Source organism: Mameliella sp. LZ-28, from assembly GCF_012274245.1.
Lineage (GTDB): Bacteria > Pseudomonadota > Alphaproteobacteria > Rhodobacterales > Rhodobacteraceae > Antarctobacter > Antarctobacter albus.
In genome coordinates this window covers 454,030-507,966 of record NZ_JAANYX010000022.1, presented here as the reverse complement: position 1 = coordinate 507,966, position 53,937 = coordinate 454,030, and the positions used below count along the sequence as shown (strand labels likewise).

Genomic DNA, 53,937 nt, shown 5'->3' with positions numbered 1-53,937 from the left:
TCGTGGCGTAGCGCAACCAAGGCAACGCCACAGGATCATAGACGATAATACCGCACTTGAACCCGAGTGGCAGGCCGAGAGCGACCACCACAAGCATCGCGGTCACAGTCGCCAGCGCGCTTGGTCCAAGCGACTGGCGCATCCTACCTAGCGCGACAGGCCCGCCGCCGTCGTCGGCACGTCCAGCGCCGCGAACCCGTAGTGCCGCAGCCAGCGCAGGTCAGAGTCGAAGAAGGCGCGCAGGTCGGGGATGCCGTATTTCAGCATCGCGATCCGGTCGATCCCCATACCGAAGGCAAAGCCCTGCCATTCGTCCGGGTTCACGCCCGAGTTTTTCAACACTTGCGGGTGCACCATGCCGGAGCCGAGGATTTCGAGCCAGTCGTCGCCCTCGCCAACTTTCAGCACCCCGCCCTCCCAGGAACACTGGATGTCGACCTCGGCCGAAGGCTCGGTGAAGGGGAAATGCGAGGCGCGGAAGCGCAGCTCGACGTGGTCGACCTCGAAATACGCCTTCACGAATTCCTCGAGCACCCATTTCAGGTTCGCCATCGAGATGTCGCGGTCGATGGCCAGCCCCTCGACCTGGTGGAACATCGGCGTATGGGTCTGGTCGTAGTCGGCGCGGTAGACGCGGCCCGGCGCGATCACGCGGCAGGGGGCGCCATGCGCCTCCATGTGGCGGATCTGCACGGGGCTGGTATGGGTGCGCAGCACATGCGGCGGACGGTTGTCGCCCTCGGCGCGGTGCATGTAGAAGGTGTCCATCTCGGCCCGCGCCGGGTGGTGGCTGGGGATGTTCAGCGCGTCGAAGTTGTACCAGTCGCTGTCGATCTGCGGACCTTCGGCAACGGAAAAGCCGAGATCGGCAAAGATCGCGGTGATCTCTTCCATGACCTGGCTGACCGGGTGGATGGTGCCGCGGCGCATCGGGCGGCCCGGCAGGGTCACGTCCAGCCATTCGGTCTTTAGCCGCTCCTCGAGCGCGACATCGGCCAGCGCGGCCTTCTTGGCGGCCAGGGCGGCGTTGATCTCATCCTTGAGCGCGTTCAGCGCGGGGCCGGCGACCTGGCGCTCCTCGGGGCTCATCTTGCCCAGTTCACGCATCTTGAGGCTGATCTCGCCCTTCTTGCCCACCGCGGCGACGCGCAGGTCTTCCAGCGCGGCTTCGTCACCCGCCTTGGCAATCAGGTCGATGTATTTCTCGCGCAGGTCTTCCATGTCCGATCCCTCAGGCTTGCCCGCGACGGGTTAGCCCCGACATGGCCGGTTTGCAACCTTGCTTTGGTCCCTTCCGGCACCGCCTAGCCCGAGGCGTAGGCCCGCACGTCGGTCACGAGCCGGGTGACCTCTGCATCCTCGATCTTCATCTCTTCGAAGTGCGCGGCGAGGTTTTCAAGGTATTCGCGGCTGGTACCAAGAAACCCCTCGCCGGTCGCAATCAGCCTCACCTGTTCGTCATGTCGCAGATCGCCCCTGATGTTGCCGGCCGCATGGTTGGCGAGGAAGGCCAGCGCCTCTTCGGTTCCGTGATCGGTTTCGACGGAAATGAAGCGCGGCAGATAGGCCTCTCCCAGGCGTTCGCGGTGCCAGAGGCTGCGGGTTTCGTCCGGCACATCCCTGGCCGCGATCCGGAAGATCAGCCCGTGGCACCCCTGCCCCGCGTCCAGCGCCGCCATCAGTCCGGGCTGGTCCTCCGTCCCGCGCGCGCCGTTGATATCGAACAGGATTAACCGCCGTTCGGCCCCCGGCGCAAATCCGCGACGCACCTCGGTAAAGCGCACCGCCGGATCCCACATCAGCGAGCCGTAGGCAAAGACCCAGAGATCGCGGTCCATTCGCCCGGCCAGTGCCTGTGTCCGGTCGGCCTCGATCTCGGCTTCGGTCAGGATCCAGTCGGTGGCGCGCCCGTGCTGTTTGCCGATCTCGATGGCCTTGTCGACGTGAAAATCCGCGAAAAAGCTGTCTTCGCGCGGCTTGATCAGAGGGCGCAGGCCGGGGTGGTGACGGAATGGATCGTTGGTAGTCATAAATGAAGCGCCCCGGGATACGTGGGGCCCAACTTGCATGGGCGTGCCGGAAAAGCAAAGGCGGCGGTGGCGATCGCGACGGGATTCGAACCCGCAACACCCGGATAGACAATCCGGTGCTCTCCCGTTGAGCTACGCGACCCAAACGCCGGGCCTGGCAGGGCGTACGGGATTCGAACCCGTGTTATCCGCTCGAAAGACGGGTGTCCTGACCCCTAGACGAACGCCCCATTGGCCATGACGGGAACCTAGTGAATTCGGCGTCACGCCTCAAGTATCTTATTGAATATTATCAATATCTTAACATGATATCAATGGAGCTCCATTCACCGCCTTGAAGGGGTGTTGAGAGCCGGATCGCCGGGGTCGTATGGGTCTGGGTCGGGAACGGAGACAGAGGACTGGGTCCTCTGCCTCCTCGGGATCGTGGGGGTCTTCGGCCAAGGCGGCTCCTTTCTGCGGAACAAAAGAAAAGGGGCGGCATCACATGGATGCCGCCCCTCGGGAAAAAACCGGATCTGACTGCTAGTCGCTGCGCGCGCACAAGCACCCGATCCCCCGAGGGGGGCCGGGATCGCGTTCTGCAAAGGCGATGCGCGCGAACATGACAGGTCTCTCGCGGTTGAACTCAGATCGTCTGCATAGCAGAGGGCCGCCCCTTGCCAAAGACCAAATGGACGCAATTCACGGTTGTACGCTCACAGAGCGAAGTCGTCCGTGGTCAGGCCGACGACACCGGCCACCCGGATCTCGGCATCGGCGATGCCATCCCCCGTCGTCTCGAACTGGACGATGCTGGACCCGAAGGCCGTTTCGATCACACGGATCTGGTTCGCCCCGGTAAAGGCTCATGTCGGAATTGCCCTGCATCCCGATGGCCGTACCGCTGCTGGTGATGTCGCCGTGGTTCGTCAGAAAGTGCAGACCGGCCGCGCCCGACGCATAGTCTACCGCCGTCACGACACCATTGATCGTGCCGAAATTGCCCACCGTGCTGTCCGCAGTGGGCACGGCAACCGTCGCAGCGCCCGAAAGGACGGCGCCGTGGTTGTGAAACGCTGTCGACAGGGCCGCGGTGCCCAGCGTGACGGCATCCCCAGACGCATAAATCTGCGCGTCCTGAAGGGTGAACATCTCGTCACCATTGATCACGGTGACGGGGATCGAGGACGTGCCCTGAAAAACCACTGCCAAGAGGGGGGTCCTGTCGTGTCGGGAAGAAGGTCTGGCTCGACCCTAGCGAAGCCCAAACCGCTTTGCGCACGTTTTCACACTGAAACTCCCGCCATACGCGCATAGCCGCGCATTCTGCCAATTCGTCACAGGGAACCCCGCAACAGAAAAGGCCCGGGCGCTTAGCCCGGGCCTTGTCCGATTTTCGAGATGCGCTCGGCTCAGGCCGGCAGCGCGCCTTTCGCCTGGTCGACGATGGCGGCGAATGCCTCGGGCTCGTGCACGGCCAGGTCGGCCAGGACCTTGCGGTCGACCTCGATGCCAGCCAGTGTCAGGCCATTGATGAAACGCGAGTACGTCAGCGATTCGTCATGCGCGCGCACGGCGGCGTTGATACGCTGAATCCACAGGGCGCGGAAGTTGCGCTTGCGGTTCTTGCGGTCACGCGTGGCGTACTGGTTCGCCTTGTCGACAGCCTGTGCCGCCACCTTGAAGGTGTTCTTGCGGCGGCCATAGTAACCTTTGGCCTGGCTGGTGATCTTCTTGTGACGCGCGTGGGTAACGGTTCCGCCTTTGGTACGGGACATATCTTATCCTCCTGATCAGCGGTCGTAGGGCATGTACTGCTTGACGATCTTGGCGTCAGGCTTCGACATGGTGGTGGTTCCGCGCGCATCGCGGATGAATTTCTTGGTGCGCTTGATCATGCCGTGGCGCTTGCCGGCCTGGGCCGTCAGCACCTTGCCGGTGGCGCTCACCTTGAAGCGCTTCTTGGCGCTCGACTTGGTCTTCATCTTGGGCATTTCAATCTCCGTTACTTGGCGCGACTCGGCATGCCACTGGTGGCCGGCCGCGCGGTTGGAAAGCGCCGTATAGGGGGACGCGGCAGGTTTGGCAAGGGGCGAACACGGGGGCACGACCTGCCCCGGACCGCAAGCGACAGGATCCCGCTGGCGCCTCGCCTTGCTCCCCGCGACAGGCCCCATTATCCTTGGGTCGCGCGGCCACGCAAACACAATTACAGAGTTTCAATCCCGACATATGCCCGATCATCCAGACACCGACCAGTCCGCGCGCGCGGAAGTCTCCGAAATCCGAAAGGCGCAGACCTGGTTTCTGGGCATCATCGCCTTCGCCGTGATCCTCTTTCTGCTGGTGCAGGCCAAGTTCCTGCTGATCTCGCTGGCCATCGCGATCATGCTGTTCTCGCTGACCTCCGATGCGATCAACTATTTCCAGCGAATGAGGATCGGCAGTGCCCGGGTTTCGATCTGGATTGCCTCGATGCTGGCGGTGCTCTTGATCGCCACCATCCTGATTTCCGCCTCTTTGATCATCCTCGCCCAGGCGAACACGGTTGTGGTCACGATCCTGCAATACGCGGATCCCGCCCAGCAGGCGGTGGCGGACCTGGTCGGCTGGATGGGGGCGGATGTCGAGACCGCCGTGCTGGACTGGATGAAATCGATCCAGCTGGGCCCTTACCTGTCATCCCTTGCCGGGCAGGCGGGTAACATCGCCTCGGGAGCGGTGCTGGTCACGCTGTTCGTGGGCTTCATGTTCCTGGAGCGCCTTTGGTTCCCGACCAAGCTGGCCAGCCTCATGGGGGATGAGCGGCGCGCGCGGCGGGTCGAACGGATCATTTCCTCGATCATCCACCGGGTGAACCGTTACCTCGTGGTCAAGGTGGTCATCAGCTCCGTCACAGGGGCGCTGGTCTACGCGGTGATGACCTTCTTTGCGCTGGACCTGGCGATGCCGATGGCGGTGTTGACCTTCGTCCTGAACTTCATTCCCAACATTGGCTCCATCGTGGCGACGGTGGTGGTAGCCTTGGTCAGCTACGTCCAGACCGGCGACGCCTTTACAGGCCTGACGGTCCTGTCGATCGTAACCGTGATCCAGTTCACCGTGGGCCAGGTGCTTGACCCACTGCTGCTGGGCAAGACACTGCGGCTGTCCTCTTTCGGCATCATCGCCAGCCTGGCCTTCTGGGCCGCGGTCTGGGGGATCGTGGGCATGTTCCTGGCGGTGCCGATCATGGTGTCGATCATGATCATCTGTTCGCACATCCCGCGCGTGCGGCCCGTGGCCATCCTGCTGTCTCGCGAAGGGCTGCCGGACCTCGATCTGGAGATGGAGCCGGAACAGGAACCCACAGAGGATACAGCGAAACCCCGCCCCTCTTCTTGAGCCCGCTCTCAGCTCAGAATCTGACCGATCACGCCATAGACCGCGTCAGGAATATCCTGCGGGCGATAACCGCCGTCCTTTTCGCGGAAGGCCCAGAAGACAAGTCCCGCGCCCCCGAACAACACGAGGGCGCCCACACGGGGCGCCCGATTGTCGGACCAGGCCGAAATGATCGCCGGCAGGGACAGAACGACCAGCCCCATGCCGGTGACCAGCATCATGTCAGGTTCCATTGGCCTGCCCCCTCTTGCAGGGGAAAGGTTATTCCGGATCGGTCGAAAAGATCAAACGCTCGTTGCAGGGGGCAACGCGCAGGATATTGGTCGTTCCCGGCTGGTTGAAGGGCACGCCTGCGGTGACGACGATCTGGTCCTTTTCACCGGCATAGCCCTGCGCGCGCGCGGCACGGGCCGCGTTGACGACAGCCTGCTTGAACCGCTCCAGCTCTCCGGTCATGACGCATTGCGTGCCCCAGGTCAGCGACAGCCGGCGTGCGGCACCGGTCATCGGGGTCATGGCGATGATCGGCACGCGCGGACGTTCCCGCGCAACCAGGGCCGCAGTGGTGCCCGAAGAGGTAAAGCAGCAGATCGCCTTGATCTCTGTCGTCTCGGCGATCTCGCGCGCGGCGGCCACGATGCCGTCGGCGACAGAGGTCCGCACGGCGTTGCGCGAGGCCTCGATCACGTCGCGATAGGTTGGGTCGCTCTCGACCGAGATGGCCACGTTGTTCATCGTGGTGACAGCCTCGATCGGGTACTGACCGGCGGCCGATTCCGCCGACAGCATGATGGCGTCGGTGCCCTCGTAGATGGCGCCGGACACGTCCGAGACCTCGGCCCGAGTCGGCATCGGGCTTTCGATCATGGATTCCAGCATCTGCGTCGCAACGATCACCGGCTTGGCGGCCGCACGGCACTTGCGCACCAGGCGTTTCTGGATCGGCGGCACAGCCTGAACAGGCAGTTCGACACCCAGGTCGCCACGGGCGACCATGATCCCGTCCGAGACCTCCAGGATCTCGTCAAAAGCCTCGACCGCCGAGGGTTTCTCGATCTTCGAGATGATTGCCGCCCGGCCCCAGACCAGGCGCCGCGCCTCTTCGACGTCCTCGACCCGTTGGACAAAGGACAAAGCGATCCAGTCGACGCCCAGCCCGCAGGCAAATTCCAGGTCGCGGCGGTCCTTGTCGCTGAGCGCGGCAAGCGGCAGCACCACGTCGGGAACGTTCACGCCCTTGCGGTTGGAAATCGTGCCGCCGGCCTCGACGATGCAATTTGCGTGATCCTTGCCGCAGTCAGCTACTTTGAGGCGGATCTTGCCGTCATTGACCAGAAGGTGCGACCCGCCGCTGAGGGCGGCAAAGATCTCGGGGTGCGGCAGCTGCACGCGTGTCGCGTCACCAGGCGCTTCGTCCAGGTCCAACCGGAACTTCTGGCCCCACTCCAGCTCTTCCGAGCCGTTGGCGAACTCACCCACGCGCAGTTTCGGGCCCTGGAGGTCGGCAAGGATCGCGATCGGGCTGTCCAGGTCCTTTTCGACCTGCCGGATCATCTTGTGGCGTTCCTCGATTTCCTCGTGGGTGCCGTGGCTCATGTTCAGGCGAAAGACATCCGCTCCGGCCTCGTGCAGGGCCCGGATCATCTCGTAGGTGTTGGATGCGGGGCCAAGCGTGGCCACGATCTTGACGTTACGGTCGCGTTTCATGTCTTTCTCCCTGCCCGGTCGGCTGTGGCGGCCAGTCGCGTCCGCGTGTGCGCGCTGGCAAATGCAGTTGCGGCGTTACCGCTAACGGCGCCTGCTTTATCACGTATTTCCCTTTGCCGCGCAACTGGCATATGTGTAGCGGGCCAAAGACGACGAGACCATGACATATTCCCCCTGCCAGATCATCGGCGAAACCCGCCAGAGCCGGTTCCTGATCACCTGTGATCATGCCGCCAACATCGTGCCGCCCGATCTTGGCGGCTCTCTCGGCCTGCCGGTGTCGGACATGGCGCGCCACATTGCCTATGACGTGGGCGCCGCCGGTATGGCGCGGGAACTGGGTGAATTGCTGGATGCGCCGGTTGTGCTGTCGAATTTCTCGCGCCTCGTGATCGACCCGAACCGGGGCGAAGACGACCCGACCCTGCTGATGAAGCTCTACGACGGTTCGGTGATCCCCGGCAACCGCCATGCGGACGCCGAGGAAAAGGAACGCCGCCTGAACGCCTATTACCGCCCCTATGATGCCGCTTTGGCGAAAATGGTGGCAGGGCGCGACGATGTGGCCATCGTGGCGATCCATTCCTTCACGCCGCAACTGCACGGCCGCCCGCCCCGCCCCTGGCATGTCGGCGTGCTGCACGCCGCATGGGATGCGCGCCTGTCCGATCCACTCATTGACATGCTGGAGGCGGAACCCGATCTGGTGGTGGGACGCAACCAGCCCTACCCCGGCCACCTGCCCGGCGATGCAATCGACCGCCACGCCCTTGGCGCGGGACGCCTGAACACGCTGATCGAGGTCCGCAACGACCTGATCGAGGAAGAGGTCGGCCAGCGACACTGGGCGGCGCGCCTGGCGCCGCTGCTGCAACAGGCGCTGGCCGCCTTGACGGAAAACGAGGAGTGACAGAGATGGACGACCAGACCCGCATCGAGATCGAGGCCGCCGCCTTTCGCCGGCTGCGCCAGCACCTGATGGAAGACCGGCAGGACGTACAGAACATCGACATGATGAACCTCGCTGGCTTCTGCCGCAACTGCCTGAGCCGCTGGTACCAGGAGGCGGCGAACGAAAAGGGCATCGAGATGGGCAAGGAAGAGGCCCGCGAGGTCTACTACGGGATGCCCTATTCCGAATGGAAGGATAAGTTCCAGACCGAGGCCGGGCCCGACAAGCAGGCCGCCTTCGAAAAGTCCTTCAAGGAAAACGTAACCGACAAGGGCTGACCGCGCCCGCAGTCGGACAGGGTATTTGTGCGCCTGCGCGGCATCCGTGTGGGCGGCATCACAAATCGGGGCACGGGCGCCACGCCATGCCGGGGGATGCTTGCGCACGGGCGCGCGTGCCGGTAACGGGAAGCGCATGCGGATCGTTCACGACTATCAGTACACGCGGCCCGAAGATCAGGGTGCCAGCGTCGCCATCGGCAACTTTGACGGCGTCCACCTGGGCCACCAGGCGGTGATCGACCTGGCGCGCCGGTCGGCACCGGGGGCGCCCCTTGGTGTGATGACCTTTGAACCGCATCCGCGCGAGTATTTCGCCCCGGACTCTGCCCCCTTTCGCCTGATGAGCGCCGAGACCCGCGCCGCACGGCTTGAGAAACTTGGGGTCGAACGGCTGTACCAGTTGAATTTCAATACGGTACTGGCCTCGTTGACCCCGCGGGACTTCGCGGACCGGGTGATCCGCAAGGGGTTCGGCCTGGTCAACGTGGTGGTGGGCGCGGATTTCTGTTTCGGCAAGGGGCGCGCGGGCAATGTCGAAAGTCTGCAGGCCTTCGGCGAAGAAATGGGGTTTGGCGTGACGGTTGCTGACCTGTTGGAAACCGGCGGTGTACAGGTTTCGTCGACCGCGATCCGCGACGCACTGTCCGAGGGCCGCCCCCGCGATGCCGCGGCCCTGCTGGGTCACTGGCACCGGATCGAAGGCAAGGTGGTCGGCGGCGAACAGCGCGGGCGTGAGCTTGGCTATCCCACCGCGAACATGTCCATCGACGGGCTGCATCCGCCCCGGTTCGGCGTCTACGCCGTATTGGTGGACGTGCGCGACGGCCCGCACAAGGGCAGCTATCGCGGGGCCGCCAGTATCGGCGTCCGCCCGATGTTCAACGGCGAAGTGCCCAACATCGAAACCTACCTCTTCGACTTCACGGGCGACCTCTACGGTGCGACCCTGTCGGTCGGACTGGTCGAATACCTGCGGCCCGAGCTGAAATTCGACGGGCTTGAGGCGCTGATCACCCAGATGGACGCGGATTGCCTGAAAGCCCGCGAGATTCTGGCCGCCGAATGACAGATCCGATTGCCCGCACCGGCCTGACGCCGCGCTTCTGGGAGCGCAAGCGCCTTCAGGACATGTCGGACGCCGAGTGGGAGGCGCTCTGCGACGGATGCGGCAAGTGCTGCCTGAACAAGCTTGAGGACGAGGACACCGGGGAGGTGGCGCTGACCCGTGTCGCCTGCCGCCTGTTCGACGACAGCACCTGCCGCTGCTCCCAGTACGAGATCCGGCATCAGTTCGTGCCGGAATGCATCGTGTTGCGGCCCGCAAACATCGCCAAGAACCATTACTGGATGCCCGAGACCTGCGCCTACAAGCTGCTTTACGAGGGCAAGCCGCTATACGATTGGCACCCCCTGATTTCAGGCACGCCCGAGTCCGTTCATGCGGCGGGTGTGTCGATGCAAGGGGCAACAGTGCCCGAATTCGAGATCGATGAAGACGACTGGGAAGACCATATCATCGAGGAGCCGCTATGAACTTTGCATCCGACAATGCCAGCCCAGTTCCGCAGCAGGTTCTTGACGTCCTGGCCCGGGTGAACAGCGGCGCGGCGGCAAGCTATGGCGCCGACGACGTAACGGCAGAAGTGGCGGACCGGGTTCGCGCCCTGTTCGAGGCCCCGGGCGCGGCAGTCTACCTCGTGGCCACGGGCACCGCTGCGAATTCACTGTCGCTGGCCACGCTCTGCGCGCCGTTCCAGACGATCTTCTGCTCCGAGCACGCGCATATCCACGAGGATGAGTGCAACGCGCCCGAGTTCTACACCGGCGGCGCCAAGCTGACCCTTGTGCGCGGCGGCGACGTGATGACACCTGAGGCCCTGCGCAGCGCGATCCTGGGCGAAGGCAACCGCGGCGTGCACGGGCCACAGCGTGGGCCGGTCTCGGTCACCAATGTGACCGAGGGCGGGAATGTCTATGCGCTATCCGACATCGGGGCGCTGTGTGCGGTGGCACGGGAATACGGTTTGCCTGTGCACCTGGACGGGGCGCGCTTTGCCAATGCCTGTGTCAAGCTGGGCTGCACCCCGGCCGAGATGACCTGGAAGGCGGGCGTGGACATCGCCGTTTTCGGCGGCACCAAGAACGGTCTGATGGATGCCGAGGCGGTGGTGATCTTTGACCCAGAGGCACCCGCCAGCAGCGGCTTTACCCGGGCGCAGGAGTTCGAGCTGCGGGTGAAACGCGCGGGCCATCTGTATTCCAAGCACCGTTACGTCGCGGCGCAGATGCTGGCCTACCTCGAAGACGACCTGTGGCGCGACCTGGCACAGCAGGCCAATGACCACTGCGAGACCCTGGCCCGGGGGCTGCAGGACATGGGGCTGGAAATCGTGAACAAGACCCGCGCCAACATGCTGTTCTTTCGCGCGCCGCTGCGGGCGCACAAGGCGGCCCAGGCGGCGGGCGCGGTCTACGCGCTTTGGGGCAACCCGCCCGAGAAGGCCGATGAACCGGCGCTTGCGCGCCTTGTGTGCAACTGGTCCACGACCGAAGCCGAAATCACGGAATTCCTGAAGGTCATGCGCGCCGCCCTGTGACACGGGCTTCACAGCCCGTACCGCCTGCCGCTAGGCTGCCCTCGCGGCAGGAGGATCTGACATGGCCAAACTGGATTTCTGGTATTCGATCGGCAGCACCTACAGCTATCTGACGGTCGCGCGGATGCGGGATTATGCGCGCGATCACGGGCTGCAGGTGACATGGCGCCCCTTTGACGTGCGCCGGATCATGATGGCCCAGAACAACGTCCCCTTCCGCGACAAGCCGATCAAAACCGCCTACATGTGGCGCGACATGGAACGGCGGGCCGAGCTTTTCGGGCTGCCGATCAATGTCCCCGCCCCTTACCCACTGCCCGACCTGCCACTGGCCAACAAGATAGCGGTTCTGGGCATGACCGAAGGCTGGGGCGAGGACTACACGATAGAAACCTATCGCCGCTGGTTCGTCGACGGGCAGGAAGCGGGCAGCGATCCGAACCTGTCAGACAGCCTGCGGGCCGTGGGGCAGGACCCTGTCGCGGTGCTGGCCCGCGCCGCGGGCGAGGAAGGCACGGCGCTGCTGACCGCAGAAACCGACAAGGCCGAGGCCCTGGGCATCTTCGGCAGCCCGTCTTTCGTCGTGGGGGAAGAGTTGTTCTGGGGCGACGACCGCCTGGACGAGGCCGCCGCCTGGGCGGCAAAGGCGGAATGATCCCGTTCTCATCGCCGCGGGACGCCAGCCCTCAGTTCATCTGGAAGTGCAGCGCGTAAGACCCGTCCTCGAAGGCGCCGAAGAGATCGGGAATGTCCGGGTGATCTACCGGCTCACCCGAGTAGTCGGCGACAAGGTTCTGTTCCGAGACATAAGCCACGTAAAAGCTCTGATCGTTTTCTGCCAGCAGGTGATAGAACGGCTGCTTCTTGGACGGGCGGCTGTCCTCGGGAATGGATTCGTACCATTCCTCGGTGTTCGAGAATTCGGGGTCGACATCAAACACCACGCCCCGGAAGGGGTGCTTGCGGTGGCGGACGACCTGACCCAGGTGATATTTCGCGCGATTGTGCAACATAACGAACCTCTTCCTGCCTCCTTGATACCGTTTCCGCCGGTGCCTTGTCCAACTTTCGCCTCAAATTGACGGGAAACACTCTGTGAAACACCCGCCAACAGTCCAGATCATAGGCCAAGGGCGCACTGGTCGCGATACCATGCCCCGCGACAGCGGTGACCCGCTGGACTGGAGGAAATGTGATTCCCTCGCCCGGCGCAATCAGCTAAAATGCCTTACAATAAAAAGACAAAGCGAGGCGAGTGGCAAATGAGCAGAGTCCTTCGCGCCTTGGTGATCGTGCTTCTTGCGGCCTCCTGTGGGGGTGGCGGCGGGTCTGGTACGTCTCCGCGCAACCTGGACAACGCCTGTTCGATTCTTGAACAGCGTCCCGGATATTACCGTGCCTTCCGCAGTGCCGAACGGCGCTGGGGTGTTCCCGTGCACGTTCAGATGGCAACGATCTACCAGGAGAGCAAGTTCGACAGCGATGCGCGAACCCCCTTCCGGTACAGCCTCGGCGTGATCCCGATCGGGCGTCAAAGCTCGGCCTTCGGGTACAGCCAGGCGCTGGACGGCACCTGGGACGAATACCTGGCCGACGCGGGCCGGCGCGGTGCGCGCCGAGACAACATCCGCGACGCAACCGATTTCATGGGCTGGTACATGGATCTGTCGCACAAGGAGCTGGGCATTCCGAAGTCGGACGCGCGGCGCCATTACCTTGCCTACCACGAGGGTCGCACGGGCTATCGCCGAGGCAGCTACAATGCCAAGTCCTGGCTGCTGCGGGTGTCGACACAGGTGGGCGAACGGGCGGTGCTCTACGAGCGGCAACTCAGGAATTGCCGCGCCGCACGGTAGGGAAAACGCGCGGCCCCGGGATGGGGCCGCGCCACACCCTCAGCGCTTGAGCTTGGACAGTTCGCTTTCAATCGAAAAGACGCTGTTGGACAGGTTTGCCTGTTCCAGCCCGCCCAGGATCACCGTGGTCTGGCTACCGTTTCGGTCCGTGATGATCCATTGCCGCAACTCAACCGGTGCGCCAGTGAACTTCAGCTGGATTGTGCCATAATCCGGGTTGTCAGGGTCCTGCGCGGTGACGGTGGTCGCCGTGCCATCAAACCCATGCCCGACCACCATGCCGGCGCGGCTCAGGTCCACTTGGCGCGCAAGGATGATCGACAGCGGCGTCTGCCGCAGCGGATAGGTGTCCGGTCGGGCACCCAGCTTGCGGTCAAGGATATAGACGGCCCCGGCGCTTGCCATGACCAGCGCCCGCTCTGGCGGGTTGTAGTCGAAACGCACCTTGCCCGGCCGCTTGATCGCGATTTCGCCGGTCGAGATCGTGCCGTCGGCGTTGATCTGGGTGAATGTGCCCGTGGCCGAGGTGATCGAGTTCAGGTAGCGCGAGATCTCGTTCAGCGACAGTTGCTGGGCGCTGGCGGGCAGCGCCGCAAGCGTGCCAAGGGCAACGAGGGCTGCGGTGAAAGCTCTGCGGATCATGTGTTTCCTTCCTGCTCGGAATGCCCGCTGACATGGCACATCGCGCGGCGCTATGCGATAGCAGGCCTCTTGCAGGTCAATATCGGGGCGGAAAGCCGCCCCTTCAATGCCCTCGCACCCCATGCTTCTTCTCTGCAAAAATACTCCGGGTGTGAATGCGCCGCAGGCGCAGAGGGGGCCGCGCCCCCTCCCTGCCCCGGTCTCAGGCCTGTTCCGGCACCAGGATCTCGCGCTTGCCGACATGGTTGGCGGGGCTGACGACACCCTCGTCCTCCATCTGCTCGACCAGGCGCGCGGCCTTGTTGTAACCGATGCCCAGCTTGCGCTGGATGTACGAGGTCGAGCACTTGCGGTCCTTTATTACGATGGCCACGGCCTGATCGTACAGCGCATCCTCGCCACCGGTGTTGCCGCCGGTGTTCAGACCCAGCACCGCGTCGATGTTGTCGGCCTTTTCCTCGTCGGGCCCCGAGACGACGCCACCCACGTATTCCGGCGGGCCGAAGGCCTTGAGGTGGTTGACGATTTCCTCGACCTCCTCGTCGGACACGAACGGCCCGTGGCAGCGGGTGATCTTGGCGCCCCCCGCCATGTAGAGCATGTCGCCCATGCCCAGCAGCTGTTCGGCGCCCATCTCGCCCAGGATGGTCCGGCTGTCGATCTTGGAGGTCACCTGGAAAGAGATCCGGGTGGGGAAGTTTGCCTTGATCGTGCCGGTGATGACATCGACCGAGGGCCGCTGCGTGGCCATGATCAGGTGGATGCCCGAGGCGCGCGCCATCTGCGCCAGACGCTGGATGCAGGCCTCGATCTCTTTCCCCGCGACCATCATCAGGTCGGCCATCTCGTCGACGATGACGACGATGTAGGGCATTTTCTTCGGTTCGAATTCCTCAGTCTCGAAGACAGGTTCGCCGGTGTCGTCGTCAAAGCCGGTCTGGACCGTGCGGCTGAACATCTCGCCCTTGCCCAGCGCGTCCTCGACGCGGCTGTTGTAGCCGTCGATGTTGCGGACGCCCATCTTCGACATCTTGCGGTAACGATCTTCCATCTCGCCCACGACCCATTTCAGGGCCACGACCGCCTTTTTCGGGTCGGTCACGACCGGGGACAGAAGATGCGGGATGCCGTCATAGACGCTGAGTTCCAGCATCTTGGGGTCGATCATCACCAGCCGCAGGTCCTCGGGCGTCAGCTTGTAGAGCAGCGACAGGATCATGGTGTTGATGGCGACGGACTTACCGGAACCGGTGGTCCCCGCGATCAGCAGGTGAGGCATCTTGGCCAGGTTCGCCACCAGAGGCTCGCCGCCGATGTTCTTGCCCAGCGCCAGCGGCAGCTTGTGCTTGCCGTCACCATAGTCGCGGCCCGCCAGGATCTCGCGGAAGGACACCATCTCGCGGTTGTCGTTGGGCAGTTCGATCCCGATCACGCTGCGCCCCGGCACGGTCGAGACGCGGGCCGAAAGGGCCGACATGGAACGCGCGATGTCGTCGGCAAGGCCGATGACGCGGCTGGCCTTGAGACCCGGCGCGGGTTCCAGTTCGTACATGGTGACAACCGGGCCGGGGCGGACGCTGACGATCTCGCCCTTGACGCCGTAGTCGTCCAGCACGGTTTCCAGCATCCGTGCGTTTTCCTCGAGCGCCTCGTCGGACAGGACGTGACGCTCGATCTTGTCCGGAGACATGAGCAGCGAGAGCGGCGGCAATTCGTATTCCGGCCCATCATCGTCGAAACGCAGCTGGGGCTGGGCCTCTGCCTGGGCGCGTTTCGAGGGCTGCACGGGCTTGCGCACCGGCTGTTGAACAACCTTCTTGGGTTCCGGCAGCGGCACGGCGGCGCGCGGTTGCGGTGCAGACTGCGGGGCAGGCTCGGGCTGGTAGTCGTCGCTCAGCACCTCGGCTTCGTCGGCGTAGTCGTCGTCAAAGCCATCCTGGTCGCCATAGTCATCGAAATCGCTGAGGTCAGAGTAGAGTTCGGCATCGACCTCGGGTTCCGCGGCAGGGGCACGGGGCAGGACGCGCGGCGCCGGTTCGGAAACCTCCTCGGCACTTGGTGCGGTCCGGGGGGCCGGCGCAGCGGCAGGCGCGGGGACCGGATCAGCGGCGGTCAGGCGCGGCTCGGGCGGCAGCGGGCGGTCCGCCGCGGTCAGCGGCGGTTCCGGCGGCAGCGCGGGCTGGCGCGGTGTGTCGCGGAAGACGATGGGCTGCGGGCCGTATCCGCGCCCCTTGGTCAGCGGCTTGTCGGCCATGATGCCCGGCGTCTGACGGCCCGGCAGCACCGTGCTGCGGGATTTCACCGCACGAGCGATCTTGGCCCGGATGCGGTCCTCTCCGGGGACATCGACGTCATGGTCGATCAGTTCCTCGACCAGCTCGGGTTCGGGCAGCGGATCAGGGTCCGCCCGGCGGATCATGCGCGACAGAAAGCCCTGTTTCTCGGGCTGCGGCATGGGTGCCTCTTCGAGGATGTCCTCGTCGGGGTCATAGAACCCGGCCTCGGGCGACGGCGGCACGCCCATGTCGGCGCGCAGCACGCGCGAGGCAGAGGGCACGGCGGCAGGCGCCGGATCGGCGCTGGCAACAAGATCGGCCTCTTGTGCGGCTTCGGCGGCGGCGGCGCGCCGCTCGGCCCGGGCGGCGCGACGTTCGGCACTGGCGGCCTGCATCCGCTGTGCCACGGTCATGGTACCGCTGGCCCCGCGGCCCATCAGGCGCACCAGCGTGGCGTAGGTCATGACCACACTGACCAGAAGGAAGCGGCCCAGCGATTTCAATTCCTCGCGGGTAAAGCCCAGCACGAAGGCGCCCAGCGCAAGAATGCCCGCGCCCAGCCCCAGCTGCATGATCTTCAGTCCCGTGGCCGGCGCAAAGGGCAGCACGTTGAGGGCCGAACCCATCATCATGTCACCGAACAGACCGCCAAGGCCAAAATGATGCGTCCATCCGGCGGACTCGTGCAGGCCCGAGGCATAGACCGCACAAAGCGCCACCCAGATGGGCGAGAAGATCAGGCAGGAAAAGGCGCGGCCATTGCCCTGGTGCAGGGCCAGGCGGACACCCCAGGCCAGGAAAACGGCGGCCAGCGCCCAGGCCCCCAGGCCAATGATCATGAACAGCGGGGCAGCGACATAGGCCCCAAGGCGTCCCATCCAGTTCTGCACCGGCGCATCGGTGGCCGACAGCCACGAGGGATCATCCGGCGTATACGAGGCGATCATGGCCGCCACCATCAGCCCCAGCGCGATCAGCGCCAGCCCGATCAGCTCGCGACCCCGCTTTTCCAGCGTCGCGGCGGTATTGGTGTCGAACAGGGGATCACGCCCCCTTGCCTGGAAAGATGCCATCTTCGCCTCGTCTTTTTCTTTATTATGTGAACAGGCAGTCCCGGATCCGGGTCAGCCCATCCCTTGTCTCGTCCTGGGGCGCGACAAGCGCCGCGCGGATGTACCCCTGCCCCGGGTTTCCATCCGCCGTGTCGCGCGACAGGTAGGCTCCGGGCAGTACCCGGACACCGGTTTCCGTCCACAGTTTGAACGTCGCCGCCTCGCCATCCTTGACCGGCAGCCAGACGAACATGCCCGCCTGCGGGGACATGTAGCCCGGGACATTGCCCAGGATCTCGTCCGCCAGGGCGTATTTCTGCGCCCAGAGTGCGCGGTTCTCGCGCACATGCGCCTCATCCGTCCACAGCGCCTCTGACACATGTTGCAGCGGCAGCGGCACCGGAGCGCCGGAATAGGCACGCAGCTGGCGCAGGCGCGCGATGCTTTCGGGGCCGCCGGCCACGAAGCCCGAGCGCAGCCCCGGCAGGTTGGAACGTTTCGACAACGAGTGCAGCGACAACACCCGTTCGGGATGCGCGCCCATCGCCGCCGCCACTTCGAGCGCGCCGGTAGGCGGCGTGTCGCGGTAAAGCTCGGCGTAGCATTCATCGGCCACGATCTGAAAGTCGTGTTTTTCGGCCAGGCCAATCAACTCGCGCCAATAGGCCTCGTCCGCCATGACGCCTTGCGGGTTGGCGGGCGAACAGATGTAGCACAGCGCGGTTCGGTCCAGCACCTCGGCCGGCAGACCCGCGTAGTCCGGCAAGTGACCGGTCTCGGCGGTGGCGGGGGTAAAGACTGGCTCTGCCCCCACGGAAATCGCCGAGATCATGTAGACTTGGTAGAACGGGTTGGGCATCAGCACCGCCGGGCGCTGCCCCCGCTTCTGCTCGGGGCACAGCGCCATGCCGATGTTGTACAGCCCCTCGCGCGTGCCGTTCAGGTTCATGACCTGGGTCGCCGGGTCCATCGTCACGCCATAGCGCCGGTTCAGCCAGTCCGAGATGGCCGCGCGCAGTTCTGCCGTGCCCTCGTTCGGCGGGTAACGCCCGAAATCGGCGACGTGGCGCGCGATGATCTCGGAGATCCAGGCCGGAAACGGGTGTTTTGGCTCTCCTATGGACATGTGCAGCACGGGGCCGCCCGGATCATGGTGATCCAGCAGCGCGCGCAGGCGCGGGAACGCATAGGCCGGTAGGTTCGAAAACCGCTCGGGGAACATCGTGACTGCCTCAATAAGTAGCGGGATCATTTGCGTGCCCCGCGTTTGTCCGCAGGATACGGAAAAACGGGGGGTTCTGTCCAGAATCAAGGACCTGCAGGGGGGCGATGTGGCGCCAAAGTCGCAGTGGCGCGAAATCCTCAGGCCATTGCGGCCTCGGCGGCGCTGGCTATCCGCAACAGGTGATGTTCGCCCATCGGCGTACCCATCAAGGAGACGCCGCACGACGGGATGCCCGTGGGCAGGGTGACAATGGCGCCGCCGATCAGGTTGCCGATCCGCGTGTTGCGCAGGGTACGCAGGTTGGCCTGCACATAGGTCTCGCCCAGTTCCATCAGGGTTTCGACCTTTTCCGGCAGGTTCGGCGCGGTTGGACAGAGGACCGCATCATAGCCCGCCGTCACCTCGGCCCAGCGGGCGCGCATGGCGTGCACGGTCTTCCATGCGGCGATGAAATCAGCGGCGGAATGCGCGGCGCCTGCCTCGAATCGCTCGCGGATGGGGGCGAACATGACATCGGGTTGGGCCGTGATCTCGTCGCGCCAAGTGGCCCAGGCCTCGGAGGTGTAGAGCATGGCCGACTGCTCATGCGGCGTGATGATCTCGGGGAAATCCAGGTCTTCGATGATCGCGCCGGCGGCGCGCAGCTTGTCCAGCGCAAGGGCATAAGCCTGCGCCGGGGCCGGGTCGAGGTCGTCCATCACCACGGTCTGCAGCGCGGCAAAGCGGCGCCCCTTCAGGCTGGTGCCGCGCAGGTCGGGTGCCGGTGCGCCTTCGAGCGCCGACAGCATCAGGGCCGCATCCTCGACCGAGCGGCACAGCGGGCCGACCGTGTCGAAACTGGCGATCAACGAGACCGCGCCTTTCAGGCTGAGCCGGCCAGAGGTGGTCTTGAGCCCCACGAGGTCATTCCAGCAGGCGGGCAGGCGGACAGATCCACCGGTGTCCGACCCGACGCCCGACGGCGCCAGCCCGAAGGCGACAGAGGCCGCGGCGCCAGAGGACGATCCGCCCGCCACCGCGTCGGGATCGTTCACGCAGGGCGCGGTGGCCGTCACCGGGTTCAGACCAAGGCCGGAAAAGGCCAGTTCGGACAGGTGGGTCTTGCCCAGGCAGACCAGACCGTTCTGCGTCGCGGTCCGCAGCACCTCGGCGTCGCGGGCGGGGATGCGCCCTGCCAGCAGGGCAGAACCGGCCTCCGTCACCGTGCCGGCAGTGTCATAGAGATCTTTCCAGCTGATCGGCACACCGTCCAGCGGATGCACCCGCAGGCCCAGCTCGGCGCGGGTTTTCGCCGCGGCAGCCTCGGCCAGAGCGCGGTCCGGGGTCAGCCGGGCATAGATCCGGTCACGCAGGGGGTGCGCGTTGATTTCATTCAGGAAATACTCGGTCAGCGCGACCGGGTCGATCTCTTTCCTGCCAATGCCGCGTCCCAGGTCCGCGGCACTCATCTCTGTCCAATTCGTCATTCTTGTCTTCCCTGTCCTCGCGCGGCGACGGTAGCGGCAGGCGGGCGCATGGACAATCCCGTGCGCACGTCCATATTGCGCCGCATGGAACATGACCTGATCATAGTCGGTGGCGGCTTGAACGGCCCCGCCCTTGCCCTCGCCGCAGCCCAGGCCGGGCTGAGCAGTTGCGTGGTGGATGCCCTGCCCCTGGACACGCGCGAGGCCGAGGATTTCGATGGCCGTTCATACGCGCTGGCGCGGTCGTCGCAGCGGATGCTGGACCGGCTGGGGATTTGGCGGGCGCTGGCCGATCACGCCCAGCCGATGAACGAGATCAAGGTCTCGGACGGGCGGGTGGGCGATGCAGGCGTCTTCCTTGGCCTGCATTTCGACAGCGCCGAGATCGAGGACGGCCCGATGGGCTACATGATCGAGGACCGTTACCTGCGCCGCGCCCTGCTGGCCGCGCTGGCGGGTTCGGACCTAATCGAACATCGCGCAGAAAGCCTTGTCACCGCGCAGGATGTCACGCCCGAGGGCGCGGCGGTCACGCTGGCGGATGGTACGGTGCCGCGCGGGCGCCTGATCGTGGGTGCGGACGGGCAGAAAAGCGGTGTCGCGCGCCGGGCGGGTATCCGGCGCATGGGCTGGAGCTATGGCCAGACCGCACTGGTCTGCGCCATTGCGCACGAAGAACCGCATCACGGCGTGGCACACCAGTTGTTCCTGCCCGCCGGACCGCTGGCCATCCTGCCGCTGACCGGCAACCGCTCCAGCATCGTCTGGAGCGAGACCGACGCGCGAGCCAAGGCGATCAACGCGCTACCCGACGAGGAATACCTGCAGGTGCTGCGCCCGCGGTTCGGCGATTTCCTCGGCGAGATCTCCCTTGCCGGAGCGCGGTTCACCTATCCGCTGACACTGTCACTGGCGCGGGCCTTCGTGGCGGACAGGGTGGCGCTGGTGGGCGACGCGGCGCACAGGATGCACCCGATCGCGGGCCAGGGGCTGAACGCGGGGCTGCGCGACGTGGCGGTTCTGGCACATGTGATCACACATGCGGCAAGACGCGGCGAGGACATCGCGGCGCCGGGTGTGCTGGACCGTTACACGCAATGGCGGCGGTTCGACACGGCGACGCTGGCTGCCTCCACCGACCTGTTCAACCGGTTGTTTTCCAACGACAACCCGCTATTGCGGGCCGCGCGCGACATTGGCATGGCGGCGATCAACGCGGCTCCGGGCCTGCGCCGCGGCTTTATCCGCGAGGCGGCCGGTCTGACCGGCGATCTGCCGGACCTGATGCGGACCTGACACGTTTCTGACGGGGCTTCCCCCCGATCTGCGGGCTGCCTAGAGTGCGCGGCAGAAGATCGGGAGGACATCAATGGACAAGAAATGCGCAATCGTCACCGGCGCCGCGCGCGGCATCGGACTGGCCACGGCGGACCTGTTCCTGGAGAACGGCTGGCAGGTGGCGATGCTGGATCGCGACGGGGACGAGTTGCTGAAACAGACCGCCACGCGAAAGAACGTGCTGCCTCTGGTGCGCGACGTATCGAACCCGCAGGACGTGGCGGCGATGGTGCGCGAAGCGCATGGCTGGGCGGGACGCATAGACGCGCTGATCAACAACGCCGGCGTGGCCGAGTTCGGCCCCATCGAGGACTGCGACTTCGAGATGTGGCGGCGCGTGATGGAAACCAACCTGGACGGTGTTTTCCTCTGTTCGCAGGCGGTGGCGCCCTACCTCAAGGAAACTCAGGGAGCCATCGTCAACATCGCCTCGATCAGCGGGCTGCGCGCCTCGACGCTGCGGGTGGCCTATGGCACCTCGAAGGCCGCGGTCGTCCACCTGACCAAGCAGCACGCCGCCGAGCTGGGTGAATTCGGCATTCGCGTGAACTGTGTGGCGCCGGGCCCGGTCAAGACAAAGCTGTCGATTGCCGTGCACAGCCCCGAGATCATCCAGGCCTACCACGACTCGATCCCGCTAAACCGTTACGGCAGCGAGCGCGAACTGGCCGAGGTGATCGTCTTTCTCGCCTCGGAAAAGGCATCCTATGTCAGCGGGCAGATCGTGGCAGTGGATGGCGGGTTCGATGCCACGGGCGTGGGCCTGCCGGCCCTGCGGGCCTGAGCACGACAACCAAACGTAAAAAGGGCGGGGAAGTCCCCGCCCTTTTCGACTGCGCCGGTGCGGCGGCTTACTGGATGCGCTGACCGTTGGCCAGGACGTGGCCCTCGGCGTTGATCTCGATGGTCGAAGTCGCGGTGTCGGGGTCTTCACCCGGCACGGTGAACATCGACATCATCATGCGAAAGCCCATCGCGTCCTCTTCGGGCAAAAGGCCCATCGAGATCAGGCTGTCGACAAGACCGTTTGCACCCGCGATCGACACGTCCAGCTTGCCCTCGGGACGCGGCACGCCGCCGAATGTCTGCAAGTCGCTGTTGTCGAAGGTGAAAGCGCCCGAGCCCTTGACCATCGCACCCACGGCATCGACCACGAGGCTGTTGAGCGTCAGCGAGTTCAGCTCACCCGGCATACCGCCGGTCATGCCCAGCTTTTCCATCGAATCCGTGTCCAGCAGGCTGATGAAGGGCGTGACCATCGCATCGAGGCTGAAGGCGACGGTGGCCGGATCGCGGGGCAGCACCTCACCCGGGTCAAAGATGTTCCACAACATGTCGTCCATCGTGAACCCGCCCAGGGTCAGCGACAGCGACGCGGGGCGCGGCTCTTCGGAGGGCGACAGCGGCATGGCCAGCGAGAAACCGGCCTCGCCCAGCGCGGCGTTGATCGGCAACGGCAGTTCCGGGCCGGACATCGCAACGGTCTGATCCGCAGCCGACAGACGATAGGACAGGTCGGTTTCCGACACGGCCACGCCGAACTCGCCACCGGAAGAGCTGAACATGCCGCTGGTCGGGCCGTCGCCTTCGTTCAGGCTGAACTCTGTCTTGCCGCCGTTGTGCTTGAGCACCGCGTCGACCATGCCACCGTTCTTGAACATCGAGGTCGGGTCCTCGACGTCCAGATCCAGCGGCAGGCGCGTGGTGCCGGTGCTGCTGAGACCGGCCAGGGCCATCGAGAACATGAAGGCATCGTCGCCATCGGGTTCGTCAAAGCTGACATCGATGGCCAGGTCGCCCATCGTCATGTCCTGATCGATGCTGCGCATCGCCTCGTCCTTCATGATGTGCGAGGTGCCAGACAGCGGACCCATGCTCATCGTGGCGCTGATGACGTCGCGGCCGTACTCTTCCTGGTCCTCGTGGTCGAAGACGCGGGTCAGTTCCAGCGCGACACGCTCGCCCGAGTAGGTGTACGTCAGATCGCCGGGGTTGCCGGACACCAGCATCTCGAGATCGGTGTGGGTCATTTCCAGCACGATTTCGCCGACGACCTCGTCATCGTCTTCGACGAAGTAGACCATGACCTCGCCCACCTCGGGGTAGGTGATGGACACGCTGCCTTCACCGGCTTCGGCAAAGGTCATCGGCGGCATGGTCACGCGGACAAGGCCATCCTCTTCGGGGATGGTGACGACCATCGTCATGTCCGAGATCACCAGCGACGAGCCTTCCATCGTCTCTGTGGCGGTGATCTGGTAGCCGAAGTTGGACATGTAGGCTTCGAAGTCGTCCCAGACCTGCTGGGGCGTGACATCGGCCCAAGCCTGTCCGGCCATAGCCACGATGGCCAGCGCAGAGGCTGTTGCGTAGCGTTTCATAATCTCTCCTCTCTGTCGGGGCAAACGAATGGGTGCAGTGTCAAGGCCTTCTCGGGGCCGGTCAAGGGACTGGATTCCATACTATTGAGCGATTACGACAGTTGCGAGACGCCATTTGTGGCGCAAATCACCAATTCCATCAGGAGACTGGGCATGAGCAGCGATCTGAGCGGAAAAACGGTACTGATCACGGGCGCAAGCCGCGGGATCGGGGCCGAGGCGGCGCGGGCATTCGCCGCGGCGGGGGCACGGGTGGCGCTGGTCGCGCGCTCTGCCGAGGCGATCGCGGACCTGGCCGGCGAGATCGGCGAACAGGCGGTGGCGATCCCCTGCGACATCGCCCGTTACTGGGAGGTGGAACAGGCGGTGACCAAATGCCTTCAGGCGCACGGCAGCCTGGACATCCTTGTGAACAACGCCGGCGTGATCGAACCCGTGGCCCGCATGGCCGATGCCAATCCCGAGGCCTGGGGAGAGGTCATCGACATCAACCTCAAGGGAGTGTTCCACGGCATGCGCGCGGCACTGCCCGTGATGCTCGACTCCGGCGGCGGCACGGTGCTGACCATCGGGTCTGGCGCGGCGCACGGGCCTGTCGAGGGCTGGTCGCACTACTGTTCGTCCAAGGCCGGTGCGCTGATGCTGACCCGCATGATGGACAAGGAATACCGCGACCAGGGGATGCGGGCGATCTCGCTTTCCCCCGGGACGGTGGCCACGCAGATGCAGCGCGAGATCAAGGCCAGCGGCATAAACCCGGTCAGCCAGCTGGACTGGTCGGCCCATATCCCGCCCGAATGGGTTGCCAAGACGCTGGTCTGGATGTGTTCCGACGCGGCGGACGGCTGGCTGGGTGATGAGGTTTCCCTGCGGGATGAGAGCATTCGCAAGGCAGTGGGACTGACATGATCCGTCTGGACCGCGACGACGGGCTGTGGATCGCCACGATCGACCGGCCCGAAAAGGCCAACTCGCTGACCGCCCGGATGCTCGAAGAGCTGTGCGACATCGCCGAGGATGCCCAGACGGGCGCCCGGGCGCTGATCCTGACCGGTGCGGGCAAGGTGTTCTCCGCCGGTGCGGATCTCGAAGCGGCGAAGGCAGGTCTGGCTGTCTCGCCACTGTGGGAACGGCTATCGGGCGCGATTGCCCGACACCCGGGCCTGACGATCAGCGCGCTGAACGGGACCGTCGCGGGCGGGGCAATGGGCATGACGCTGGCCTGTGACCTGCGGATCTCGGTCCCCGGCGCCAAGGTGTTCTACCCGGTGATGAAGCTGGGCTTTCTGCCGCAACCGTCAGACGCCAAGCGCCTCGTGGCACTGGTGGGTCCGGCAAGGGCCAAGATGATCCTGATGGCGGGCCAGAAGATCCCGGTCGAAGAGGCACAGGCCTGGGGCCTGATAGACCGGTTGGTCGAGGGCGACGTGCTTGCCGAGGCGCGCGCGCTGACCACCGACACGGTGGGCGCCGGTCCGGAACACGCCCGCGCGATCAAGGGATTGATCGTCTAGCTGTTCGCACACAGCCGCGCGATGACGCTGTCGGAGGTCACACGACCCAGCGCCGCGCCCGCCTCGGTCACGGTCAGAGGCCCCTCTTTCAGCCTTGGCATCAGGTCCCGGATTGGGGTTTCGGCCGCGATCTCGCCCGCTCCGTTGCCCGTGCCAGGTTCCATCACGTCGCGTGCGGTCAGCACGCCCAGCGGATTCATGTTGGCGACGAAATCGGCGACATAGTCCGAAGCAGGGTTCGAGAAGATCTCGCGCGGGGTGCCGGTCTGGACGATGCGGCCGCCTTCCATGATCGCGATGCGGTTGCCGATCTTGAAGGCCTCGTCGAGGTCGTGACTGACAAACAGGATGGTACGTTTCAGCTCACTCTGCAGGTCCAACAATTCGTCCTGAAGACGGGTGCGGATCAGCGGATCGAGCGCCGAAAAGGGTTCATCCATGAGCAGGACCGGCGCCTCGGTGGCAAAGGCACGGGCCAGGCCCACGCGCTGCTGCATGCCGCCGGACAATTCACCGACCTTGCGATCGCCCCAATCGGCCAGCCCCACCAGCGCAAGCTGACGCTTGACGGTCTCGGTGCGCTCCTTGCCGCCCTGCCCCGCCAGTTCCAGCCCGAAGCCCACGTTTTCGGCCACGGTGCGCCAAGGCAGCAGACCGAATTGCTGGAACACCATCGCCACGCGGCGCTGGCGGATACGGCGCAGGCGCGCGGCGGTGCAGCTGGCCACGTCGACCATGTCGCCGTCGTCATTCACCAGCACCCGCCCGCGCGCGACCTTGTTCAGCCCGTTGACCGCGCGCAGCAACGTCGACTTGCCCGAACCGGACAGGCCCATCAGCACGACGATCTCGCCCTCCTCGACGCTGAGCGTGCAGTCATGCGCGCCCAGCACCTGGCCGGTTTCAGACTGGATCTCGCCCCGGTCCTTGCCCGCATCCGCCAGGGGCAGCGCGCTGGCGGGACGGTCGCCGAAGATGATCGAGACGTTTTCGAAGGCAACGGCGCTCATTGTTTCCACCTCAGGGCACGGTCCAGCATGATGGCGACGACCACGATGATCAGCCCCGCCTCGAACCCAAGGCCCGTGTCGACCCGGTTCAGCGCGCGCACCACGGGCACGCCCAACCCGTCGGCGCCGACCAGCGCCGCGATCACCACCATCGACAGCGACAGCATGATGGTCTGGTTCAGCCCGGCCATGATCTGCGGCAGCGCACTGGGCAGCTCGACCTTCCACAGCTTTTGCCCCGGCGTGGCGCCAAAGGCATCCGCCGCCTCCAAAAGCGCCTTGGGCGTCGAGGAAATGCCCAGGTGAGTCAGGCGGATCGGCGCGGGCACGACAAAGATCACCGTGGCAATCAGGCCCGGCACCATGCCGATGCCGAAAAAGACGATGGCCGGGATCAGGTAGACGAAGGTCGGCAGGGTCTGCATCAGGTCCAGAACTGGACGCAGGAACCGGTAGAGACCGGGATTGTGGGCGGCAAAGATGCCGACGGGCACGCCGACCCCCATGCAGACCACGCAGGCCGAGAGCACCAGTGTCAGGCTTTCGGTCGTCTCCTCCCAGTAGCCTTGGTTGAGGATGAAGAGAAAGCCCAGGAAGACCATCAGGGGCACCTGCCAACTGCGGTGCAGCGCGGCGGTCGCGGCGGTGAACAGCAGCACCACCAGCATCTCATGCGGGGTCTGCAACAGCCAGAGGATCGCCTCGATCAGCGCCTCCATCGCCACGGCCATGCCGTCGAAAAACCAGCCTCCGTGTTCCTGCAACCAGTCAAAGACCGCCTCCGCGGCATCACCTACGGGGAGCTTGTGCTCGGTCAGCCAGTCCAAATGTCATCCCTTTCGTTCCCTGACCAAAGCATGAGGGCTGTGCCGCCAGATGTGAAGCGGGTTTCCCGATTGACGCTTGGTGACGAGCGCGCGCCATGAGAGCCTGACCGTGCGGAAGCCGGAGAGAGATCATGAGTGACATCACCTTTTACACCAATCCCATGTCGCGCGGGCGCATCGCCCGCTGGATGCTGGAAGAAACCGGCGCCCCCTACCGGACGGAAGTCCTGGATTATGGCCCCGCCATGAAGGCCCCCGCGTACCGGGCACTGAACCCGATGGGCAAGGTGCCGACCGTGGTGCATGGCGAGGTGGTGGTGACGGAATGCGCGGCGATCTGCGCCTATCTGGCCGATGCCTTCCCCGAGGCCGCACTGGCGCCAGAGCCCGGATCGGACGCGCGGGGCACCTACTATCGCTGGCTGTTCTTTGCCGCCGGGCCGGTCGAGGCGGCGGTGACGGCGGCGTCTTTCGGCTTCGACACGCAGGATGAGCAGGCCTATGGCCGGGCCGGCTGGGGCAACCTGGAGACGGTGACGGATACGCTGGAGGGGCTGCTCTCCGACGGGCGGCCCTACCTGCTTGGCGACCGGTTTTCGGCGGTCGATGTCTACCTGGGCTCGCAGATAGCCTGGGGGCGGCAGTTCGGCACCCTGCCCGACCGCACAGCCTTTGCCCCCTACATCGCGCGGATCATGGGGCGTGAAGCGGCGGTGCGGGCGCAGGACATGGACAATGCCCTGATGCCGCAACAGGACGAAGGCTGACCGATGGGGGCGCCGTGGCGCCCCCGCCGCGATCACTTCAGCGCGTCCATGACGGCGGCCTTGGCGTCACCACCGTCCATTGCGGTCACGCCGTCCAGCCAACCGTCCAGTACGCCGGTATTGGCCGAAAGCCAGGTCCTGGCGGCATCCTCGGGGTCTTCGCCTTCGTCGAGGATCAGCGCCATGATCTCGTTTTCCATCGCGAGGGTGAACTCGAGGTTCTTCAGCAGCGCGCCGACATTGGGGCATTCATCCACGTAGCCCGCGCGGGTGTTGGTATAGACCGTGGCCCCACCCAGATCGGGGCCAAAGTAGTCGTCGCCGCCGGTCAGGTAGGTCAGGTCGTAGTTGGCGTTCATCGGGTGCGGTTCCCAGGCCAGGAAGACCACGGGTTCGTCGCGCTTCACTGCGCGACCGACCTGTGCCAGCATCCCCTGCTCCGAGCTTTCCTTGACCTCGAAGGCGCTGAGGCCAAAGGCGTCGGCGTCGATCATGTCCATGATCAGGCGGTTGCCGTCATTGCCCGGCTCGATTCCGTAGATCGTCTCGTCCAGCGCATCCGCATGGCTGGCGATATCGGCAAAATCCGCGATCCCCAGTGCGGCGCCCACGGCATTGGTGGCCAGCGTGTATTTGGCGCCCTGCAGGTTGTGACGCACGGTATCGACGGTGCCCGCCTCACGGTAGGGCGCGATATCCGCCTCCATCGTCGGCATCCAGTTGCCCAGGAAGACGTCGATGTCGCCCTCGGCCATCGACGTATAGGTCACCGGAACGGACAGCACCTTGATGTCGGTCTCGTAGCCCAACGCATCCAGGACCAGCGTTGTGGCGGCAGTGGTGGCGGTGATGTCGGTCCAGCCGACATCCGAAAAGGTGACGCTGCCGCATTCGGCCATCGCGGTGCCCGCAACGAGGCTCAGCGCAAGCGCGGACGTGAGGGTCTTTGTCATGGAAATCTCCCTGGTTGGTTTTGCGCGTGAGTAGATCGTGCCTTTGGCCCCAATGCAACCGGGATGGAACCGGCGGCGGAAGGTCTCGCAGGTGGCGAAGCGCTGTGCCATCATCCGGTACGAGGCAATTTTCGAAAGGCAGGATCATGGCGGATCTGGAACAGCGCATCGCGCAGGGGCGCGGGGATGAACCGGCGGACAAGGTGCTGCGCGGCGGGCGGGTGTTCGACCTGATCACCGGCGAGTTTCTGGAGGGCGACGTCGCGATCTGCGGCGACACGATCGTCGGCATCATGGACCGCTACGAGGGACGCGAGGTGATCGACGTCTCGGGCCTGATCCTGGTGCCGGGGTTCATCGACACCCACCTGCATATCGAATCCTCTCTGGTCACGCCCTTTGAATTCGACCGCTGCGTGGGTCCGCGCGGGGTGACGACGGCCATCTGCGACCCGCATGAAATCGCCAACGTGATCGGCGAGGCCGGCGTGCGCTATTTCCAGGAGGCCAGCCGACACACGCTGATCGACATCAAGGTCCAGCTGTCGTCCTGCGTGCCCTCGACCCACATGGAAACCGCCGGGGCCGAACTGACCGCGGCAGAGATCGCCGGGCTGATGGGGCATCCCTCGGGCCTGGGTCTGGCGGAGTTCATGAACTTCCCCGGCGTGATCCATCGCGATCCCGGCTGCATGGACAAGTTGCGCCTGTTCGAGGGCGGACATGTGGACGGGCATTGCCCGTTGCTGTCCGGCACGGACCTGAACGCCTATGTCGCGGCGGGCATCCGGACCGAGCACGAGGCGACCAGCGCGGATGAAGCCCTGGAGAAGCTGCGCAAGGGGATGCGGGTGCTGATCCGCGAAGGCTCGGTTTCCAAGGACCTTCATGCGCTGCAACCGCTGCTGAATGAACGAACGGCGCCCTACATGTGCCTCTGTACCGACGACCGCAACCCGCTGGACATCGGCGAACACGGGCACCTGGATTACATGATCCGCGAGTTGATCCGGCTGGGATCGTCGCCCCTGGCGGTCTATCGCGCGGCCAGCCTTTCGGCGGCCGAGGCCTTTGGCCTCAAGGATCGCGGCATGATCGCGCCGGGCAAACGGGCAGACATCGTGGCCGTCGGATCGCTGGAGGCTTGCGACGCGCGGATGGTGCTTGCGGGCGGCGTGGTGCTCTCGGAGGCGGCGTTTGCGGCCCGCGAGACGGTGGCGCCCGTGGGGCGTGCTTCGGTCAAGGCGCCGCGGGTCTCACCCGAGAATTTCCGGGCGCGGGCGAACCGGGTCGAAACGGATGTGATCGGCATCCGAGAGGGCCAGATCCTGACCGATCACCTGCACGAGGACATCCCCATCGTGGACGGTGACAAGGCGCCCGACGCGGCGCGTGACCTGGTGCGCATCGCCGTGGTGGAACGGCACGGCAGGAACGGCAATATCGCGACGGGTTTCGTGAAGGGCTTTGGCCTGCAGGCCGGGGCCATTGCCTCGACTGTCTGCCACGACCACCACAACATCGCCTGCGTCGGCGTGGATTACGCCGACATGGCCGTGGCCGCCAACCGGCTGTCAGAGATCGAGGGCGGTTTCGTGGTGGCGCGGGACGGACGGGTGCTGGCCGAACTGGCGCTGCCCGTTGCAGGACTTATGAGCCTGGAGCCCTTCGAAGAGGTCCGCGCCCGGTTGGTCGATCTGCGGGCGGCGGCGAAGTCGCTGGGTGTGACGCTGGAAGAACCTTTCTTGCAACTGGCCTTCCTGGCGCTGCCGGTAATCCCGGCGCTGAAGATCACCGATCGCGGCATGGTGGACGTGAACCGCTTCGAGATCATCGGGTAAGGCAAGATCCTCCCGCCGCCAGATAGTTTCGGCCCGAACGGGCCGAAACGTCATGCAATCCGATCCTTGTCCCGCTTAGAGACGGTTCAGCAGCGCAGGCGTCGGCCAGGCATCGGCGGGCAGGCCCAGTTCGCGCTGGACGTTGCGTACCGCGTCACGGGTGCCCGCACCAAGGATGCCGTCGATTTTACCCACATCGTAGCCGCGCGCGGCCAGCTTGGACTGCAGGCGCTTCATCTGCTCACCCGACAGGCCCGGCTCTGGGTTGCCCGCGTCATAGACCGGCGCACCCTCCAGCCTCGTGCCGAAGTAGGCGGCGGTCAGGACGTAGGTAAAGCTCTGGTTCCACTCGAAGTAGATGCTGAAGTTCGGATAGGCAATGAAGGCCGGGCCTTTGCGGCCCTGCGGGATCACGATCGATGCCTCGAGCCGGCCATCGTCCAGCGCGCCATGCTTGCCGCGCACGCCCAGCTGCTCCCATTCCGCAACCGTCTTGGTGGCGTGCATGCCCGTGTCGTACCAATCCAGGTCCGAGGGCAGCTCGACCTCCTGCAGCCAGGGCTCGTTCGGGCGCCAGCCGAGATGCGACAGCATCTTGGCACCGGACATCAGCGCATCCGGAGCCGAGGTCTTGGGCGTCACATGGCCGTCGCCGTCCCCGTCGACGCCGTTGATCAGGATGTCCTTGGGCAGCATCTGGACCATGCCGATCTCACCGGCCCAGGCGCCGGTCGTGGTGCGCGGATCGAAATCGCCGTTCTCGTACAGCTTGAGCGCCGAGAAGATCTGCGGCCGGAAGATTTCCGGGCGACGGCAGTCATGCGCCAGCGTCACCAGCGCGTTCAGCGTGTTGAAATCGCCCTGGAAGGCGCCGAAATCCGTCTCGAAGGCCCAAAAGGCCAGCAGGACACCGCGCGAGAGGCCGAATTCCCGCTCGATCCGGTCAAAGACAGAGTCGTAACGGTCCGCCATCTGGCGCCCCTTGTCCAACCGGTACTGGCTGATCAGCTTGCGCGAGAAGGTGATGAAGGGATCCTGGAAGATCCCCTGACGGCGATCGGCCCGCAACACGGCATCGCTTTGCTGGGCGCTGGCGAAAAACTGCCGAACCGTTGCGGGGTCATGTCCCTGCGTGACCGCCTCTTGCGCCAGACCGTCGACGAAGGCGCCAAAGCTGCCGCCGCAGGGAACGTCCTGCGCCTGAGCCGCGCCCGCCAGCATCACTGCACCGATAATTGCCGAAAACCGCATGGAATTCCTCGCTTGCTCTCTTTGGCAGCACAGTATCAACACCGGCGCCCGGGGCAAGCGTGCTTCGGGGTGTGGGCGCCCGACGGCGCATACCCGACAACCGGGGCGGGTATTTACCGTTTATTCAAAATTCTCATGGCAATTAACCGTTTCTTCACTCCTGTGAACACATGATGAAGGCAAGGAACGGTTCACCGGGGATGGTCTGTCCCTGTGCTGGGTGCGAGGAGAGTCGCTTGAACGTGCTGATCGTGGAAAACAGCGAGCCGCTGGCTCAGCTGTGGCAGAGGCATATCCAGCGTGGAGGTGCCCGTGTCTGGACGGCCTCCACCGAGGAGGTCGCCTTTGACCTGCTTGCGGCACAGAGTTTCGACATCATCATCCTGGACGTGGTGCTGGATGGCGGCAACGCGTTGGCGGTCTCCGACCTGGCGCAGTTCCGCCAACCCGAGGCGCGGATCATCTTCGTCACCAACACGACCTTCTTTTCAGATGGGTCGATCTTCAATCTCTGCGCAAATGCCTGTGCCTTCCTGCCCAGCAGCACTTCGCCCGACGACCTGGCCACGATGGTCCGGCACTACGCCCGCGCGGGTTGACGCGGTTCAGGCGGCGCGCAGCCGGTCACGCCCATGCGGCGCTCCAAGATCCAGCTCCGGCCCGATGGGCACGATGCGATTCGGGTTCACCGTTTCGTGGCTATAATGGTAATGCCGCGTAATATGGTCGAAATTCACCGTCTCTGCCACGCCCGGCCACTGGTATAGCTCGCGGGTGTAGGCCCAGAGGTTCGGATAGTCGACGATCCGCGCACGGTTGCACTTGAAGTGACCGTGATAGACCTTGTCGAACCGGATCAGCGTGGTGAACAGCCGCCAGTCGGCCTCGGTGACCCGGTCGCCCATCAGGTAGCGGTTGTGCGACAGCCGGTCCTCGATCCAGTCCAGCGTGTCGAACAACGGATGAACGGCGGAGTCATAGGCCTCTTGCGTGGTCGCAAAGCCCGATTTGTAGACGCCGTTGTTCAGCGTGTCGTAGATGCGTGCATTCACCGGCTCGATCGCCTCGCGCAACGCCTCTGGCCAGAAGTCCTGCGTGTTGCCGGTGATCCCGTCGAACGCGCTGTTGAACATGCGGATGATCTCGGCACTTTCGTTCGAGACGATGGTTTCGCGGTGCTTGTCCCAGAGCACCGGGACGGTGACGCGGGTCGTCGCCTGCGGATCGGCCTTGGTATAGATGTCACGCAGGAAGGGCAGGCCATACAGAGTGTCGCCCGTGGCGCCCTTGTCGTCGGTCTCGAAGGTCCAGCCGTCGCCCAGCATGTCCGGATGCACGGCGCTGACGGTGATCAGGTCCTCCAACCCCTTGAGCTGGCGAAATATCAGCGCGCGATGCGCCCAGGGACAGGCATAGCTGACATAGAGATGATAGCGGCCCGGTTCGGCCTTGAACCCGCCCTCGCCCGTCGGGCCGGGGGCGCCATCGGCGGTGATCCAGTTGCGCCAGCTCGACTCCGACCGCACGAACTTGCCGCCGGTCTTTCCGGTGTCATACCAGCCCTCATGCCAGGTGCCCTCAACAAGTTGTCCCATGATGTCCTCCTTTGACCTGGCAAGGAGGTAGAGCCACAAGGCCCGCGCACCAAGGCCAACCGGCGCGCAGGGGGCCTGTGCTGGCGCACAAGCCCGTCTACCGCATGAAGGTCTGCCAGACCCAGATCAGCAGCAAGGCCCCCAGCACCGCGCCCACGAGTCCCGCCAGAAGCCCGGTCATGGTCAGCAGGAAGCGCAGGACAAGGCCGCCGATCAGCGCCCCGCCGATGCCGATGGCGATGGTCGGCAGGATGCCGGTTTCCATCCTCATCATGCGGGTGGCAAGGAAACCGGCGGCGGCGCCGACAATGATGAGCCAGACGATATGCATGGGTGCTCCTGTTGGGCTGGCGCGTCTCTATGGGCAGGATAGGCGAGCGGGACGGCGGCGCAATGGGGAATTGATGAGCGTGTTGCCGGCACCCGGAGCGGCCGCCGCTGCTTCTTTGGTTTTCCAAATACCCTCGGGGGAGTCGACCGAAGGGAGACGGGGGCAGAGCCCCCTGCCCGCCCGCCTCAAGTCGGTCGCTTGAGGTCAGCGCCGGCGCCAGTGGGTCGGCACGATGATCAGCGCCCCGATCGAAGAGAGGATGGCGTTTACACCGGGACTGCGAAATCCGATGCCGAACATGATGGTGACAAAGTAGAACAGGAAGGCACCACCGATGCATATGATGATGCTTTGCAGGATGCCGTTGCGGGTAAAGCCCGATTTCTCGGAGAGATAGCCGGTGATCCCGGCGATGACCACGGTGCCGATCAGGGTGGGGAACATGCGGGTCTCCTTGCGTCCGCGGGCACGATAAGGGTCCGGGCGCGCGATGCCCAGAGGGTCAACCTCCCAGCTGTGTGCCCCTGGGCAGGGGGCAACCGTTGAGGAAGGTGGCGGCGTCCTGCGCGCCCTTGCCCGCCCGTTGCGCGCGGGTGATGCGCAGGGCGCCGGTCCCGCAGGCCACGGTAAAGCGGTCGTCCAGCAGCGTACCCGGCGCGCCTTGCCCCTCTGCCGGTTCGGCGCCCAGCAGCTTTATCCGGTCACCGCCGTACGTGGTCCAGGCCCCGGGAAAGGGCGCAAGGCCGCGAACCTGGCGCGAGATCTCCTCAGCAGGTCGGGTCCAGTCGACGGCGGCCTCGGCCTTGTCGATCTTCGCGGCATAGGTGACCCCCTCCTCGGGCTGAGGCTCGGGCACCAGGTCGTCGATCCGGTCGAGCGCCTGCGTGACGAGCTGGGCGCCCATCCGGCTGAGCCGGTCGTGCAGTTCCCCGGTGGTTTCCGTTGCCCCGATGGGCGTGGCCTCGCGCAGCAGCACCGGGCCGGTGTCGAGCCCCGCTTCCATCTGCATGATGCATACGCCGGTTTCCGGGTCTCCGGCCATGATGGCGCGGTGGATCGGGGCTGCGCCGCGCCAGCGGGGCAGCAGCGAGGCGTGGATGTTGAGACAGCCGTGTTTCGGCGCATCCAGCACCGGCCGCGGCAGGATCAGCCCGTAGGCGACCACAACCGCCACATCGGCGTTCAGATCGGCGAATGCGGCCTGGTCCTCAGGCGATTTCAGCCGCTCAGGGTGCCGGACGGGCAGGCCCAGCGCAAGGGCGCGCTGGTGCACCGGGGTCGGGCGGTCCTTCTTGCCCCGTCCGGCGGGGCGCGGTGGCTGGCAATAAACGCAGGCGATGTCATGGCCCGCCGCGTGCAGCGCGTCGAGAACCGGGACGGAGAAATCGGGGGTGCCCATGAAGACAACGCGCATGTACCTGCTCCTGCGGTGATCATGTCGCGGGTGTAGCGCAGGCAGGCGGGCGAGACCAGACGGCGTCAGGCGCGTTTGCGGGCCTTGCGCAGCAGCATGTCGCGTTTCATCTTGCTGAGCCGGTCGAAATACATCCGCCCGTTCAGGTGGTCGATCTGATGCTGGACCGAGGTGGCCCAGAGACCGACAAGATCCTTGCGCACTTTCATTCCCTGCGGGTCGGTGTAGGTGACGGTCACGGCGCGCGGGCGGCTGATTTTCGCATGCACGCCGGGCAGGTTGGGGCTCGCCTCATCATGGTCACGGAATTCGACCGAGGCATGCAGGATCTCCGGGTTGGCCATGCGCAGGGGCTTGCCACGTTCCTCGGAGGCATCCACCACCGCAAGTCGCAACATCACGCCGATCTGCGGCGCGGCAAGGCCGACGCCGGGCATCGCCTCCATCGTGTCGATCATGTCATCCCAGATGGCACGGATCTCGTCGGTGATTTCAGCGACCGGCCTGGCGGCGGTGCGCAGGCGCTTGTCCGGCCAGGGAACGAAAGGACGTACGCTCATGTGCCCTGCCCTGCTTCATAGGCCGCCAAGAGCGCATCGCGCCCCGCCCGGTCCAGCCGGTCGAAATGCAGCACCCCGTCGAGATGGTCGTATTCGTGCTGGGCGATGGTGGCCTCGGCCCCTGTCAGGGTCAGTTGCCGCGCGGCGCCCGTCAGGTCGGTGAAGGCAAGGGTGATCTCCGCCGGGCGGGTCACCTCTGCCGTCACGCCCGGGACGGAGAGACAGCCCTCTGTCGCCACGGCCTGTTCGTCAGAGGCCGAGAGGATCGCCGGGTTGATGCAGACAAGCGGGGTCATGTCCCCCTCTTTCCAGCCCGCGTCCATGACAAAGAACCGCTGCATCACGCCGACCTGCGGCGCGGCAAGCCCACGGCCAGGCGCATCGTACATGGTTTCGAACATGTCCGTTACCAGCGCCTCGAGCGCGGCGGGGTCCTCGACCGGGGCACAGGGCAAAGCCAGGCGCGGGTCGGGCCATTTCAGGATCGGAAGGATGCTCACGCCTTTTCCCGCGCCCTCTCTTTCTTGAGCTTGACCATCTTGCGGGTGATCATCTGCCGCCGAAGCGGTTTCAGGTAGTCGATGAAGAGCTTGCCGTCGAGGTGGTCGATCTCGTGCTGGACGCAGGTCGCCCAGAGCCCGTCGAAGGTTTCGCGCTGCAGCTTGCCGTCACGGTCGAGCCACTCGACATCCACCACCTTGGGCCGTTCGACATCGGCATACTGGTCGGGGATGGAAAGACAGCCTTCCTCGTAGACGTTGCGTTCATCGCTGCTGGCCACCACCTGCGGGTTGAACATGACCAGCGGGCGCGGGTCGTCCCCGTCATCCTTTTTCGCGCAGTCCAGCACGATCAGCCGCGACAGGATACCGATCTGCGGCGCGGCCAGCCCGATGCCCGGGGCGGCGTACATGGTTTCCAGCATGTCGTCCGAAAGGCTGCGCAGATCGTCCGACAGATCGTCGACGGGGGCACAGGCCTTTTTCAGGCGGGGGTCGGGGTGAATAAGGATCGGCCGTTTCATGCGCCCGATTTAAGCATCACGGACAACATAGGCAAGCGCGGCCCCTTGCACCTGACACCGGGACGGATAGCTTGCGCGTCAAAGTCGCAGAAAGGGCAGAGTCATGAGCCGGTTTGACGAGGACATCGACCGCGTAGGCACGCATTCGACCAAGTGGGACATGATGGAGAAGGTCTATGGCGTCTCGCCAGAGGACGGGCTGGCGATGTGGGTCGCGGACATGGATTTCCGCCCGCCGGACTGCGTGTCCTCCGCCCTGCAGCGGATGGTCGACCACGGCCTGTTCGGTTATTTCGGCCCCGATACCGCCTATCGGGACGCGATCCGCTGGTGGCTGGACACCCGGCACGGCTGGGAGATCTCGCCCGACTGGATCTTTTCCACGCATGGGCTGGTGAACGGGACGGGCCTGTGCCTGCAGGCCTATACCGAGCCGGGCGACGGCGTGGTACTGTTCACGCCGGTCTATCACGCCTTTGCGCGGGTGATCCGCGCCGCAGGCCGCGAGGTGGTGGAATGCCCGCTGGTGATGAACAACGGCCGCTACGAAATGGACTTCGACGCCTACGACGCCATGATGACCGGGCGTGAGAAACTGGTGATGCTGTGTTCGCCGCACAATCCCGGTGGCCGGGTCTGGACAGAGGACGAGCTGCGCGGGCTGGCCGAGTTCGCCAAGCGGCATGATCTGGTGCTGGTCTCGGACGAGATCCACCACGACCTGCTGATGCCGGGCGAAAAGCACATCCCGATGGCCAAGATCGATGCGGGGATCGAGGACCGGCTGGTGATGATGTCGGCCACCACCAAGACCTTCAACATGGCGGGCAGCCATATCGGCAATGTCATTATCCCCGATACCCCCCTTCGCAAACGCTTTGGCGAGGTCATGGCAGGGCTTGGCATGTCGCCCAACTCGTTCGGCATGGTCACGGCGACGGCTGCCTATTCGCCCGAGGGCGCGGCCTGGGTCGACGAGCTTTGCGCCTATCTGGACGGCAATAGGCGGCTGTTCGACGAGGGCGTGAACGCCATCCCGGGCGTGCAGTCGATGCCGATGCAGGCAACCTACCTGGCCTGGGTCGACTTCGCGGGAACAGGCATGGCCCCCGAAGAATTCACCCGGCGGGTGGAAAAGGAAGCACGGATCGCCGTGAACCACGGCGAGACTTTCGGCAGTGGTGGAGAGTCCTTCGTGCGGTTCAACTTTGCCACGCCCCGGGCGCGGGTGGCCGAGGCGGTTGCAAGGCTTCAGGAGGCGTTTTCCGACCTGCAGTGAAGGTCGGATTTGCGCCCAATCCAGCCCGTCGCGCCCTTTGGGCGTGGCGGGTGCGAGGGGCCAGCCCCTCGCGCTCCCCGGAGGTATTTTCAGCCCAAAGAAACACCGAAGGCGGAGCGAGGCGCGCGCCGGAGGTCACTGTCGCGGCGGGCGAGGACGATAGACCGGCAGGCGCCAGCCCAGCGTCAACGACCCGGCACGCAGCCCGATGGTCACCAGCGCCACGAGGCCCGCGCTGAGCGCGGGCGAAGCCCCGGCCCGGGTGGCCAGGACGCCGGCCAGGGATCCGGCGAGGGCACAGGTGACGTAAAGTTCCCCCTGTTTCAGCACCAGCGGCAGTTCGTTGGCGACCACGTCGCGCGCCAGCCCTCCGGCACAGCCGGTGGCGATGCCCATGACCAGCACCACGCCAACGGGTTGGCCCAGCCCCTGCGCCACTCCGGCCCCGGCGGCAACGGCGACCCCCAGCGCCAGCGCGTCCAGCCAGAGGATTGCGCGCATCCGGCTTTCAAGCAGGTGGGCGGTGAAAAAGACCAGAACGGCGGCGCCTGTCACCACGGCAAGGTAGGTCTGGTCGGCAATCCAGATCGGCGTGCGGTTCAGCAGCGTGTCGCGCAGGGTGCCGCCCCCCAGCCCCGTCAGACCGGCGAGAAAGGCAAACCCCACGATGTCCAGCTGTGCCCGGCTGGCCACCAGCGCGCCGGTCAGGGCAAAGACCAGTACGGCGGCATAGTCGAGCAGGACCAGCAGGCTCATGCGCGGTCCGCCGTCATTTCTTGAAGGGCGCCATGCCCGCGCGCGCCAGTTCGTCGGCGCGTTCGTTTTCCGGGTGGCCGGCGTGGCCCTTGACCCATTCCCAGGTCACCTGGTGGCGCTTTTGCGCCTCGTCCAGCCGCTGCCAGAGCTCGACGTTCTTGACGGGTTTCTTGGCGGCGGTCTTCCATCCGTTGCGCTTCCAGCCGTGGATCCATCCGGTGACGCCGTTCTTGACGTAGGCGCTGTCGGTCACGACGGTTATGGTCGAGGGGCGGGCAAGACTTTCCAGCGCGTTGATCGCCGCCAGCAGTTCCATCCGGTTGTTGGTGGTCTGCGCCTCTCCGCCCTTCAGTTCACGCTCCTTGACGACCGTCTCGCCGTCCATCGCGCGCAGCAGGGCGCCCCAGCCGCCCGGGCCGGGGTTTCCGGAACAGGCGCCATCTGTATAGGCAAAAAGCTCAGGCATGGGCAGTCACCGTGATCCAGGGGGCCATGACGTTGTCGAGGCCGAGGTCCTCGCCGTGGCGGAAGGAGCCGGGCGTGAAACCCGCGGCCCGCAGGAGGCCGGAGAGTTCGGCTTCGGTGTAATAGGTATAGAGGCGGCCGAGGTCGTCGCGCTTGCTGCCGGTGCCGGTTTTCACCCCGACATGGAACAGCCCGCCCGGTTTCAGCGCGCGGTGAATGGCCGCCAGATGGCGGGGCATGGCCTCACGCGGGGCGTGCAGCAGGCTGAAATTGGCCCAGATGCCATCATAGGCAGCCTCTGCGTCCAACGAATCGAAATCGGCCTGGCGCGCGCTGACCCCGGGATGGGCCGACGCCAGTTCCATCATCGCGGCGGAGGCATCCCAAGCGTCGACATGATGCCCGGCGGCGGCCATGTGGCGCGCCGAGAGGCCCGGGCCGCAGCCGAGGTCGAGCACATGCGCCTTTTCCGGCAGGGCCTCGATGAAGGCCCGAAGAGTGGCGTCCGGGGCGTCGGAGGCGGTGACGCGGGCGTAGTCCTCGGCCCGGCTGTCATAGATACGGATGGTCTCGCGGTCTGTCATGGCGGTGGTCTGGCCTTTTCCGGCGCCCTTCGCAAGCCGGTTCAGAGCAGTGCGGTGAGCAGCAGGCAGGCGACGACCAGAGCCGTCAGCAGGATACGCAACCGCATCCACCACGGCGGCGCCAATCCCCAGCGCCAGAAGGCGGCATCCAGCAGCAACAGCGCCAGAAATCCGAAGGTCAGGTTGAGAGCGGCAGCGGTCTCGCCGCCGCCCGTGGTGAAAAAGGCCCAGAGCGCGGGAATGACGGAAAGCACGTAGCCGGTGGTCGCGCGGCTGCCTTCGGCCTTGGTGGCAAAGCCCCACAGCACGCCGGACATGAAGGACAGGATCACCGCACCGTAGAACAGTTGGACATAGGGGCCGACGAAACGCGGCCCAAGGAAGCCAGTGGCCCAATCGTGCAGGCCGGGGGACAGCAAGGTCAGAACACCCCAGCCGAAAGGCAGCACGCCGGCCAGGCCAAGGATCAGGGCAGAGCGGGGGATCCGGGACATGGGCGGATCAGGCCGGTTCGCGCAGAACGCGCGGCACCTTGAACTCGACATTTTCCTGCGCGGTTTCGACCAATTCGACCGTGACGTCATAGCGGGCGCGGAAGGCGTCGATGACCTCCTCGATCAGGACCTCGGGCGCCGAGGCCCCGGCGGTGACCCCCACCGATCCGATGCCTTCCAGCGCGCGCCAGTCGATATCCGTGGCGCGCTGGACCAGCTGCGAATAGGCACAGCCCGCGCGGCGCCCGACCTCGACCAGGCGTTTCGAATTCGACGAGTTTGGCGCGCCCACCACCAACAGCGCATCGGCCTTTGGCGCCAGCGCCTTGACCGCCTCCTGGCGGTTGGTGGTGGCGTAGCAGATGTCTTCCTTGTGCGGGCCGACGATGGCCGGGAAACGCGTCCGGAGCGCGGCCACGATGTCGATCGTATCGTCGACGGACAGGGTCGTCTGTGTCACGAAGGCCAGGCGCTGGGGATCGCGCACCTCGACATGGGCCACGTCCTCGACCGTTTCGACCAGCAGCACCTCGCCCGGCGGCAGCTGACCCATCGTCCCCACGGTCTCGGGGTGGCCGGCATGGCCGATCATGACCATCTGCAACCCGTTCTCGTGGTGGCGGGCGGCCTCGATATGTACCTTGGAAACCAGCGGGCAGGTCGCATCGACATAGATCATTTCGCGCCTGGAGGCCTCTGCCGGAACGGATTTCGGCACGCCGTGCGCGGAAAAGATCACCGGGCGGTCGTCGGGGCAGTCTTCCAGCTCCTCGACAAAGACGGCCCCCTTGGCGCGCAGATCGTCGACGACATACTTGTTATGGACGATCTCGTGGCGGACATAGACCGGCGCGCCCCATTTCTCGAGCGCCATTTCCACGATCTTGATCGCCCGGTCGACACCGGCGCAGAAGCCGCGCGGCGCGGCCAGGTAGAGAGTGAGCGGCGGCAGTCTGTCGGTCATCGCGCGGCCTTTCGTCCTGTGCTGTCCCCTGACCTAAGACCTTGGCCCCTGCTCGTCCAGTGTGCCCCTATGCCGAAGCAGGACAGGTCAAAAGGAAAGGGACGGCGCAGCGCACCGTCCCCACCGTTCCGGGCCGCCCTGCCCTGTTACCGCCCTCTCATCCCTGTGGAGCGGTTGCCGGGGCTGCAGCCTGTGGCCTTACTTGCTCGAGGCGACCTCGAAGTTGCGTTCGACCTGGGTGTCGCGCGGCGGACGACCGATGACTTCACGCAGCTCGTCGAGCTCGATGAAGTTGTCGGCCTGGCGGCGCAACTCGTCGGCGATCATCGGGGGCTGCGACCGGATGGTCGAGACCACCGAAACCCGCACGCCCTGCCGCTGGAGGCTTTCGACCAGCGGACGGAAGTCGCCGTCACCGGAGAACAGCACGATGTGATCCACCCGCGGGGCCAGCTCCATCGCATCGACCGTCAGCTCGATGTCCATGTTGCCCTTGACCTTGCGGCGCCCTTGGCTGTCCGTATACTCCTTTGCCGGCTTGGTCACCATCGTGAAGCCGTTGTAGTGGAGCCAATCAACCAGAGGGCGAATAGGAGAGTACTCATCGTTCTCCAGAAGCGCCGTGTAGTAGAAGGCCCGAACCATCTTGCCACGACGTGCGAATTCCTGTCTCAGGAGCTTGTAGTCGATATCAAACCCGAGAGCCTTCGCCGCTGCGTAGAGATTGGAGCCATCTATGAACAGCGCAAGCCGTTCGTCCTTGTAGAACATAAAATTTCCTTTCGTCCAATCGGCCCGCCAAGTCCGTGAGTGAGTGAGTGGTAGCGGGCGCGTCCGGCTAAGATTATGGTTTTTTCCGCGCATCGCAAGGCGCAGGGAAGTCTCAAAAGAATAGTACGTTAGGGCAAATGGCACAAGAATTCCTTATAGCACTCGGCTCGAACCTGCCGTCCAGCGCGGGCGGCAGCAGCGACACCCTGGCCGCAGCGCTGACCGCGATGGCCGCCTCGGGGCTGCGCCTGCGCCGGGTCAGCCGCTTTTTCGCAACCCCCTGTTTTCCGCCCGGCAACGGGCCGGATTTCGTGAATGCCTGCGTCTCGGTGACGGGCCCCGATCACCCTGAGGTAGTATTGGACATCCTGCATGGCATCGAGGCAGAGTTCGGTCGCACCCGCGGAACGCGATGGGCCAGCCGCCCGCTGGACCTCGATCTGCTGGCCGCGGGCGACCTTGTGCGGCCCGACCCGGAAGGCCAGGCGCACTGGCGCGGGCTGCCCCTGGAACGGCAGACACAGGAGGTTCCCGACGAATTGATCCTGCCGCATCCCCGCCTGCAGGACCGTGCCTTCGTGCTGGTGCCGTTGGCGGATATCGCGTCGGGCTGGCGTCATCCTCTGACAGGCGCTACGGTGGCCGAGATGCTGGCGGCCCTGCCCCGGCAGGACCGCGCCGAAGTCATGGCCCTGTAAGGACACCCCCTTGTATCCCGGGCAAGGGCGCGGTATGTCATGCCTTTCTGAGGCCCTCGTAACAGGATAACGGAGCGCTTTTCATGGCACGCGTGACGGTAGAAGATTGCGTCGACAAGGTCCCGAACCGGTTCGAACTGGTGATGCTGGCCGCACATCGTGCGCGCGAAGTGTCCTCCGGTGCCGCGATCACGGTCGACCGCGACAACGACAAGAACCCGGTGGTCGCCCTGCGCGAGATCGCCGAGGAAACCCAGTCCGCCGACGAGTTGCGCGAGCGTCTGATCGAATCGAACCAGACCCAGATCGAGGTCGACGAGCCCGAAGAGGACGCGATGGCCCTGCTGATGGGTGCAGAGCAGGACAAGCCGCAAGAAGACGACATGTCCGAGGAAAAGCTGCTGCGCGCGCTCATGGAGGCGCAGGGTCAGGGCTGAGCCCCCGGGCCGGCGGTGTGGTGCTGACATGATCTCGGCAGAAGACCTCGTCGATCTCGTCCGCAACTACAATCCGCGCACAAACGCAGACCTGATCACCGCGGCCTATGACTATGGCCGCGACATGCACGAGGGGCAGTTCCGCAAGTCGGGCGAGCCCTATTTTTCGCATCCGGTGTCGGTGGCGGCGATCCTGACCGAGCAACAGCTCGACGACGCCACCATCATCACCGCCCTGCTGCATGACACGATCGAGGACACGCGTTCGACCTTTGCCGAGGTCGAGCAGCGGTTCGGGCGCGAGATCGCCGAACTGGTCGATGGTGTCACCAAGCTGACCAACCTCCAGCTGTCCAGCTCCGAAACCAAGCAAGCGGAAAACTTCCGCAAGCTGTTCATGGCCATGTCCAAGGACCTGCGCGTGATCCTGGTCAAGCTGGCCGACCGGCTGCACAACATGCGCACCATCCGCGCCATGCGCCCCGACAAGCAGGTGCAGAAGGCGCGCGAGACGATGGACATCTACGCCCCGCTGGCAGGCCGGATGGGCATGCAGTGGATGCGCGAGGAACTGGAGGACCACGCCTTTCGCGTGCTGAATCCCAAGGGCCGCGACAGCATCATCCGCCGCTTCATCACCTTGCAGCGCGAAACCGGCGACGTGGTGCAGCGCATCACGACAGACATGCGCCACGAACTGGAAAAGGCAGGCGTCGAGGCCGAGGTCTTTGGCCGCGCGAAAAAGCCCTATTCGATCTGGCGCAAGATGCAGGAAAAGAAGATCGGCTTTTCCCGCCTCTCCGACATCTACGGCTTTCGCGTCATCACCCGGTCTGAAGGGGACTGCTACGGCGCGCTTGGTGCCATCCACCAGCGCTGGAAATCCATCCCCGGCCGGTTCAAGGACTATATCAGCCAGCCAAAGACCAACGGCTACCGCTCAATCCACACCACCGTGTCGGGGCGCGACGGCAAGCGGGTCGAGGTTCAGATCCGCACCCGCGAGATGCACGAGGTCGCCGAGACCGGGGTTGCCGCGCATTGGTCCTATCGTGACGGGGTGCCGGCAGAGAACCGCTTTGCCGTCGATCCCGCCAAGTGGATCGCCTCTGTCACCGAACAGTTCGACGCCGAGGAGGACCACGACGCCTTCCTCGAGGCGGTCAAGCTGGAGATGTATTCCGACAAGGTCTTCTGCTTTACCCCCCAGGGCGACGTGGTGAAACTGCCCCGTGGCGCGACGCCGATCGACTATGCCTATGCGATTCACACGCGGATCGGGTCGAAATGCGTCGGCGCCAAGGTTGACGGTATCCGCGTGCCGCTGTGGACACGGTTGAAGAACGGCCAGTCGGTCGAGATCATCACCGCCGAGGGCCAGGCGCCGCAGGCGACCTGGCTGGACATGGCAACGACGGGCAAGGCGAAATCCGCCATCCGTCGCGCTCTGCGCGAGGCCAACAAGGAACGCTACGCCAAGCTGGGCCACGAACTGGCCCGCGCCGCCTTCGAATCGCGCGGCAAGAAGGCCACCGACAAGGTGCTGGAAAAGGCGGCGGCGACGCTGCGGCTGGAAGACACGGAAACCCTGCTGGCGCGGCTGGGCAGCGCCGAGCTGACCACCTCCGAGGTGGTCGAGGCGGTCTATCCCAACCTCGCCATCCAGGACGACGGCGAGATCGAGATGAAGCGCGCTGTCGTGGGCCTTGAACACGGGCAGGGTTTCGAGCGGGCGAAATGTTGCCAGCCGCTGCCGGGCGAACGAATCGTCGGGCTTGCGCATCGCGGGCAGGGCGTCGCCGTACACGCCATCGACTGTGCCGCCCTGGCCGACCATGAGGACCAACCGGAACGCTGGCTGGACCTGCATTGGGCCGAGGGCAAGCACCCGGCCGTCTACACGGTGTCACTTGAACTCACCATCGGCAACGATGCAGGCGTCCTGGGACGGATTTGCACATTGATTGGCGAGACCAAGGCCAATATTTCTGATTTGAATTTCCTCGCACGCAAACCGGATTTTTACCGCCTCATGATGGACATTGATCTGCGAGATGCAGAACATCTGCATTCCCTGATCTCCACGCTGGAGGCGGAAAGCCACGTGGCCTCTGTCGTCCGTCGACGCGACCCCGGGCTTGAATCGGTTCCGGCTGCGGCGACGGAAGCGGCAGAATAGGCAGGAAAGGCACAACTTGGTCTTCAAGAGACGCGACAGACGGCCCATCGGCCGGATCGTGCTCGAAGCGCTCTGGCCGCGCGGCGGCTGGGCGCGGGCGGCGCGGTATGTCCAGTTGCGTGTCAACCGCCTGCCCGATCCGCCCGACAGGATCGCGCGTGGCATCTTTGCCGGTGTCCTGACGACCTTCACGCCCTTCTACGGGTTTCACTTCTTCACTGCCGCGCTGATCGCCTGGATCATGCGGGGCAACATCCTGGCGGCGATCCTGTCGACATTCTTCGGCAACCCGCTGACCTATGTGCCGATCGGCGTGATCGCGATGAAGACGGGGTACTGGCTGCTGGGTCTCGAGGCGGACAAGGATCACGGCAGCATCGGCAAGAAATTCGTCAAGGCGGGCCAGGACCTGTGGGACAATTTCATCGCCATCTTCACCCCGGACAAGACCGACTGGAGCCACCTCAAGATCTTCTACGACGAGGTATTCTTTCCCTACATGGTGGGCGGCATCCTTCCCGGGCTGATCGCGGGCACTATCGCCTATTACGTCTCGCTGCCGCTGATCACCGCCTTTCAGAACCGCCGCAAGGGGGCCATCAAGGCCAAGCTGGCCGAGCTGAAGAAGAAAAAGGCGCGCGAGGCCAAGTGACCGCCCCGGCCCGCCGGAACCTCCCGATTCCGGCTTTCATTTTCCCGCCCGCCGCTCTAGCTTTTGATCAAATTCCAGAACGGGGATCGCCATCATGACCCAAACCGGACAGCTGCGCCTTGGCGTCAACATCGATCACGTCGCAACCGTGCGAAATGCACGTGGAGGCGCCTATCCCGACCCGATCCGGGCCGCCAAGCTGGCCGAGGAAGCGGGCGCCGATGGCATCACCGCGCACCTGCGCGAGGACCGGCGCCATATCTCGGACGCGGACATCGACGGATTGATGGAAAACCTGAGCGTGCCGCTCAACTTCGAGATGGCCGCCACCGACGAGATGCAGAAGATCGCCCTTCGTCACAAGCCGCACGCCGTCTGCATCGTGCCCGAAAAGCGCGAGGAAAAGACCACCGAGGGCGGGCTGGAGGTCGCGCGCGAAGAAAACAAGCTGGCACATTTCATCGCGCCCCTGCGCGAGGCAGGATGCCGGGTGTCGATCTTCATCGCCGCCGACCAGCGCCAGATCGAGGCCGCACATCGGATCGGAGCGCAGGTGATCGAACTGCACACCGGCGCCTATTGCGATTTCCATGCCGAGGGCCATTTCGACAAGCGCGACGCGGAACTGGAACGGATGCGCGAGATGGCAGCCTATGCGCACTCTCTGGGACTGGAGGTTCACGCCGGGCACGGGCTGACCTATGACACCGTTCAGCCCGTCGCCGCCTTCCCCGAGGTCATGGAACTGAACATCGGCCACTTCCTGGTGGGAGAAGCGATCTTTCGCGGTCTCGGCCCGGCCATCTCGGAAATGCGCCGCCTGATGGACGCCGCCCGCACCTGACCCCGGACGGACCGGTCGCCCGGTCCGCCGCATTCCTTACGATTGTCACCACTTTTTTGCCGTAAAGACGGGTATACTCGGCGCGAACGCGTGCAATTGCCCGAGGTGTCGTCATGCCCGTCATACAAATGGACCCCGAAACGCTTGCCATCGACGCCGCGGCCGCCAAGGCGGCGGGCGCCGCGGCGGCAGACAGCTATCGCACCCGCACTCCTTACCCCTATGGCAGCTTTGATGATTTCCTGCCCGCAGAGGTTCTGGACCGGGTGCTGGAAGAGCTGAAACAGCTGCCCGAGGCCGAGGACATGTTCAACCGCCCGCAGGAAAAGCTGAAGTCCAGCTACCTGCCGGAGCGGCTGCCGCCCTATACGCGCAACCTGTTCTACGTCCTGAACTCGCGCCCCTTCGTGCGCTTCCTCGAAGAGATGACCGGGATCAACGGGTTGATCCCGGACCCCTATTTCGCGGGCGGCGGCGTGCATGTGGTCGCCAACGGCGGGCATCTCGATATCCACGCGGATTTCAACCACAACCAGAAGCTCAACCTGGAACGGCGGCTGAATATCCTCATCTACCTCAACAAGGACTGGAAAGAGGAATACGGCGGCTCTTTCGAGATCTGGAACACCGACATGACGGAAAAGGTCGCGGGATTCGTGCCGCTCTTCAACCGCATGTGCTGTTTCAACACCGGCTCCGACACCTGGCACGGCAACCCCGAGACCGTGAACCACCCCGACGGAGAGCCGCGCATGTCGCTGGCGCTGTATTATTACACCGCCACCTGGGATTACACGCGCAAATCCCACACGACGCTGTTCAAGCCCCGCCCCGGAACCAAGGACCAGGTCGACCGGCAGGTGAAACGCGCCGACATGCTGCAGGAAGTCCTGCCGCCGGTCATTTTCCGCAAGGTGATCGGGCGGTTGCAGCGCTTCGGCTTCTGATCAGGTCACCTAGACCACGCGAGGTCGGGAAAACCCCGCCTCGCCCCCTCGCGCGGGGCCGGCTATCCTTGGACAAAGCCGTTTTGACAAGGAACCACCCGATGAAACGCCTGATTTGCGCCCTGCCCCTGGCCTTGCTCCCTGCCCTCGCGGCGGCGCAGGAAAACATCGTCACCGTGCAGGACTGCGACTGGCAGGCCAGCGCGCGCAACATCGTCGAACCTTGGGAGGCGCACAGCCGCACCTTTTCCAACGGCAAGACCCGGCTGGCATTGATGGACACCATCGAACCCGCAGCTGGCTGGGCCTGGATGCTGGTGCTGTCGCCGCCCTATTCGGAACTTGGGGACCGGCAGTGCAAGGTGATCGGGCTGAACGGCATGGGCTTTGCCGGGATGGAATTCGGCGCGCTGAGCGCCAGCTACGACCCGGCCACGGGCCTGACCTTCACCGTTCCGGTCGACGTCTACGACCCCGCCACCGCCATGCCCGGCGCGGCGACCCTGCGCTTTACCCTGAACCAGGCCACAGGCGCCATCCACGGCGACATCTTGCCCTGAGCTTGACCTTGGCGCGGCGCCGGGGTTTGTGGGACGGGTTCCCACCCGCCCGCAGGAGGCTGATCAAATGATCCTCGGCATCGGCACCGACCTCGCCAACATCGACCGGATTGCCGGCACGCTCGATCGGTTCGGCGACCGCTTCCGCAACCGTGTCTTCACCGAGGTGGAACAGGCCAAGGCCGAACGGCGCGCGGATACGCCGGGCACCTACGCAAAACGCTGGGCCGCGAAAGAGGCCTGTTCCAAGGCGCTGGGAACGGGGCTGCGCATGGGCATCGCCTGGAAGGACATGGCGGTGTCCAACCTGCACACCGGCCAGCCGGTGATGGAAGTGACCGGCTGGGCAAAGGACAGGCTGGACGCCATGACCCCCGAAGGGTTCGAGGCCATCATCCACGTCACCCTGACCGACGATCACCCCTGGGCGCAGGCCTTCGTCGTGATCGAGGCGCGGCCACGCGGATAACCACTACCGTTTAAGCCAGGCGCTGAACCGGCTGTCGATCGCAGAGCGGTGCTCTGCCCAGAAGTCATAGTTGTAGAGCATGGCCGTCGCGAAATTGCCCTGACCCGTGGGAATGTGGCGCTTCATGTCCACGCCCAGATCCTTGTGACGCCCCACCAAAGTCGCAGAACTGCGCCGCGCGGGGCCGTAGGCGATATACTGCGCCTGATCCGCCAGTCGCTGGGCATCCGTCGCAAAGTAGAGAAAGTCCAGCACGCGGGCCTTGCGGTCCGCTGGCAGGCCCTTGGGGATGATCCAGCCGTCCAGGTCGATCACCTGCCGGTCCCAGAGAATATCGACCGGCAGACCGTAATCGGCAATCAAGCTGAACAGCCGGCCATTGTAGGCAGAGCCCATGACCACCTCGCCATCCGCCAGAAGTTGCGGTGTTTCCGCCCCGGCGGACCACCAGATGACGTGGTTCTTGATCGTGTCCAGCTTGGCCAGCGCCCGGTCCTGTCCCCGTCGGGTCGCCAGAACCTCGTACAGGCGGCTTTCGGGAACGCCATCGCAGAGAAGCGCCCATTCCATGTTGTTGATCGGCCGTTTCTCCAAGGCCCGTTTGCCGGGGAACCGCCGCAGATCGAAGATATCGCAGATCGAACCGGGTCGCTGACGCCCCAACAGATCGGTGCGATACCCGATGGTCGTGGAATAGGCGATCTGGGGAACGAAGCAGTCGTTGATCAGGAACTTGCCGAAATCCGCGCTGGGTGGCGTGCCGTCCGGCGCCGGTGCCAGGACACGGTCAAAGTCGATCCGTTCGGCCTGCCCACCCTCGCAGAGGCGGATCGCGTCGGCGGCCACGACATCCACCAGGTCCCAGGACCGCGCCGTGGCATCGCCCTTGCGGAGAACGCTGACAGCATTGGGGGAATCCGAATCCCAACTGACATTCAGCCCCCTGTTGCGGGCGACGTAGGGGTCGACATAAGCCTTGTCCTGGCTATGCTGGTAGGCCCCGCCCCAGCTGACAAGTTTCAGGGCATCCGACATCCGCACATTGGGTTTCGGCCTGGGTTGGGGCGCTTTCGCCACGGAGCGGGCCGCCATCAAATCGAGCATGGTCTTGGCGCTCTTGCCTGCGGGGGTGACCGGGAATTGCCGAAGCACTTCGGTCAACGCGCGTTTGCGCGCCGCATCATCACCCAAGGCCAGCGCGGCGATCAGCGCGTCCGAGGCCCGCTCTTCGGGGCTGCGTTGCCGGGGCGCCATCAGGTCCAGCGCGTTGCGCGCGCTTCTTGCCGCGCGGCTGTCGGGGAATTGCGAAACCACGTCTTCCAGCGCCGCGCGCCGCGCCTCGATTCCGTCCAGTTGCAGCGCCTCGGTGAGGGCTTCCTGGGCCAGGGTCTCGGGGTCCGGCTTGGGAATGACGACCGGCGCGGGCGCCGCCTCGGCGTGGAACCCCAGGCCAAGCGCGGCCTCGACCGCTGCGATCTTGTGCCCGCCGTTGAAGCCGCCGCGCCCGTGCAACCCACCCTGGTTGTGCAGCCCGACAACGGCCAATGAACGCGCGTCCAGCAGAAGAGAGCCGGAAGACCCGCCCGTCGTCTCGCAGCTGTGGCGCAATTGCGAGGCCGCTTCGGGCAGCTTGCCCTGGTCCGGGTGCACCTGGCAGGTGCCGGATGAAAACTGCTGCGGATCACCGTTCGGGTGGTGGATCATGGTCAGCGCGCGGCGTGGGCGGACGCGCGTCTGCATCACCATCGGCACATGCCCGCCCAGCGCCTCGTTCGCATCCGCGCCGAAGATCTGCAACACCATCGCGTCAAGCCCTTCGTCCCGCGCCAGCTCTCGCGTGGAGACGGCATAAGTCTTGACGTCACCGGTGAAATCCGCCGCCGTGTAGCCAAAGTTGATGCGCGCCTCCTGTACGAAGGTGAACCCGGCCTCGACCATGACGTCGTTGTAGAAACAGTGGTTGTTGGTCAACAAACGGTTGCCAGGCAGGAGTGCGGCGGTACAGGTGGTCATCTGCGGGCTTTTCAGCGTCCGGGCCTGACCGTTGAGCGTCACCGTCCGCGGCTTGCCATCCGGTGTCATCAGGCAGACATCCAGCCGTCCGATATAGCGCGCGATCTCTTGCACGTCGTCCGGAGCCTCGGCAATCGGGCGCCAGAAGCCGCCCCGTTCCGACGCCCCCTGGATCAGCGCCTGCAGGGCCGAACTTTGCGTATCGATGCGAAAGGAGAACTTGCAGCCTTCGAAGGCGCTGGCACTGTGTCCGGCGAGCACAATAAGCAGCGTGGCAAGAAGGCGAGGCAAGGTCATGATGAAATCCCGGATAGATCCGACAATTCACAAACCGTAGCAAGCGCCGCCCTGCCCGGTCAACGCCCGGCCCTCCCGCCTTGACACGCCCTGCCCCGCCGCCCATGAAGCGCCCAACGGGTGAGGCAAAGGGCAGATCACATGGCGAAGGAAGAAAAGAAGGGCGGTCTCGTCGAGACCATCAAGACGGTTGTCTACGCGCTGCTGATCGCGGGCGTCTTCCGCACCTTCCTGTTCCAGCCCTTCTGGATCCCCTCGGGGTCAATGAAGGACACGCTGCTGATCGGCGATTTCCTTTTCGTCAACAAGATGGCCTATGGCTATTCCTACGCCTCCTGCCCCTCGATCATCATCCCGCGCTTTGGCATCAACGTCGATGCGCAGGATTTCTGCGGCTGGGCCGACGGCGACAACAAGCGCCTCTTTGGCGGAGAGCCCAAGCGTGGTGACGTGGTCGTGTTCCGCCACCCGGTGTCGGGCCGCGATTTCATCAAGCGGCTGGTCGGCCTGCCGGGCGAACGCATCCAGATGCGCAACGGCGTGCTGCATATCAACGGCGCCCCGGTCGAACTGACCCCCGACGGCACGTTCGAGGAATTGGCCGCGCCGCAGGGGCCGCAGGGCCTGCGCCCGCGCTGTTCCAACGGCACCGTCGGCGACGGCGCCACCTGCATCAAGGAAAAGCTGATCGAGACGCTGCCCAATGGTGTCAGCCATTCGATCCTGAACATCGGCATGCAGGGATCCGACAATACCCCGGTCTACACGGTTCCCGAAGGGCACTACTTCTTCATGGGGGACAACCGCGACAATTCTTCGGACAGCCGCGTGCCCAATATCGCCAACGGGGTCGGCTTTGTTCCCTATGAAAACCTGATCGGCAGGGCAGACCGGATCATGTTCTCCTCCGCCGGACGCTCGATGCTGTTTTTCTGGACCTGGCGCAGCGACCGGTATTTCCAAGTAATCGAGTGAGCTTTCTGACTGCAGCCCTCGACTGGCGCGGCCTGACCGGCCGCGCCGGTTTCGTTCTGGCTGCCGCGCTGGTGGTGGGCCTGATGGTGGCGCAGGCGCAGGTCCCTCCGCTCAGCCCCGCCGGGGCGGGTGTGGCACTGGCCGCGGCGGCGGCCACCCTTTTGTTCTGGGGTCATGCACGGCGGCGTTTGCGCGCGATGGGTTGGTCCGGCTGGTGGATGTGGGGGCTGGCGGTGCCTCTGGTCTCGCTTGCGCTGGTGGCAATCATGGCGGTGCGCCGCAACAGGCCCGATGCGGTGCCGGGCCCCTTCAGCCAGGCGGGCCGGGCGCTCGTCTGGGTCATGGTCGCCCTGATCGCCAGCCGCGTGGCCTGGGCGCCCTACATCATCCCTACCGGCAGCATGTCGCCCACCCTGCAACCGGGCGACTACGCCCTGGCCACCCGCAGCCTCACAGCGCCAGAGCGAGGGGCGGTGGTGGTCTTTCGGCATCCGGTCAGCGGGCAGGATTTTCTCAAGCGGGTGATCGGGCTGCCCGGCGACCGGGTGCAGATGCGCGATGGCCAGGTGATCCTGAACGGCACACCCGTGCCGCAGGCCCCGGCCCCGGACTGGAGCGAACCGAACCGCCCCACGGCCATCGGGACCCGTCCGCGTTGCCTGACCCCGACGGCCCCCGGCACCCCTTGCATCAAGCAGGCGGCACGTGAAACCCTGCCCGGCGGCCCCACCTACACCGTGCTGAACATCGGCACGCAACGCACCGACGACACCGTCGAATTCCGCATCCCCGAAGGCCACCTCTTTGTCCTTGGCGACAACCGCGACAACTCGCTGGACAGCCGCATCACGCAAGGATTGGGCGGCGTCGGGCTGGTTCCCCTGACCCATGTTGCAGGCCGGGTGCGTCTGGTGCTCTATTCGCAAGAGGGGCGCGAAGGGCGCCTGCTGAGGACAGTCGAATGAAGGTATCCGCCGAACTCATCGCCCTGCAGGAGTCGCTGGGCCACCGTTTCGCCGACCCGCGCCTGCTGCGCCGCGCGGTTACCCATGCATCGATGTCGGGACCGGGGCGCGAGGACAACCAGCGACTGGAATTCCTCGGCGACCGGGTGCTGGGACTGGTCATGGCTGAGGCGCTCTTGGAACGCGACCGCGCCGCCACCGAGGGCCAGATGGCCCCCCGCTTCAACGCGCTGGTGCGCAAGGAAACCTGCGCCGATGTCGCGCGCGAGGTCGGCATCGGCAACGCGCTGAAACTGGGGCGGTCGGAACAACTGTCCGGCGGGCGGCGCAAGATGGCGCTTTTGGGTGACGCGATGGAGGCGGTGATTGCCGCGGTCTACCTGGACGCCGGGTTCGAGGCGGCACGCGCCCTGATCCTGCGGCTCTGGGACAAGCGCATCGACGCGGTCGAGGAAGACGCCAAGGATGCCAAGACTGCGTTGCAGGAATGGGCTCAGGCGCGCGGCCACCAGCCGCCCAAGTATGTCGAAACCGCCCGCAGCGGTCCGGATCATGCTCCGGTCTTCACCATCGAGGTGCGCCTGCCCGACGGCACCTCTGCCGAGGCCACGGCAGGCAGCAAACGCCAGGCCGAACAGATGGCCGCCCGTATGCTGCTGGACAAGCTGACCGCCTGAGCCAACACCCGCCCGCTCTCCCCGCAAGAGGGCCACCGCCTCGGGCGAAGCGCATTCAGCAGCCCCGGTTCAAAGTCCCTTCCTGAGAGCGTTTCGCGCAGGTCACCCATGACCCCGGGCGGATCCATGTCCCGCGTTTCCTTCGTTTCCAGTTGCAGCCCGCCCAGCCTGCCCGGAACGCAGACTCTGGTCCACCGGATGAATGCGCTGTACCGCTATACGCATCTCAACGCAGGGGTCACGCATGACCGACAATCTAAAAGGCAGCCTCTGGATGATGCTCGCCATGCTCGGCTTCGGGGTCGAGGATGCCTTTTTCAAGGCAGCAACCGGCACCGGCGGCATTTCACCCGGTCTGGGCACGGTCCAATTCGGCCTGCTTGCGATGACCATCTATGCCGTCCAGGCCCGCCGCCGCGGCGTACCGCTCTGGGATTCGGCCTACCTGCAAAGGGGCCTGCTGATCCGCACCGGGTTCGAGATCCTGGGCCGGCTCTTCTTTGCCCTCAGCCTGGCCTATACGCCGCTCTCGACCACCTCGGCCATCCTGCAGGCCGCGCCGCTGGTGGTCATGCTCTCGGCCGGGCTGATCCTGGGCGAACGCATCGGGCCGCACCGCTGGCTGGCCACCGCCGTGGGATTTGCCGGCGTTCTG

At 65.1% G+C, this 53,937-nt stretch carries 60 protein-coding genes, 2 tRNA genes and 1 pseudogene (2 of these 63 cut by a window edge); 28 read left to right on the top strand and 35 right to left on the bottom strand.

What is annotated here, in order from left to right:
• From G9Q80_RS14960 to rpmI, 8 genes are all read right to left on the bottom strand, one after another.
• Window positions 1-97, bottom strand: partial view of a CPBP family glutamic-type intramembrane protease gene (locus G9Q80_RS14960; RefSeq protein ID WP_088714490.1) — the 5' portion only. It extends 338 nt beyond the left edge of the window; the window shows 97 of its 435 coding nt (coding positions 1-97); the start codon lies at window positions 95-97; its stop codon lies off the left edge, out of view.
• A gap of 50 nt (window positions 98-147) precedes the next feature.
• Complete coding sequence (gene pheS / locus G9Q80_RS14955; RefSeq protein ID WP_043142182.1) at window positions 148-1,221, bottom strand: phenylalanine--tRNA ligase subunit alpha; 1,074 nt, start codon at window positions 1,219-1,221, stop codon at window positions 148-150.
• Between the two features lie 83 nt (window positions 1,222-1,304).
• Window positions 1,305-2,030, bottom strand: coding sequence for a gamma-glutamylcyclotransferase (locus G9Q80_RS14950; RefSeq protein WP_157903797.1), 726 nt, complete (start codon window positions 2,028-2,030; stop codon window positions 1,305-1,307).
• A 67-nt stretch (window positions 2,031-2,097) separates the two neighbouring features.
• A tRNA-Asp gene (locus G9Q80_RS14945) sits at window positions 2,098-2,172 on the bottom strand.
• A gap of 13 nt (window positions 2,173-2,185) precedes the next feature.
• Window positions 2,186-2,260: transfer RNA gene (locus G9Q80_RS14940), tRNA-Glu, on the bottom strand.
• A 468-nt stretch (window positions 2,261-2,728) separates the two neighbouring features.
• On the bottom strand, window positions 2,729-2,851 hold the full coding sequence (locus tag G9Q80_RS28455; protein WP_269799295.1) for a hypothetical protein: 123 nt from the start codon (window positions 2,849-2,851) through the stop codon (window positions 2,729-2,731).
• A gap of 573 nt (window positions 2,852-3,424) precedes the next feature.
• Entirely contained in the window at window positions 3,425-3,790 is a 366-nt protein-coding gene (rplT, locus tag G9Q80_RS14935; RefSeq protein WP_043142189.1) for a 50S ribosomal protein L20, read from the bottom strand.
• Window positions 3,791-3,805: 15 nt separating this feature from the next.
• Window positions 3,806-4,006, bottom strand: a complete 201-nt coding sequence (rpmI, locus tag G9Q80_RS14930) for a 50S ribosomal protein L35 (protein ID WP_043142192.1) — start codon at window positions 4,004-4,006, stop codon at window positions 3,806-3,808.
• Window positions 4,007-4,244: 238 nt separating this feature from the next.
• Between rpmI and G9Q80_RS14925 the strand changes: the two genes are divergently transcribed.
• Window positions 4,245-5,396: an AI-2E family transporter gene (locus G9Q80_RS14925; RefSeq protein ID WP_088714488.1), complete on the top strand. Its 1,152-nt coding sequence runs from the start codon at window positions 4,245-4,247 to the stop codon at window positions 5,394-5,396.
• Window positions 5,397-5,404: 8 nt separating this feature from the next.
• Here G9Q80_RS14925 and G9Q80_RS14920 read toward each other — a convergent pair whose 3' ends face one another.
• Both G9Q80_RS14920 and pyk read right to left on the bottom strand, forming a co-directional pair.
• Window positions 5,405-5,629, bottom strand: a complete 225-nt coding sequence (locus tag G9Q80_RS14920; protein WP_088714487.1) for a hypothetical protein — start codon at window positions 5,627-5,629, stop codon at window positions 5,405-5,407.
• A 28-nt stretch (window positions 5,630-5,657) separates the two neighbouring features.
• A complete protein-coding gene (gene pyk / locus G9Q80_RS14915; RefSeq protein ID WP_069207998.1) occupies window positions 5,658-7,103 on the bottom strand; it encodes a pyruvate kinase in 1,446 nt (481 codons plus the stop codon).
• 160 nt (window positions 7,104-7,263) lie between these two features.
• Between pyk and G9Q80_RS14910 the strand changes: the two genes are divergently transcribed.
• The 6 genes from G9Q80_RS14910 to G9Q80_RS14885 all read left to right on the top strand — a co-directional run bounded on the left by G9Q80_RS14910 (window position 7,264) and on the right by G9Q80_RS14885 (window position 11,588).
• The gene (locus G9Q80_RS14910) at window positions 7,264-8,013 is read left to right on the top strand and encodes an N-formylglutamate amidohydrolase (protein WP_088714486.1); all 750 of its coding nucleotides are present in this window, start codon (window positions 7,264-7,266) and stop codon (window positions 8,011-8,013) included.
• Window positions 8,014-8,018: 5 nt separating this feature from the next.
• Window positions 8,019-8,333 carry a DUF1244 domain-containing protein gene (locus G9Q80_RS14905; RefSeq protein WP_043142204.1) on the top strand — a complete coding sequence of 105 codons (315 nt, stop codon included), beginning with the start codon at window positions 8,019-8,021 and terminating at the stop codon, window positions 8,331-8,333.
• A gap of 136 nt (window positions 8,334-8,469) precedes the next feature.
• Window positions 8,470-9,402, top strand: coding sequence for a bifunctional riboflavin kinase/FAD synthetase (locus tag G9Q80_RS14900; protein WP_069207996.1), 933 nt, complete (start codon window positions 8,470-8,472; stop codon window positions 9,400-9,402).
• Window positions 9,399-9,869: a YcgN family cysteine cluster protein gene (locus tag G9Q80_RS14895; RefSeq protein ID WP_043142211.1), complete on the top strand. Its 471-nt coding sequence runs from the start codon at window positions 9,399-9,401 to the stop codon at window positions 9,867-9,869. The genes G9Q80_RS14900 and G9Q80_RS14895 overlap by 4 nt, the downstream gene beginning before the upstream one ends.
• Window positions 9,866-10,933, top strand: coding sequence for a threonine aldolase family protein (locus G9Q80_RS14890; RefSeq protein ID WP_088714485.1), 1,068 nt, complete (start codon window positions 9,866-9,868; stop codon window positions 10,931-10,933). Before G9Q80_RS14895 ends, G9Q80_RS14890 begins: the two co-directional genes overlap by 4 nt.
• Window positions 10,934-10,994: 61 nt before the next feature.
• Complete coding sequence (locus G9Q80_RS14885; protein ID WP_088714484.1) at window positions 10,995-11,588, top strand: 2-hydroxychromene-2-carboxylate isomerase; 594 nt, start codon at window positions 10,995-10,997, stop codon at window positions 11,586-11,588.
• Between the two features lie 31 nt (window positions 11,589-11,619).
• Here G9Q80_RS14885 and hspQ read toward each other — a convergent pair whose 3' ends face one another.
• On the bottom strand, window positions 11,620-11,946 hold the full coding sequence (gene hspQ, locus G9Q80_RS14880; protein ID WP_043142221.1) for a heat shock protein HspQ: 327 nt from the start codon (window positions 11,944-11,946) through the stop codon (window positions 11,620-11,622).
• Window positions 11,947-12,195: 249 nt separating this feature from the next.
• Between hspQ and G9Q80_RS14875 the strand changes: the two genes are divergently transcribed.
• A complete protein-coding gene (locus G9Q80_RS14875) occupies window positions 12,196-12,789 on the top strand; it encodes a transglycosylase SLT domain-containing protein (protein WP_043142223.1) in 594 nt (197 codons plus the stop codon).
• A gap of 39 nt (window positions 12,790-12,828) precedes the next feature.
• Here G9Q80_RS14875 and G9Q80_RS14870 read toward each other — a convergent pair whose 3' ends face one another.
• The 4 genes from G9Q80_RS14870 to G9Q80_RS14855 all read right to left on the bottom strand — a co-directional run bounded on the left by G9Q80_RS14870 (window position 12,829) and on the right by G9Q80_RS14855 (window position 19,450).
• Complete coding sequence (locus tag G9Q80_RS14870) at window positions 12,829-13,431, bottom strand: LolA family protein (protein ID WP_088714483.1); 603 nt, start codon at window positions 13,429-13,431, stop codon at window positions 12,829-12,831.
• Window positions 13,432-13,633: 202 nt separating this feature from the next.
• Window positions 13,634-16,780 (bottom strand): DNA translocase FtsK, encoded by a 3,147-nt coding sequence (locus G9Q80_RS14865; protein WP_088714482.1) that lies wholly within the window; start codon window positions 16,778-16,780, stop codon window positions 13,634-13,636.
• A 22-nt stretch (window positions 16,781-16,802) separates the two neighbouring features.
• A complete protein-coding gene (locus tag G9Q80_RS14860) occupies window positions 16,803-17,981 on the bottom strand; it encodes an aminotransferase class I/II-fold pyridoxal phosphate-dependent enzyme (RefSeq protein WP_088714481.1) in 1,179 nt (392 codons plus the stop codon).
• Window positions 17,982-18,121: 140 nt separating this feature from the next.
• A complete protein-coding gene (locus G9Q80_RS14855; protein WP_088714480.1) occupies window positions 18,122-19,450 on the bottom strand; it encodes an amidase in 1,329 nt (442 codons plus the stop codon).
• 48 nt (window positions 19,451-19,498) lie between these two features.
• Here G9Q80_RS14855 and G9Q80_RS14850 point away from each other — a divergent pair, with 48 nt between their 5' ends.
• Window positions 19,499-20,746, top strand: a complete 1,248-nt coding sequence (locus G9Q80_RS14850) for an FAD-dependent monooxygenase (protein WP_088714479.1) — start codon at window positions 19,499-19,501, stop codon at window positions 20,744-20,746.
• 73 nt (window positions 20,747-20,819) lie between these two features.
• The gene (locus G9Q80_RS14845) at window positions 20,820-21,572 is read left to right on the top strand and encodes an SDR family NAD(P)-dependent oxidoreductase (protein ID WP_088714478.1); all 753 of its coding nucleotides are present in this window, start codon (window positions 20,820-20,822) and stop codon (window positions 21,570-21,572) included.
• 67 nt (window positions 21,573-21,639) lie between these two features.
• Here the strand turns inward: G9Q80_RS14845 and G9Q80_RS14840 are convergent, their stop codons facing one another.
• The gene (locus G9Q80_RS14840) at window positions 21,640-23,169 is read right to left on the bottom strand and encodes a DUF2125 domain-containing protein (RefSeq protein WP_088714477.1); all 1,530 of its coding nucleotides are present in this window, start codon (window positions 23,167-23,169) and stop codon (window positions 21,640-21,642) included.
• A 153-nt stretch (window positions 23,170-23,322) separates the two neighbouring features.
• Here G9Q80_RS14840 and G9Q80_RS14835 point away from each other — a divergent pair, with 153 nt between their 5' ends.
• Together G9Q80_RS14835 and G9Q80_RS14830 are read left to right on the top strand one after the other, a co-directional pair.
• Complete coding sequence (locus tag G9Q80_RS14835; protein ID WP_088714476.1) at window positions 23,323-24,078, top strand: SDR family oxidoreductase; 756 nt, start codon at window positions 23,323-23,325, stop codon at window positions 24,076-24,078.
• Window positions 24,075-24,683: an enoyl-CoA hydratase/isomerase family protein gene (locus G9Q80_RS14830; RefSeq protein ID WP_088714475.1), complete on the top strand. Its 609-nt coding sequence runs from the start codon at window positions 24,075-24,077 to the stop codon at window positions 24,681-24,683. Before G9Q80_RS14835 ends, G9Q80_RS14830 begins: the two co-directional genes overlap by 4 nt.
• On the opposite strand, the gene choV is transcribed toward G9Q80_RS14830, so the two are convergent.
• Window positions 24,680-25,693: a choline ABC transporter ATP-binding protein gene (choV, locus tag G9Q80_RS14825; protein WP_069207987.1), complete on the bottom strand. Its 1,014-nt coding sequence runs from the start codon at window positions 25,691-25,693 to the stop codon at window positions 24,680-24,682. The genes G9Q80_RS14830 and choV overlap by 4 nt on opposite strands.
• Window positions 25,690-26,520, bottom strand: coding sequence for a choline ABC transporter permease subunit (gene choW, locus G9Q80_RS14820; protein WP_074622348.1), 831 nt, complete (start codon window positions 26,518-26,520; stop codon window positions 25,690-25,692). The genes choV and choW overlap by 4 nt, the downstream gene beginning before the upstream one ends.
• Window positions 26,521-26,651: 131 nt before the next feature.
• Between choW and G9Q80_RS14815 the strand changes: the two genes are divergently transcribed.
• Window positions 26,652-27,287 carry a glutathione S-transferase family protein gene (locus tag G9Q80_RS14815; RefSeq protein WP_198549963.1) on the top strand — a complete coding sequence of 212 codons (636 nt, stop codon included), beginning with the start codon at window positions 26,652-26,654 and terminating at the stop codon, window positions 27,285-27,287.
• A 32-nt stretch (window positions 27,288-27,319) separates the two neighbouring features.
• On the opposite strand, the gene choX is transcribed toward G9Q80_RS14815, so the two are convergent.
• Entirely contained in the window at window positions 27,320-28,240 is a 921-nt protein-coding gene (choX, locus tag G9Q80_RS14810; protein WP_088714545.1) for a choline ABC transporter substrate-binding protein, read from the bottom strand.
• A 146-nt stretch (window positions 28,241-28,386) separates the two neighbouring features.
• Between choX and ade the strand changes: the two genes are divergently transcribed.
• Window positions 28,387-30,081: an adenine deaminase gene (gene ade, locus G9Q80_RS14805; protein ID WP_088714473.1), complete on the top strand. Its 1,695-nt coding sequence runs from the start codon at window positions 28,387-28,389 to the stop codon at window positions 30,079-30,081.
• 75 nt (window positions 30,082-30,156) lie between these two features.
• Here ade and G9Q80_RS14800 read toward each other — a convergent pair whose 3' ends face one another.
• Window positions 30,157-31,332 (bottom strand): lytic murein transglycosylase, encoded by a 1,176-nt coding sequence (locus G9Q80_RS14800; protein ID WP_088714472.1) that lies wholly within the window; start codon window positions 31,330-31,332, stop codon window positions 30,157-30,159.
• A gap of 242 nt (window positions 31,333-31,574) precedes the next feature.
• Here G9Q80_RS14800 and G9Q80_RS14795 point away from each other — a divergent pair, with 242 nt between their 5' ends.
• Window positions 31,575-31,931: a response regulator transcription factor gene (locus G9Q80_RS14795; protein WP_332835988.1), complete on the top strand. Its 357-nt coding sequence runs from the start codon at window positions 31,575-31,577 to the stop codon at window positions 31,929-31,931.
• Between the two features lie 6 nt (window positions 31,932-31,937).
• Here G9Q80_RS14795 and G9Q80_RS14790 read toward each other — a convergent pair whose 3' ends face one another.
• From G9Q80_RS14790 to def (G9Q80_RS14760), 7 genes are all read right to left on the bottom strand, one after another.
• Entirely contained in the window at window positions 31,938-32,927 is a 990-nt protein-coding gene (locus G9Q80_RS14790; protein ID WP_088714470.1) for a glutathione S-transferase family protein, read from the bottom strand.
• 97 nt (window positions 32,928-33,024) lie between these two features.
• On the bottom strand, window positions 33,025-33,258 hold the full coding sequence (locus G9Q80_RS14785) for a GlsB/YeaQ/YmgE family stress response membrane protein (RefSeq protein ID WP_043142272.1): 234 nt from the start codon (window positions 33,256-33,258) through the stop codon (window positions 33,025-33,027).
• 204 nt (window positions 33,259-33,462) lie between these two features.
• Window positions 33,463-33,702 carry a hypothetical protein gene (locus G9Q80_RS14780; RefSeq protein WP_088714469.1) on the bottom strand — a complete coding sequence of 80 codons (240 nt, stop codon included), beginning with the start codon at window positions 33,700-33,702 and terminating at the stop codon, window positions 33,463-33,465.
• Window positions 33,703-33,760: 58 nt separating this feature from the next.
• Window positions 33,761-34,672 carry a methionyl-tRNA formyltransferase gene (gene fmt, locus G9Q80_RS14775; RefSeq protein ID WP_088714468.1) on the bottom strand — a complete coding sequence of 304 codons (912 nt, stop codon included), beginning with the start codon at window positions 34,670-34,672 and terminating at the stop codon, window positions 33,761-33,763.
• A gap of 65 nt (window positions 34,673-34,737) precedes the next feature.
• Complete coding sequence (def, locus tag G9Q80_RS14770; RefSeq protein ID WP_088714467.1) at window positions 34,738-35,232, bottom strand: peptide deformylase; 495 nt, start codon at window positions 35,230-35,232, stop codon at window positions 34,738-34,740.
• A complete protein-coding gene (gene def, locus G9Q80_RS14765; protein WP_088714466.1) occupies window positions 35,229-35,732 on the bottom strand; it encodes a peptide deformylase in 504 nt (167 codons plus the stop codon). The genes def (G9Q80_RS14770) and def (G9Q80_RS14765) overlap by 4 nt, the downstream gene beginning before the upstream one ends.
• On the bottom strand, window positions 35,729-36,256 hold the full coding sequence (gene def / locus G9Q80_RS14760) for a peptide deformylase (protein ID WP_043142282.1): 528 nt from the start codon (window positions 36,254-36,256) through the stop codon (window positions 35,729-35,731). Before def (G9Q80_RS14760) ends, def (G9Q80_RS14765) begins: the two co-directional genes overlap by 4 nt.
• A gap of 103 nt (window positions 36,257-36,359) precedes the next feature.
• Between def (G9Q80_RS14760) and G9Q80_RS14755 the strand changes: the two genes are divergently transcribed.
• Window positions 36,360-37,535, top strand: a complete 1,176-nt coding sequence (locus tag G9Q80_RS14755) for a MalY/PatB family protein (protein WP_088714465.1) — start codon at window positions 36,360-36,362, stop codon at window positions 37,533-37,535.
• A gap of 135 nt (window positions 37,536-37,670) precedes the next feature.
• On the opposite strand, the gene G9Q80_RS14750 is transcribed toward G9Q80_RS14755, so the two are convergent.
• The 6 genes from G9Q80_RS14750 to G9Q80_RS14725 form a co-directional block, all read right to left on the bottom strand.
• Complete coding sequence (locus G9Q80_RS14750) at window positions 37,671-38,291, bottom strand: trimeric intracellular cation channel family protein (RefSeq protein WP_074622339.1); 621 nt, start codon at window positions 38,289-38,291, stop codon at window positions 37,671-37,673.
• Window positions 38,292-38,304: 13 nt separating this feature from the next.
• On the bottom strand, window positions 38,305-38,757 hold the full coding sequence (gene rnhA / locus G9Q80_RS14745) for a ribonuclease HI (protein WP_043142287.1): 453 nt from the start codon (window positions 38,755-38,757) through the stop codon (window positions 38,305-38,307).
• Window positions 38,750-39,340, bottom strand: coding sequence for a class I SAM-dependent DNA methyltransferase (locus G9Q80_RS14740; protein WP_088714464.1), 591 nt, complete (start codon window positions 39,338-39,340; stop codon window positions 38,750-38,752). The genes rnhA and G9Q80_RS14740 overlap by 8 nt, the downstream gene beginning before the upstream one ends.
• 41 nt (window positions 39,341-39,381) lie before the next feature.
• A complete protein-coding gene (locus G9Q80_RS14735; protein WP_074622336.1) occupies window positions 39,382-39,834 on the bottom strand; it encodes a DUF3429 domain-containing protein in 453 nt (150 codons plus the stop codon).
• 7 nt (window positions 39,835-39,841) lie between these two features.
• On the bottom strand, window positions 39,842-40,798 hold the full coding sequence (gene ispH, locus G9Q80_RS14730) for a 4-hydroxy-3-methylbut-2-enyl diphosphate reductase (RefSeq protein ID WP_088714463.1): 957 nt from the start codon (window positions 40,796-40,798) through the stop codon (window positions 39,842-39,844).
• A gap of 198 nt (window positions 40,799-40,996) precedes the next feature.
• A complete protein-coding gene (locus tag G9Q80_RS14725; RefSeq protein ID WP_043142294.1) occupies window positions 40,997-41,569 on the bottom strand; it encodes a LabA-like NYN domain-containing protein in 573 nt (190 codons plus the stop codon).
• Between the two features lie 137 nt (window positions 41,570-41,706).
• Here G9Q80_RS14725 and folK point away from each other — a divergent pair, with 137 nt between their 5' ends.
• From folK to acpS, 8 genes are all read left to right on the top strand, one after another.
• On the top strand, window positions 41,707-42,267 hold the full coding sequence (gene folK / locus G9Q80_RS14720) for a 2-amino-4-hydroxy-6-hydroxymethyldihydropteridine diphosphokinase (RefSeq protein ID WP_043142296.1): 561 nt from the start codon (window positions 41,707-41,709) through the stop codon (window positions 42,265-42,267).
• Between the two features lie 83 nt (window positions 42,268-42,350).
• Window positions 42,351-42,704: a DNA-directed RNA polymerase subunit omega gene (gene rpoZ / locus G9Q80_RS14715; RefSeq protein WP_043142299.1), complete on the top strand. Its 354-nt coding sequence runs from the start codon at window positions 42,351-42,353 to the stop codon at window positions 42,702-42,704.
• A gap of 28 nt (window positions 42,705-42,732) precedes the next feature.
• Window positions 42,733-44,883, top strand: a complete 2,151-nt coding sequence (locus tag G9Q80_RS14710) for a RelA/SpoT family protein (RefSeq protein ID WP_088714462.1) — start codon at window positions 42,733-42,735, stop codon at window positions 44,881-44,883.
• Window positions 44,884-44,899: 16 nt separating this feature from the next.
• The gene (locus G9Q80_RS14705; protein ID WP_043142302.1) at window positions 44,900-45,535 is read left to right on the top strand and encodes a DUF2062 domain-containing protein; all 636 of its coding nucleotides are present in this window, start codon (window positions 44,900-44,902) and stop codon (window positions 45,533-45,535) included.
• Between the two features lie 94 nt (window positions 45,536-45,629).
• Complete coding sequence (locus tag G9Q80_RS14700) at window positions 45,630-46,379, top strand: pyridoxine 5'-phosphate synthase (protein WP_043142304.1); 750 nt, start codon at window positions 45,630-45,632, stop codon at window positions 46,377-46,379.
• Between the two features lie 113 nt (window positions 46,380-46,492).
• On the top strand, window positions 46,493-47,326 hold the full coding sequence (locus tag G9Q80_RS14695; RefSeq protein WP_043142307.1) for a 2OG-Fe(II) oxygenase: 834 nt from the start codon (window positions 46,493-46,495) through the stop codon (window positions 47,324-47,326).
• 101 nt (window positions 47,327-47,427) lie between these two features.
• Window positions 47,428-47,886, top strand: a complete 459-nt coding sequence (locus G9Q80_RS14690) for a hypothetical protein (protein WP_088714461.1) — start codon at window positions 47,428-47,430, stop codon at window positions 47,884-47,886.
• Between the two features lie 67 nt (window positions 47,887-47,953).
• Window positions 47,954-48,355 carry a holo-ACP synthase gene (gene acpS, locus G9Q80_RS14685; protein WP_074622332.1) on the top strand — a complete coding sequence of 134 codons (402 nt, stop codon included), beginning with the start codon at window positions 47,954-47,956 and terminating at the stop codon, window positions 48,353-48,355.
• A 3-nt stretch (window positions 48,356-48,358) separates the two neighbouring features.
• Here acpS and G9Q80_RS28245 read toward each other — a convergent pair whose 3' ends face one another.
• A complete protein-coding gene (locus G9Q80_RS28245) occupies window positions 48,359-49,447 on the bottom strand; it encodes an extracellular solute-binding protein (RefSeq protein WP_232788166.1) in 1,089 nt (362 codons plus the stop codon).
• A 447-nt stretch (window positions 49,448-49,894) separates the two neighbouring features.
• Window positions 49,895-50,368: pseudogene (locus tag G9Q80_RS28240) on the bottom strand (trypsin-like serine peptidase); the annotation flags it as partial.
• Between the two features lie 438 nt (window positions 50,369-50,806).
• Here G9Q80_RS28240 and lepB (G9Q80_RS14675) point away from each other — a divergent pair.
• The 4 genes from lepB (G9Q80_RS14675) to G9Q80_RS14660 form a co-directional block, all read left to right on the top strand.
• Window positions 50,807-51,640 (top strand): signal peptidase I, encoded by an 834-nt coding sequence (lepB, locus tag G9Q80_RS14675; protein ID WP_043142313.1) that lies wholly within the window; start codon window positions 50,807-50,809, stop codon window positions 51,638-51,640.
• The gene (gene lepB / locus G9Q80_RS14670; protein WP_088714459.1) at window positions 51,637-52,605 is read left to right on the top strand and encodes a signal peptidase I; all 969 of its coding nucleotides are present in this window, start codon (window positions 51,637-51,639) and stop codon (window positions 52,603-52,605) included. The genes lepB (G9Q80_RS14675) and lepB (G9Q80_RS14670) overlap by 4 nt, the downstream gene beginning before the upstream one ends.
• Window positions 52,602-53,282 (top strand): ribonuclease III, encoded by a 681-nt coding sequence (gene rnc, locus G9Q80_RS14665; protein WP_069207968.1) that lies wholly within the window; start codon window positions 52,602-52,604, stop codon window positions 53,280-53,282. Before lepB (G9Q80_RS14670) ends, rnc begins: the two co-directional genes overlap by 4 nt.
• A 244-nt stretch (window positions 53,283-53,526) precedes the next feature.
• Window positions 53,527-53,937: the beginning of a DMT family transporter gene (locus G9Q80_RS14660; RefSeq protein ID WP_088714458.1), read on the top strand. Its footprint extends 480 nt past the window's final position; 411 of the gene's 891 nt are visible here — the first part of the coding sequence; the start codon lies at window positions 53,527-53,529; its stop codon lies off the right edge, out of view.

What these genes read in the sequence shown, in the direction of transcription:
- pheS (WP_043142182.1), bottom strand. Translation starts at nt 1,221, where the DNA reads ATGGAAGACCTGCGCGAGAAATACATCGACCTGATTGCCAAGGCGGGT.
- G9Q80_RS14950 (WP_157903797.1), bottom strand. Translation starts at nt 2,030, where the DNA reads ATGACTACCAACGATCCATTCCGTCACCACCCCGGCCTGCGCCCTCTG.
- rplT (WP_043142189.1), bottom strand. Translation starts at nt 3,790, where the DNA reads ATGTCCCGTACCAAAGGCGGAACCGTTACCCACGCGCGTCACAAGAAG.
- rpmI (WP_043142192.1), bottom strand. Translation starts at nt 4,006, where the DNA reads ATGCCCAAGATGAAGACCAAGTCGAGCGCCAAGAAGCGCTTCAAGGTG.
- G9Q80_RS14925 (WP_088714488.1), top strand. Translation starts at nt 4,245, where the DNA reads ATGCCCGATCATCCAGACACCGACCAGTCCGCGCGCGCGGAAGTCTCC.
- G9Q80_RS14920 (WP_088714487.1), bottom strand. Translation starts at nt 5,629, where the DNA reads ATGGAACCTGACATGATGCTGGTCACCGGCATGGGGCTGGTCGTTCTG.
- pyk (WP_069207998.1), bottom strand. Translation starts at nt 7,103, where the DNA reads ATGAAACGCGACCGTAACGTCAAGATCGTGGCCACGCTTGGCCCCGCA.
- G9Q80_RS14910 (WP_088714486.1), top strand. Translation starts at nt 7,264, where the DNA reads ATGACATATTCCCCCTGCCAGATCATCGGCGAAACCCGCCAGAGCCGG.
- G9Q80_RS14905 (WP_043142204.1), top strand. Translation starts at nt 8,019, where the DNA reads ATGGACGACCAGACCCGCATCGAGATCGAGGCCGCCGCCTTTCGCCGG.
- G9Q80_RS14900 (WP_069207996.1), top strand. Translation starts at nt 8,470, where the DNA reads ATGCGGATCGTTCACGACTATCAGTACACGCGGCCCGAAGATCAGGGT.
- G9Q80_RS14895 (WP_043142211.1), top strand. Translation starts at nt 9,399, where the DNA reads ATGACAGATCCGATTGCCCGCACCGGCCTGACGCCGCGCTTCTGGGAG.
- G9Q80_RS14890 (WP_088714485.1), top strand. Translation starts at nt 9,866, where the DNA reads ATGAACTTTGCATCCGACAATGCCAGCCCAGTTCCGCAGCAGGTTCTT.
- G9Q80_RS14885 (WP_088714484.1), top strand. Translation starts at nt 10,995, where the DNA reads ATGGCCAAACTGGATTTCTGGTATTCGATCGGCAGCACCTACAGCTAT.
- hspQ (WP_043142221.1), bottom strand. Translation starts at nt 11,946, where the DNA reads ATGTTGCACAATCGCGCGAAATATCACCTGGGTCAGGTCGTCCGCCAC.
- G9Q80_RS14875 (WP_043142223.1), top strand. Translation starts at nt 12,196, where the DNA reads ATGAGCAGAGTCCTTCGCGCCTTGGTGATCGTGCTTCTTGCGGCCTCC.
- G9Q80_RS14870 (WP_088714483.1), bottom strand. Translation starts at nt 13,431, where the DNA reads ATGATCCGCAGAGCTTTCACCGCAGCCCTCGTTGCCCTTGGCACGCTT.
- G9Q80_RS14865 (WP_088714482.1), bottom strand. Translation starts at nt 16,780, where the DNA reads ATGGCATCTTTCCAGGCAAGGGGGCGTGATCCCCTGTTCGACACCAAT.
- G9Q80_RS14860 (WP_088714481.1), bottom strand. Translation starts at nt 17,981, where the DNA reads ATGTTCCCCGAGCGGTTTTCGAACCTACCGGCCTATGCGTTCCCGCGC.
- G9Q80_RS14855 (WP_088714480.1), bottom strand. Translation starts at nt 19,450, where the DNA reads ATGACGAATTGGACAGAGATGAGTGCCGCGGACCTGGGACGCGGCATT.
- G9Q80_RS14850 (WP_088714479.1), top strand. Translation starts at nt 19,499, where the DNA reads ATGGACAATCCCGTGCGCACGTCCATATTGCGCCGCATGGAACATGAC.
- G9Q80_RS14845 (WP_088714478.1), top strand. Translation starts at nt 20,820, where the DNA reads ATGGACAAGAAATGCGCAATCGTCACCGGCGCCGCGCGCGGCATCGGA.
- G9Q80_RS14840 (WP_088714477.1), bottom strand. Translation starts at nt 23,169, where the DNA reads ATGAAACGCTACGCAACAGCCTCTGCGCTGGCCATCGTGGCTATGGCC.
- G9Q80_RS14835 (WP_088714476.1), top strand. Translation starts at nt 23,323, where the DNA reads ATGAGCAGCGATCTGAGCGGAAAAACGGTACTGATCACGGGCGCAAGC.
- G9Q80_RS14830 (WP_088714475.1), top strand. Translation starts at nt 24,075, where the DNA reads ATGATCCGTCTGGACCGCGACGACGGGCTGTGGATCGCCACGATCGAC.
- choV (WP_069207987.1), bottom strand. Translation starts at nt 25,693, where the DNA reads ATGAGCGCCGTTGCCTTCGAAAACGTCTCGATCATCTTCGGCGACCGT.
- G9Q80_RS14815 (WP_198549963.1), top strand. Translation starts at nt 26,652, where the DNA reads ATGAGTGACATCACCTTTTACACCAATCCCATGTCGCGCGGGCGCATC.
- choX (WP_088714545.1), bottom strand. Translation starts at nt 28,240, where the DNA reads ATGACAAAGACCCTCACGTCCGCGCTTGCGCTGAGCCTCGTTGCGGGC.
- ade (WP_088714473.1), top strand. Translation starts at nt 28,387, where the DNA reads ATGGCGGATCTGGAACAGCGCATCGCGCAGGGGCGCGGGGATGAACCG.
- G9Q80_RS14800 (WP_088714472.1), bottom strand. Translation starts at nt 31,332, where the DNA reads ATGCGGTTTTCGGCAATTATCGGTGCAGTGATGCTGGCGGGCGCGGCT.
- G9Q80_RS14790 (WP_088714470.1), bottom strand. Translation starts at nt 32,927, where the DNA reads ATGGGACAACTTGTTGAGGGCACCTGGCATGAGGGCTGGTATGACACC.
- G9Q80_RS14785 (WP_043142272.1), bottom strand. Translation starts at nt 33,258, where the DNA reads ATGCATATCGTCTGGCTCATCATTGTCGGCGCCGCCGCCGGTTTCCTT.
- G9Q80_RS14780 (WP_088714469.1), bottom strand. Translation starts at nt 33,702, where the DNA reads ATGTTCCCCACCCTGATCGGCACCGTGGTCATCGCCGGGATCACCGGC.
- fmt (WP_088714468.1), bottom strand. Translation starts at nt 34,672, where the DNA reads ATGCGCGTTGTCTTCATGGGCACCCCCGATTTCTCCGTCCCGGTTCTC.
- def (WP_088714467.1), bottom strand. Translation starts at nt 35,232, where the DNA reads ATGAGCGTACGTCCTTTCGTTCCCTGGCCGGACAAGCGCCTGCGCACC.
- def (WP_043142282.1), bottom strand. Translation starts at nt 36,256, where the DNA reads ATGAAACGGCCGATCCTTATTCACCCCGACCCCCGCCTGAAAAAGGCC.
- G9Q80_RS14755 (WP_088714465.1), top strand. Translation starts at nt 36,360, where the DNA reads ATGAGCCGGTTTGACGAGGACATCGACCGCGTAGGCACGCATTCGACC.
- G9Q80_RS14750 (WP_074622339.1), bottom strand. Translation starts at nt 38,291, where the DNA reads ATGAGCCTGCTGGTCCTGCTCGACTATGCCGCCGTACTGGTCTTTGCC.
- rnhA (WP_043142287.1), bottom strand. Translation starts at nt 38,757, where the DNA reads ATGCCTGAGCTTTTTGCCTATACAGATGGCGCCTGTTCCGGAAACCCC.
- G9Q80_RS14740 (WP_088714464.1), bottom strand. Translation starts at nt 39,340, where the DNA reads ATGACAGACCGCGAGACCATCCGTATCTATGACAGCCGGGCCGAGGAC.
- G9Q80_RS14735 (WP_074622336.1), bottom strand. Translation starts at nt 39,834, where the DNA reads ATGTCCCGGATCCCCCGCTCTGCCCTGATCCTTGGCCTGGCCGGCGTG.
- ispH (WP_088714463.1), bottom strand. Translation starts at nt 40,798, where the DNA reads ATGACCGACAGACTGCCGCCGCTCACTCTCTACCTGGCCGCGCCGCGC.
- G9Q80_RS14725 (WP_043142294.1), bottom strand. Translation starts at nt 41,569, where the DNA reads ATGTTCTACAAGGACGAACGGCTTGCGCTGTTCATAGATGGCTCCAAT.
- folK (WP_043142296.1), top strand. Translation starts at nt 41,707, where the DNA reads ATGGCACAAGAATTCCTTATAGCACTCGGCTCGAACCTGCCGTCCAGC.
- rpoZ (WP_043142299.1), top strand. Translation starts at nt 42,351, where the DNA reads ATGGCACGCGTGACGGTAGAAGATTGCGTCGACAAGGTCCCGAACCGG.
- G9Q80_RS14710 (WP_088714462.1), top strand. Translation starts at nt 42,733, where the DNA reads ATGATCTCGGCAGAAGACCTCGTCGATCTCGTCCGCAACTACAATCCG.
- G9Q80_RS14700 (WP_043142304.1), top strand. Translation starts at nt 45,630, where the DNA reads ATGACCCAAACCGGACAGCTGCGCCTTGGCGTCAACATCGATCACGTC.
- G9Q80_RS14695 (WP_043142307.1), top strand. Translation starts at nt 46,493, where the DNA reads ATGCCCGTCATACAAATGGACCCCGAAACGCTTGCCATCGACGCCGCG.
- G9Q80_RS14690 (WP_088714461.1), top strand. Translation starts at nt 47,428, where the DNA reads ATGAAACGCCTGATTTGCGCCCTGCCCCTGGCCTTGCTCCCTGCCCTC.
- acpS (WP_074622332.1), top strand. Translation starts at nt 47,954, where the DNA reads ATGATCCTCGGCATCGGCACCGACCTCGCCAACATCGACCGGATTGCC.
- G9Q80_RS28245 (WP_232788166.1), bottom strand. Translation starts at nt 49,447, where the DNA reads ATGGCGGCCCGCTCCGTGGCGAAAGCGCCCCAACCCAGGCCGAAACCC.
- lepB (WP_043142313.1), top strand. Translation starts at nt 50,807, where the DNA reads ATGGCGAAGGAAGAAAAGAAGGGCGGTCTCGTCGAGACCATCAAGACG.
- rnc (WP_069207968.1), top strand. Translation starts at nt 52,602, where the DNA reads ATGAAGGTATCCGCCGAACTCATCGCCCTGCAGGAGTCGCTGGGCCAC.